57 protein-coding genes, 2 tRNA genes and 1 pseudogene (1 of these 60 cut by a window edge) are annotated in these 57,671 nt (G+C 52.8%); 22 read left to right on the forward strand and 38 right to left on the reverse strand.

Annotated elements, in window-relative coordinates; all coding sequences use genetic code 11:
* Both KO508_RS14985 and KO508_RS14990 read right to left on the reverse strand, forming a co-directional pair.
* A protein-coding gene (locus tag KO508_RS14985) for an AI-2E family transporter (RefSeq protein WP_216009109.1) crosses the window boundary here: on the reverse strand, positions 1-697 show its 5' portion. It extends 383 nt beyond the left edge of the window; the window shows 697 of its 1,080 coding nt (coding positions 1-697); its start codon is at positions 695-697; the stop codon falls past the left edge of the window.
* A 16-nt stretch (positions 698-713) separates the two neighbouring features.
* On the reverse strand, positions 714-941 hold the full coding sequence (locus tag KO508_RS14990; RefSeq protein WP_216009110.1) for a sulfurtransferase TusA family protein: 228 nt from the start codon (positions 939-941) through the stop codon (positions 714-716).
* A gap of 160 nt (positions 942-1,101) precedes the next feature.
* Here KO508_RS14990 and KO508_RS14995 point away from each other — a divergent pair, with 160 nt between their 5' ends.
* Positions 1,102-2,577, forward strand: coding sequence for a M48 family metalloprotease (locus tag KO508_RS14995; protein WP_216009111.1), 1,476 nt, complete (start codon positions 1,102-1,104; stop codon positions 2,575-2,577).
* Between the two features lie 2 nt (positions 2,578-2,579).
* On the opposite strand, the gene nadA is transcribed toward KO508_RS14995, so the two are convergent.
* From nadA to aspS, 14 genes are all read right to left on the reverse strand, one after another.
* Entirely contained in the window at positions 2,580-3,641 is a 1,062-nt protein-coding gene (gene nadA, locus KO508_RS15000) for a quinolinate synthase NadA (RefSeq protein ID WP_216009112.1), read from the reverse strand.
* Between the two features lie 247 nt (positions 3,642-3,888).
* Positions 3,889-3,964, reverse strand: a tRNA-Lys gene (locus KO508_RS15005).
* 73 nt (positions 3,965-4,037) lie between these two features.
* Positions 4,038-4,113: transfer RNA gene (locus tag KO508_RS15010), tRNA-Lys, on the reverse strand.
* Positions 4,114-4,204: 91 nt separating this feature from the next.
* Positions 4,205-4,969, reverse strand: a complete 765-nt coding sequence (gene ybgF, locus KO508_RS15015) for a tol-pal system protein YbgF (protein ID WP_216009113.1) — start codon at positions 4,967-4,969, stop codon at positions 4,205-4,207.
* Positions 4,970-4,996: 27 nt separating this feature from the next.
* Positions 4,997-5,566 carry a peptidoglycan-associated lipoprotein Pal gene (gene pal / locus KO508_RS15020; RefSeq protein WP_216009114.1) on the reverse strand — a complete coding sequence of 190 codons (570 nt, stop codon included), beginning with the start codon at positions 5,564-5,566 and terminating at the stop codon, positions 4,997-4,999.
* 68 nt (positions 5,567-5,634) lie between these two features.
* A complete protein-coding gene (tolB, locus tag KO508_RS15025; RefSeq protein WP_252738208.1) occupies positions 5,635-6,921 on the reverse strand; it encodes a Tol-Pal system beta propeller repeat protein TolB in 1,287 nt (428 codons plus the stop codon).
* A gap of 43 nt (positions 6,922-6,964) precedes the next feature.
* Positions 6,965-7,990 (reverse strand): cell envelope integrity protein TolA, encoded by a 1,026-nt coding sequence (gene tolA, locus KO508_RS15030; RefSeq protein WP_354668043.1) that lies wholly within the window; start codon positions 7,988-7,990, stop codon positions 6,965-6,967.
* Positions 7,991-8,012: 22 nt separating this feature from the next.
* Positions 8,013-8,459 (reverse strand): protein TolR, encoded by a 447-nt coding sequence (gene tolR / locus KO508_RS15035; protein ID WP_216009116.1) that lies wholly within the window; start codon positions 8,457-8,459, stop codon positions 8,013-8,015.
* A gap of 34 nt (positions 8,460-8,493) precedes the next feature.
* Positions 8,494-9,183 carry a protein TolQ gene (tolQ, locus tag KO508_RS15040; protein ID WP_200360961.1) on the reverse strand — a complete coding sequence of 230 codons (690 nt, stop codon included), beginning with the start codon at positions 9,181-9,183 and terminating at the stop codon, positions 8,494-8,496.
* A gap of 3 nt (positions 9,184-9,186) precedes the next feature.
* On the reverse strand, positions 9,187-9,660 hold the full coding sequence (gene ybgC, locus KO508_RS15045) for a tol-pal system-associated acyl-CoA thioesterase (protein ID WP_216009117.1): 474 nt from the start codon (positions 9,658-9,660) through the stop codon (positions 9,187-9,189).
* A complete protein-coding gene (gene ruvB / locus KO508_RS15050; protein WP_216009118.1) occupies positions 9,657-10,694 on the reverse strand; it encodes a Holliday junction branch migration DNA helicase RuvB in 1,038 nt (345 codons plus the stop codon). Before ruvB ends, ybgC begins: the two co-directional genes overlap by 4 nt.
* Positions 10,695-10,846: 152 nt before the next feature.
* A complete protein-coding gene (gene ruvA / locus KO508_RS15055; RefSeq protein WP_216009119.1) occupies positions 10,847-11,476 on the reverse strand; it encodes a Holliday junction branch migration protein RuvA in 630 nt (209 codons plus the stop codon).
* Between the two features lie 30 nt (positions 11,477-11,506).
* On the reverse strand, positions 11,507-12,034 hold the full coding sequence (ruvC, locus tag KO508_RS15060) for a crossover junction endodeoxyribonuclease RuvC (RefSeq protein ID WP_216009120.1): 528 nt from the start codon (positions 12,032-12,034) through the stop codon (positions 11,507-11,509).
* Between the two features lie 13 nt (positions 12,035-12,047).
* Positions 12,048-13,853, reverse strand: a complete 1,806-nt coding sequence (aspS, locus tag KO508_RS15065) for an aspartate--tRNA ligase (RefSeq protein WP_216009121.1) — start codon at positions 13,851-13,853, stop codon at positions 12,048-12,050.
* A 277-nt stretch (positions 13,854-14,130) separates the two neighbouring features.
* Here aspS and fabR point away from each other — a divergent pair, with 277 nt between their 5' ends.
* On the forward strand, positions 14,131-14,754 hold the full coding sequence (fabR, locus tag KO508_RS15070) for an HTH-type transcriptional repressor FabR (protein WP_216009122.1): 624 nt from the start codon (positions 14,131-14,133) through the stop codon (positions 14,752-14,754).
* 32 nt (positions 14,755-14,786) lie between these two features.
* Here the strand turns inward: fabR and KO508_RS15075 are convergent, their stop codons facing one another.
* From KO508_RS15075 to KO508_RS15100, 6 genes are all read right to left on the reverse strand, one after another.
* Positions 14,787-15,218 (reverse strand): HIT domain-containing protein, encoded by a 432-nt coding sequence (locus KO508_RS15075; RefSeq protein WP_216009123.1) that lies wholly within the window; start codon positions 15,216-15,218, stop codon positions 14,787-14,789.
* Positions 15,219-15,287: 69 nt separating this feature from the next.
* The gene (locus KO508_RS15080) at positions 15,288-16,628 is read right to left on the reverse strand and encodes a UDP-glucose dehydrogenase family protein (RefSeq protein ID WP_216009124.1); all 1,341 of its coding nucleotides are present in this window, start codon (positions 16,626-16,628) and stop codon (positions 15,288-15,290) included.
* A 37-nt stretch (positions 16,629-16,665) separates the two neighbouring features.
* The gene (gene galE / locus KO508_RS15085) at positions 16,666-17,661 is read right to left on the reverse strand and encodes a UDP-glucose 4-epimerase GalE (RefSeq protein WP_216009125.1); all 996 of its coding nucleotides are present in this window, start codon (positions 17,659-17,661) and stop codon (positions 16,666-16,668) included.
* Between the two features lie 6 nt (positions 17,662-17,667).
* Complete coding sequence (gene tadA, locus KO508_RS15090) at positions 17,668-18,171, reverse strand: tRNA adenosine(34) deaminase TadA (protein WP_216009126.1); 504 nt, start codon at positions 18,169-18,171, stop codon at positions 17,668-17,670.
* Between the two features lie 167 nt (positions 18,172-18,338).
* Positions 18,339-19,919, reverse strand: coding sequence for a phospholipase D family protein (locus KO508_RS15095; protein ID WP_252738155.1), 1,581 nt, complete (start codon positions 19,917-19,919; stop codon positions 18,339-18,341).
* 133 nt (positions 19,920-20,052) lie between these two features.
* The gene (locus KO508_RS15100; protein ID WP_216009127.1) at positions 20,053-20,958 is read right to left on the reverse strand and encodes a LysR family transcriptional regulator; all 906 of its coding nucleotides are present in this window, start codon (positions 20,956-20,958) and stop codon (positions 20,053-20,055) included.
* A gap of 222 nt (positions 20,959-21,180) precedes the next feature.
* On the opposite strand from KO508_RS15100, the gene ycaC reads away from it, so the two are divergent.
* Together ycaC and KO508_RS15110 are read left to right on the forward strand one after the other, a co-directional pair.
* Positions 21,181-21,807, forward strand: coding sequence for an isochorismate family cysteine hydrolase YcaC (gene ycaC / locus KO508_RS15105; protein WP_216009783.1), 627 nt, complete (start codon positions 21,181-21,183; stop codon positions 21,805-21,807).
* An 84-nt stretch (positions 21,808-21,891) separates the two neighbouring features.
* Positions 21,892-22,806 (forward strand): pirin family protein, encoded by a 915-nt coding sequence (locus KO508_RS15110; RefSeq protein WP_216009128.1) that lies wholly within the window; start codon positions 21,892-21,894, stop codon positions 22,804-22,806.
* A 92-nt stretch (positions 22,807-22,898) separates the two neighbouring features.
* On the opposite strand, the gene guaA is transcribed toward KO508_RS15110, so the two are convergent.
* The gene (gene guaA / locus KO508_RS15115; protein ID WP_216009129.1) at positions 22,899-24,476 is read right to left on the reverse strand and encodes a glutamine-hydrolyzing GMP synthase; all 1,578 of its coding nucleotides are present in this window, start codon (positions 24,474-24,476) and stop codon (positions 22,899-22,901) included.
* A gap of 61 nt (positions 24,477-24,537) precedes the next feature.
* Positions 24,538-26,001, reverse strand: a complete 1,464-nt coding sequence (gene guaB / locus KO508_RS15120) for an IMP dehydrogenase (RefSeq protein WP_216009130.1) — start codon at positions 25,999-26,001, stop codon at positions 24,538-24,540.
* A gap of 235 nt (positions 26,002-26,236) precedes the next feature.
* Between guaB and xseA the strand changes: the two genes are divergently transcribed.
* The 3 genes and pseudogenes from xseA (at position 26,237) to KO508_RS15135 (ending at position 29,992) form a co-directional block, all read left to right on the forward strand.
* A complete protein-coding gene (gene xseA, locus KO508_RS15125; protein WP_436836623.1) occupies positions 26,237-27,616 on the forward strand; it encodes an exodeoxyribonuclease VII large subunit in 1,380 nt (459 codons plus the stop codon).
* Positions 27,617-27,699: 83 nt separating this feature from the next.
* Positions 27,700-29,580, forward strand: a pseudogene (locus tag KO508_RS15130) (acetate--CoA ligase); the annotation flags it as partial.
* 202 nt (positions 29,581-29,782) lie between these two features.
* Complete coding sequence (locus tag KO508_RS15135) at positions 29,783-29,992, forward strand: cold-shock protein (protein WP_216009133.1); 210 nt, start codon at positions 29,783-29,785, stop codon at positions 29,990-29,992.
* Positions 29,993-30,072: 80 nt separating this feature from the next.
* Here KO508_RS15135 and leuA read toward each other — a convergent pair whose 3' ends face one another.
* On the reverse strand, positions 30,073-31,767 hold the full coding sequence (gene leuA, locus KO508_RS15140) for a 2-isopropylmalate synthase (RefSeq protein ID WP_216009134.1): 1,695 nt from the start codon (positions 31,765-31,767) through the stop codon (positions 30,073-30,075).
* Between the two features lie 146 nt (positions 31,768-31,913).
* Here leuA and KO508_RS15145 point away from each other — a divergent pair, with 146 nt between their 5' ends.
* Together KO508_RS15145 and KO508_RS15150 are read left to right on the forward strand one after the other, a co-directional pair.
* Positions 31,914-32,411: an Lrp/AsnC family transcriptional regulator gene (locus KO508_RS15145; protein ID WP_216009135.1), complete on the forward strand. Its 498-nt coding sequence runs from the start codon at positions 31,914-31,916 to the stop codon at positions 32,409-32,411.
* Between the two features lie 120 nt (positions 32,412-32,531).
* Complete coding sequence (locus tag KO508_RS15150) at positions 32,532-34,274, forward strand: proline--tRNA ligase (RefSeq protein WP_216009136.1); 1,743 nt, start codon at positions 32,532-32,534, stop codon at positions 34,272-34,274.
* A gap of 86 nt (positions 34,275-34,360) precedes the next feature.
* Here the strand turns inward: KO508_RS15150 and murB are convergent, their stop codons facing one another.
* The 9 genes from murB to KO508_RS15195 form a co-directional block, all read right to left on the reverse strand.
* Complete coding sequence (gene murB / locus KO508_RS15155) at positions 34,361-35,389, reverse strand: UDP-N-acetylmuramate dehydrogenase (protein WP_216009137.1); 1,029 nt, start codon at positions 35,387-35,389, stop codon at positions 34,361-34,363.
* Entirely contained in the window at positions 35,386-35,865 is a 480-nt protein-coding gene (locus tag KO508_RS15160) for a low molecular weight protein-tyrosine-phosphatase (RefSeq protein ID WP_216009138.1), read from the reverse strand. The genes murB and KO508_RS15160 overlap by 4 nt, the downstream gene beginning before the upstream one ends.
* The gene (gene kdsB / locus KO508_RS15165) at positions 35,862-36,677 is read right to left on the reverse strand and encodes a 3-deoxy-manno-octulosonate cytidylyltransferase (protein WP_216009139.1); all 816 of its coding nucleotides are present in this window, start codon (positions 36,675-36,677) and stop codon (positions 35,862-35,864) included. The genes KO508_RS15160 and kdsB overlap by 4 nt, the downstream gene beginning before the upstream one ends.
* Positions 36,678-36,704: 27 nt before the next feature.
* Positions 36,705-36,893 carry a Trm112 family protein gene (locus KO508_RS15170; protein WP_200361051.1) on the reverse strand — a complete coding sequence of 63 codons (189 nt, stop codon included), beginning with the start codon at positions 36,891-36,893 and terminating at the stop codon, positions 36,705-36,707.
* Positions 36,894-36,913: 20 nt separating this feature from the next.
* Positions 36,914-37,951, reverse strand: a complete 1,038-nt coding sequence (gene lpxK / locus KO508_RS15175) for a tetraacyldisaccharide 4'-kinase (RefSeq protein WP_216009140.1) — start codon at positions 37,949-37,951, stop codon at positions 36,914-36,916.
* Entirely contained in the window at positions 37,948-39,726 is a 1,779-nt protein-coding gene (gene msbA, locus KO508_RS15180) for a lipid A export permease/ATP-binding protein MsbA (RefSeq protein WP_216009141.1), read from the reverse strand. Before msbA ends, lpxK begins: the two co-directional genes overlap by 4 nt.
* Positions 39,723-40,148 (reverse strand): ExbD/TolR family protein, encoded by a 426-nt coding sequence (locus KO508_RS15185; RefSeq protein WP_216009142.1) that lies wholly within the window; start codon positions 40,146-40,148, stop codon positions 39,723-39,725. The genes msbA and KO508_RS15185 overlap by 4 nt, the downstream gene beginning before the upstream one ends.
* Positions 40,149-40,153: 5 nt before the next feature.
* Entirely contained in the window at positions 40,154-40,780 is a 627-nt protein-coding gene (locus KO508_RS15190) for a MotA/TolQ/ExbB proton channel family protein (RefSeq protein ID WP_216009143.1), read from the reverse strand.
* A 72-nt stretch (positions 40,781-40,852) separates the two neighbouring features.
* Positions 40,853-43,240 carry a DNA internalization-related competence protein ComEC/Rec2 gene (locus tag KO508_RS15195; protein WP_354668044.1) on the reverse strand — a complete coding sequence of 796 codons (2,388 nt, stop codon included), beginning with the start codon at positions 43,238-43,240 and terminating at the stop codon, positions 40,853-40,855.
* A 99-nt stretch (positions 43,241-43,339) separates the two neighbouring features.
* Between KO508_RS15195 and KO508_RS15200 the strand changes: the two genes are divergently transcribed.
* Positions 43,340-43,888: a DUF2062 domain-containing protein gene (locus KO508_RS15200; RefSeq protein WP_216009145.1), complete on the forward strand. Its 549-nt coding sequence runs from the start codon at positions 43,340-43,342 to the stop codon at positions 43,886-43,888.
* Here the strand turns inward: KO508_RS15200 and KO508_RS15205 are convergent.
* Positions 43,876-44,586, reverse strand: coding sequence for an ABC transporter ATP-binding protein (locus KO508_RS15205; protein ID WP_216009146.1), 711 nt, complete (start codon positions 44,584-44,586; stop codon positions 43,876-43,878). The two genes, KO508_RS15200 and KO508_RS15205, sit on opposite strands and share 13 nt — an antisense overlap.
* Entirely contained in the window at positions 44,579-45,820 is a 1,242-nt protein-coding gene (locus tag KO508_RS15210) for a lipoprotein-releasing ABC transporter permease subunit (RefSeq protein ID WP_216009147.1), read from the reverse strand. Before KO508_RS15210 ends, KO508_RS15205 begins: the two co-directional genes overlap by 8 nt.
* A 125-nt stretch (positions 45,821-45,945) precedes the next feature.
* On the opposite strand from KO508_RS15210, the gene KO508_RS15215 reads away from it, so the two are divergent.
* The 9 genes from KO508_RS15215 to infA all read left to right on the forward strand — a co-directional run bounded on the left by KO508_RS15215 (position 45,946) and on the right by infA (position 53,104).
* A complete protein-coding gene (locus tag KO508_RS15215; protein ID WP_216009148.1) occupies positions 45,946-46,533 on the forward strand; it encodes a PilZ domain-containing protein in 588 nt (195 codons plus the stop codon).
* Between the two features lie 104 nt (positions 46,534-46,637).
* Entirely contained in the window at positions 46,638-46,940 is a 303-nt protein-coding gene (locus tag KO508_RS15220; RefSeq protein ID WP_216009149.1) for a hypothetical protein, read from the forward strand.
* A 108-nt stretch (positions 46,941-47,048) separates the two neighbouring features.
* Positions 47,049-48,101 carry an agmatine deiminase family protein gene (locus KO508_RS15225; RefSeq protein ID WP_216009150.1) on the forward strand — a complete coding sequence of 351 codons (1,053 nt, stop codon included), beginning with the start codon at positions 47,049-47,051 and terminating at the stop codon, positions 48,099-48,101.
* Positions 48,098-49,033, forward strand: coding sequence for a carbon-nitrogen hydrolase (locus tag KO508_RS15230; RefSeq protein WP_216009151.1), 936 nt, complete (start codon positions 48,098-48,100; stop codon positions 49,031-49,033). Before KO508_RS15225 ends, KO508_RS15230 begins: the two co-directional genes overlap by 4 nt.
* A 7-nt stretch (positions 49,034-49,040) precedes the next feature.
* Entirely contained in the window at positions 49,041-49,952 is a 912-nt protein-coding gene (locus tag KO508_RS15235) for an AAA family ATPase (RefSeq protein ID WP_216009152.1), read from the forward strand.
* Between the two features lie 138 nt (positions 49,953-50,090).
* Positions 50,091-51,044 (forward strand): thioredoxin-disulfide reductase, encoded by a 954-nt coding sequence (gene trxB / locus KO508_RS15240; protein ID WP_216009153.1) that lies wholly within the window; start codon positions 50,091-50,093, stop codon positions 51,042-51,044.
* Positions 51,045-51,306: 262 nt separating this feature from the next.
* Positions 51,307-52,020 carry a leucyl/phenylalanyl-tRNA--protein transferase gene (aat, locus tag KO508_RS15245; protein WP_216009154.1) on the forward strand — a complete coding sequence of 238 codons (714 nt, stop codon included), beginning with the start codon at positions 51,307-51,309 and terminating at the stop codon, positions 52,018-52,020.
* Complete coding sequence (locus tag KO508_RS15250) at positions 52,021-52,734, forward strand: arginyltransferase (protein ID WP_216009155.1); 714 nt, start codon at positions 52,021-52,023, stop codon at positions 52,732-52,734.
* 151 nt (positions 52,735-52,885) lie between these two features.
* The gene (gene infA / locus KO508_RS15255) at positions 52,886-53,104 is read left to right on the forward strand and encodes a translation initiation factor IF-1 (protein WP_071263575.1); all 219 of its coding nucleotides are present in this window, start codon (positions 52,886-52,888) and stop codon (positions 53,102-53,104) included.
* 76 nt (positions 53,105-53,180) lie between these two features.
* Here the strand turns inward: infA and clpA are convergent, their stop codons facing one another.
* Together clpA and clpS are read right to left on the reverse strand one after the other, a co-directional pair.
* The gene (gene clpA / locus KO508_RS15260) at positions 53,181-55,451 is read right to left on the reverse strand and encodes an ATP-dependent Clp protease ATP-binding subunit ClpA (RefSeq protein ID WP_216009156.1); all 2,271 of its coding nucleotides are present in this window, start codon (positions 55,449-55,451) and stop codon (positions 53,181-53,183) included.
* A gap of 18 nt (positions 55,452-55,469) precedes the next feature.
* Positions 55,470-55,829 (reverse strand): ATP-dependent Clp protease adapter ClpS, encoded by a 360-nt coding sequence (gene clpS / locus KO508_RS15265; RefSeq protein WP_100639663.1) that lies wholly within the window; start codon positions 55,827-55,829, stop codon positions 55,470-55,472.
* 312 nt (positions 55,830-56,141) lie between these two features.
* Between clpS and KO508_RS15270 the strand changes: the two genes are divergently transcribed.
* The 3 genes from KO508_RS15270 (at position 56,142) to KO508_RS15280 (ending at position 57,667) form a co-directional block, all read left to right on the forward strand.
* Entirely contained in the window at positions 56,142-56,411 is a 270-nt protein-coding gene (locus tag KO508_RS15270; protein ID WP_216009157.1) for a cold shock domain-containing protein, read from the forward strand.
* 168 nt (positions 56,412-56,579) lie between these two features.
* Entirely contained in the window at positions 56,580-57,221 is a 642-nt protein-coding gene (locus tag KO508_RS15275; protein ID WP_216009158.1) for a pseudouridine synthase, read from the forward strand.
* Complete coding sequence (locus tag KO508_RS15280; protein WP_216009159.1) at positions 57,218-57,667, forward strand: NUDIX hydrolase; 450 nt, start codon at positions 57,218-57,220, stop codon at positions 57,665-57,667. The genes KO508_RS15275 and KO508_RS15280 overlap by 4 nt, the downstream gene beginning before the upstream one ends.
* Positions 57,668-57,671: the final 4 nt, after the last annotated feature.

Below are 57,671 nucleotides of genomic sequence, written 5' to 3' on the forward strand. Positions count from 1 at the left end.
GCTTGAACGCGACATAGGTGGCTCCGCCCACTATCAGGATTTCAACCGCCTTCCCGCGAACGTAGTTCGCGCATTGTAGATTCACCTCATGCCATATTTGCAGCATCATCGGTCGTTGGGGCGGCAATAATCTGGAAATAGCACCAAGCAGGACTTCACGATCTTTCAGGAAAAAGAACACGAGAATTGGCACCAGCACCATGTAGATAAGCAAAGCGACGAGGTCTGGAATGCTCGACAAAGAAAAAGACACGAGCCACTGAGTCATGTGCCCTACTTCTGTATTTACTTGCTGATAGAGGCCACGCACAGACTCAGCCGAGATAATATGAGGGTATTCTTCTGGCAGCAGTTCAAGATAAGACTGCAACTGACCAATAATTCGGGGTGCCTCGCCTGCAAGGGTGCTGACCTGAGTCCAGATAAGCGGCAGAAGAACGAAAATAAATCCCACCAGTACGCCGAGGAACACCAGAAACACACCGACTATAGCAATGCCCTCGGGAACACCAAGGGCGTTGAGGCGGGAAACCAATCCTTGCAGAATAAAGGCGACAATAAGCGACGCGATAGCGGGCGCTAACATGGCACCGAACCATATGATGAAAAAAGTGCCCGTCACCAGAATCAAGAAAAGGATGACGGCTTCTTCATCTGAAAAGTATTTGTGTGCAAGACCGCGTAAAATTCTGAACATCAAGGACTCCGGAGAATTAACCGCCGCACTCTATCACAAACCGAAAGTGGCCATCAGTTTCTGCGGAGTTCACCAAGCGGTGGCGGGACAACTCCAGAAATGCTGGGATATCGCGAGCGGAGCCCGCATCCGTGGCAATCACCTCAAGCTTTTCACCGGGTGACATGCTGTTGAGCTCCAGTTTGGTTTTCAGTAGAGGCATTGGGCAGCGAAGCCCAGATGCGTCCAATATTCGATCAGACATAAAGTAAGGTGCACCATCACACGACATTAAATTCGCAAGGCGGCATTATGCCCCCAGCAATACTGTATTGCATCACAATAACTATTAATGAGCAGTTCAGGACTTTTTCGCAACATTTTTTGTCACAGTAGCAGTTCGAATCAGGAGCTTAGCGCACTACATGAATTACGTTCTGACCAGATTTTGCTGTTACCGAACTCTCTCTCTAGCGTTCACTTTGGCTTTTTCGCTGACATTAAGCCCAGCGCCAAGAGCTCAAGACGCCAACCTGCCAAATATTGGAGGAACCGGAGGCGGACTTATTTCCGGGCAAAAGGAAAGTGACATTGGGCAGCAGGTTATGGTTTCGATTCGCCGGTCTGCACCGCGCATTACAGACCCACTGGTTTATGATTACCTCAGCGCCATTATTTACCGACTTGTGCCTTCCGCACCTCTGGAAAATCGCGACATAACCCTTACACTTATTGACAGCCCTACTCTCAACGCTTTTGCCGTACCGGGAGGGATTGTAGGCATCAATGGAGGGCTATTTCTGAATGCGGCCACGGAGCAGCAGTTTGCATCTGTACTTGCCCACGAACTCGCCCACCTCAGCCAGCGGCATTTTGCGCGCCGCCTAGAACAACAGGAAAACAGTGCACCTCTGACTCTTGCTGGAATGATTGCAGGCATTGTACTGTCTGCGGTAACCCAATCCGACATTGGCATTGCCGCCATTGCCGGCACTCAGGCGCTGGCGATACAAAATATGCTGGCCTACAGCCGCTCCCATGAGCAAGAAGCTGACCGTGTTGGATTGGACATTCTGGCTACCGCTGGCATGGATCCGCGCGGCATGCCCGAAATGTTCGAGATTATGATGCGCCAGAACCGGCTACAGGGAAACAACTTACCCGAGTACCTATCGACCCACCCACTGACCCAAAGCCGTGTAGCCGACACCCGCAACCGCGCAGAGCAGTACCCAGAGAAAACCATTCGGGACGGTCAGGAATACCACCTAATCCGAAGCCGGTTGCAAGTGCATTACGCAGCGTCACCAGAGATTGCAGTGGATATATTCGAAGGTTATTTGAACAAGCCCGACGCCCAAAGCAATGAAGCCATTCGTTACGGATTAGCCTTCGCCTATCTGAACAATAAGCAGCTCGAACAAGCGACCGACATTATCAGCGAGCTACTAGCAAGCAACCCCGGTCGAATTACTCTTCAGGTAACGTTGGCTGAGATAAGGATTCAGCAGAACAAGCTGGATGACGCACGCTCCATACTTAAAGACGCTTTAAGCAGAAACCCGGGCAACTACCCTATAACCTCAACCCTTGCTGACGTGGAAATCGCTGCGGGTAACGGCACTCAAGCAGCCGAATACCTCAACCAACTTACACGTAGAATGCCGCAGCAGGAATATCTATGGCTGCGACTGGCGGAAGCCGAAGGCATGGCTAGAAACATAGTGGGAGTTCATCGCGCTCGGGCAGAATACGACGCACTAATGGGGGATTTAGAATCCGCCCAGAGACAGCTCAGACAGGCTCAGGAGAAACTGCCCGCAGGGTCTGCCCAGCGACAGGTGGTAAGTGAGCGGCTGGGCGAAATCACCAGCCGCCTACAAGCGCACAGAAACAACTAAAATCAGGCGTTGCCTGCTGCTTTCAGGTTCACCCCTGCGGTAAAGTCCAACATACGCCGCAGAGGCCTGAGAGCAGCCTCACGGGTTTCGGGGTCCACAAACACTTCTTGATCCCCCTGCTCAATCACACGCAAAAGGTTTTCCAGACCGTTCATTGCCATCCATGGGCATTGCGCGCAGCTGCGGCACGTAGCGCCGTTACCGGCTGTTGGCGCCTCAATAAGCGTTTTATTGGGTGCCAGTTGCTGCATTTTGTAGAAGATGCCGTTATCCGTGGCGACAATGAACTCCTGATTCGGCAATGTCTGCACTGCGTGAATCAACTGGGAGGTAGAGCCGACAACATCGGCCAGTTCTACGACAGCATTGGGGGATTCAGGATGAACCAGAATGGCGGCATTTGGATACAGCGCTTTAAGATCTTCCAGACCACGATGCTTAAATTCTTCATGCACAATGCAAGAGCCATCCCATAGCAACATGTCGGCCCCAGTGGTTTTCTGCACGTAATGGCCAAGATGCTTATCTGGGGCCCACAGGATCTTCTGCCCTCGCGCGTCTAGATCTTCCACTATAGCTTCAGCGCAACTAGACGTTACGACCCAGTCCGCACGCGCTTTTACAGCGGCAGATGTGTTGGCATACACCACCACGGTTCGATCACTGTGTTCGTCGCAGAAGGCTTTAAACTCGTCTGCAGGGCAGCCCACATCCAAAGAGCAAGTTGCCTCCAGTGTTGGCATCAGAACGCGCTTTTCTGGGTTCAGAATCTTAGCGGTTTCACCCATGAACCTAACGCCAGCCACAACAACCGTTGAGGCGGGGTGTTGGTTCCCGAAGCGCGCCATTTCGAGCGAGTCTGCCACACAGCCACCGGTTTCTTCCGCAAGGCGCTGGATATCTGGATCTGTGTAGTAATGCGCCACAAGTACAGCGTCTTTTTCCTTGAGGACAGCCTTGATACGGCTTTCGAGCCGCGCCTTCTCGTCTGCACTGAGCGGCTTGGGCTCAGCTGCGTGAGCCAGGTGTTCCTGAACAAGAATTCGGTCTTCAGCTTTAGTCATGTACGGATACTCTCAATTTCTCTCAACTGCTAGCAATAACCAGCAATTACTAGGCACCAGTTACTGTCAGCCGATTACACTCTGTGTTCGAGTATATCATTTCAAACACCAATAGCGCTTTACGGACTATACCGAGACTCGGGGAGACTGTTTTATCTGGAGCAAAACCGCAAACCAAAAAAAAAGGACTGCATCTCTGCAGCCCCTTAAGCTTTAACTCTAATTACAGACCTTCAACAACTAATAATGGTGGGTCGTGATGGATTCGAACCATCGACCAATTGGTTAAAAGCCAACTGCTCTACCAACTGAGCTAACGACCCAAAAACTTGTGACCAGTGCCGGGACCCTGATCGATTCCGGAGCGGCTCAGCAACTGCCCCGAAATATCGAATATGGTGGGTCGTGATGGATTCGAACCATCGACCAATTGGTTAAAAGCCAACTGCTCTACCAACTGAGCTAACGACCCAAGCGAGGCGCATATAGTAATGATTTTTCTCTGACGATCAACCCTTTCACGCCATGTTTTTAATATTTTTACGAATCGCCGTGTTTCCGCCCTAATTAGTGTTCAAATATTTCCGGGCAAGTCCGGCTGCAGAACTTTCAGGGTAGTCACTCACAACCTGCTCCATTTGCCGGTGCGCTTCGGCTTTCTTATCAAGGCGATCAAGCGCGATGCCCAGCTTGTAACCAGCGTCTGGCGCTTTACGGTGGTCCCCGTAACGTGTTGCAACAATGGAGAAGGCTTGGCGCGCCTGCTCAAGTTGCGGCTTCACAAGATAAACCTCACCAAGCCAGTAGTAGGCGTTCACCGTCAGATCCCCTTCGGGATACTTATCTAAAAACTCGTAGATGCGGCTGATCGCTTCGTCGTAGTTCTTTTGGCTATGGATCAGGTCTTGAATAGCCTTGTATGCCTTACGCTCTTCGGCACTGGGCTGGCGATATTCACGGATTTCTGTTGCGCGCTTACCGGCGCCAGCATCTCCTGCTGTTGGCCCGGCAGCCGGTGGTTGCGCAGACACTTTCTCTGATAGATCGAGAATGCGCTGATCCAAGTCGATATAGCGATCCCGGCCCTGATCCTGCAACCGCTTGATTAGGTGCCTCTGCTCTTCCGACTCTCCCTGTAGTCTGCGGACCTCGCCCTGCAATTGCTGGATCATATAGAAGAGCTCAGACGTAGCCTGATTCGTGTTGGCCTTACGTTGGGCTTCTGAGGCATTGCTTTGGAAAGCGGGCGTAGATGATTGCGCCAGCGCAATTCCCGCCTGCCCGAGGGCAAGCGGAAACATCACTGCCGCCATGAGCTGTTTTCTCATGGGCTTAACCTGATGTTGTATGTGCGTTTACTCGAAAACGAGCTCCACACGGCGATTCTGTGCCCATGCACTCTCTGACGAGCCCATAACCGCCGGTTTCTCTTCACCATAGCTTACGGTTTCCATTTGGCCCCGTGAAGCACCATTCACAATCAGGAAGCGCTGAACCGCATTGGCACGGCGCTCGCCAAGTGCCAGGTTATACTCCTTGGAGCCACGTTCGTCACCGTGACCCTCAAGGCGCACTTTCTGACCCGGGTTGTTGGACAAATAACGGGCGTGGGCCATGAGCACGTCACGGGCTTCCGGTTTGATTTCGGACGTATCGAAATCAAAATAGAAAATCGTCACTTCGCGCAGGGCTTGCTGTTCGGTTTGCTTCTGGATTTCCATACGCTCTTCTTCGGTCATCGAGGACGAAGAAATACCATCCTGATCGCCACCGCCATACACGGTAGAACCACCATCTTGATCAATAGGCTCAACATCGGAGCCATAACCGCCATCTTCCATGTTCTCACCAGTTGTACTACAACCGGCAACCAGGCCTACCGAAAACAACAGTGCAATTACTTTTGCTGGAGCTGACAATTTCATATTTCATTCCTTTTCGTTGGTTGACGTAAATTCTTGCCGTTTCCGACAGGTGCTCTCACACCCGCCGGCTACCGAACAATTGGCCCCCAGGCCGGGTCACGGACGTCGCCTTCCGATGCAGGAAGACTATACGCCGCACCACCGTCTGCGGAGATAACAGTCAGTATGCTTTCACCGTTCTGTTTAGTAGCGTAAATCAACATGCGCCCGTTAGGCGACACACTCGGAGACTCATCGGATTCTGTGCGTGTGAGAACTGTTTCGTCACCGCTTTCGAGGTTTGTACGAGCAATAGTGAAGGCCCTATCGCGCTGATGAACGTAATACACATATTTCCCTGCGCTATCTGGGCGCGGACGAGCATTATAGCGGCTGCCAAAAGTTAAGCGCCGCGGCTCGGCGCCCGGTTTTTCCATGTAGTAAATCTGCGGCCCGCCTGAACGATCCGATGTAAAGAAGATCCCCGCGCCCGCACTGTCCCAAGCGGCCTCAGTATCTATCGCCCAGTGGTTCGTGAGCTTCGTAACCTTGCGGGATTGCAGGTTCATCTGATAAATCTCAGCATTACCATCTTTGGACAAAGTCATTAGTAGTGATTGCCCGTCGGCAGACCAGGTAGGTGCCGAGTTCAAACCGGGGAAATCCGCAACTTTCGTGCGCTCTCCCGAGCTAAGCTGGTGGACAAAAATAGCTGGCTTACCCGTTTCAAACGACACATAGGCCAGCTTTTTGCCATTCGGTGACCAAGCGGGAGACAAAATAGGCTCTTTGCTTTCCAAACGAATTCCCGCTCGCTTGCCGTCAATGTCGCTTACCTGCAACCGGTAGAGCGCTTTTCCATTTGCTCTCTGAAGCGTTACATAAGCCAATTTGGTAGAAAACGCTCCGGGAACGCCGGTAATCGCCTCATAGACCTTATCGCTTACATGATGCGCTAAAGAGCGAATATTAGATGCAGGCGCGGCAGCGGTTTCACCAAGAATGCGTTCTTCACGATTGACATCGAATAACTCATATCGAGCCTGCACCCTGTCGCCGTTACGGGTTAACTCGCCTACCAAAACATAACGCTGACCAAGCATGCGCCAGTCTCGGAAATACACATCAGAGCGCTTCGAGGGAAGGCTTAGCATTTTCTCGGGAGGCAAGGGGCGAAACTCGCCGCTCATTGCCAAATCCGCCTGCACAATGCTGCTCAGTTTGTCTCCAGCAGGCATGCTGCCGTTTTCTGCAAAAGGCACCACAGAAACCGGAATTGCGGAGTCCGCCCCTTCTGTAATACGAATCAGCAGTTCAGCCTGAGCGCTGGTAACCGCCGTAAACATGAAGGCGACCGCTGCAAGAGTAGCCTTCATTAGGCTGAACGAAATTATCTGCTTCATGGTGTCACCCGCATCCTTATCTCAACCTTCGAGGATTGAATTCAATCGTAAACTGGCGGAAATAGGTTTCAAATGTGTCCCGCTCAGAGGGTACCGGGTACCGGTTCAGCGATCTGACTGCACTCAGTGCCGAGTTATCGAACGCGGTATTTCCGCTACTGGCAACCAGTTTTACACTGGCCAGTTCGCCCGTTGGAAGCAAGGTAATCTGCAAGCGGGCTGTCATGTCTTCCGTCGCTGAAGAAGGTGGATACCAGGCTTGGCTAAGTCTCTCACGAATCAGCCCCTGATATTTCTGGCTCTCAGACAACATCTGGGATTCGCGGGCTTTTGCCGCTGCCGCTCGCTCTCTACGTTGCGCTTCATCCGCACGGGCTTTTCTAGCCTGCTCCGCCTGAGCTTCGAGCTGCTGCTCTTGAAGCCGACGCTCGGCTTCCTTACGGGCCCGTTCTTCCTGTTTCTTACGTTCAGTTTCTTCGCGCTTACGCTGCTCTTCCTGACGACGTTTTTCCTCCTCCGCCTTACGCTTGGCTTCTTGCTGGCGCTGCTTTTCAGCTTCCGCTTCTGCCTTGCGACGTTCACGCTCTCTTGCTTCCGCTTCTGCTTTCTGCCGTGCAGCCTCTTCTGCCTCACGCGCTTTTTTTTCTTTTAGCTCTTCCGCCTTGGCTTGTTCGCGCTTGCGCTCTTGCTCTTCAGCTTTACGCTTGGCTTCTTCGCGTTTTTTCTGCTCCTCCGCCTTCCGAGCCTTTTCTTCGTTCTGACGCTTTTGCGCTTCAGCCTGCTTCTGTTTTTCCAGCTCTTTGCGCTCTTGCTCTTGATCCGGCTGATCTACCGGATCAACAACCGGGCTCGGCTCCGGTTTTTGCTGGGTAATAAGGCGCGCAGAAATACTGCTGGGGGGCGGTTCGTGGACAGGAGACGACCACGACCAGCCCGCCAGAGCGACGCCCGCAATGAGCAGGTGCAAAGCCACAGAAATCGCGAAGGGCGATTTCCAGGGCGGCACTCCGGTGCTGGTATATTCCCGCTCCTGACCTGTCACAACAATTTTTCCTGCTCTGATATCACGTTTCGTCCGGGGCCGTATCGGTAATCAGGCCAATACTGGTTGCCCCTGCACCCTGAAGAGCCGCCATCAAACGAACCACAGTGCCGTAATCAACGTTCTCATCGCCACGCACCAAAATATCGCCGGATGATCTTTGGGACAGTATTTTTGCAACCTGAGCACGAACCTCAGCCAGAGGCATGGGGTCACTGCCTTTATCCCCAACTTCCACGTAATAGGCGCCGTTGGAGTCTACCGATACGACGATGGATTCCACATTTTTATCTGCCTGAATCGGGTCAGATGCTGTTTCAGGAAGGTCCACCTTCACGCCCTGAGTAAGCATAGGCGCGGTGACCATAAAAATAATCAGCAGTACCAGCATCACGTCGATATACGGAACAACGTTGATTTCCGACATCGGCTTCTTCCGATTTTCAGGCATCATCCCCATGCCTTTCATAGCGGCGTGCTCCGTTTGTTAACCATAAATACCATCAGGCTGCGCCCTTCTCGGCGCTATGAACACGACGATGCAAAATGCTGGAAAACTCCTCCGCGAAGGTTTCGTAATTTTTCAATAATGCATCTGACTTCGCTGAGAAGCGGTTGTAAGCGATAACAGCTGGAATCGCCGCAAACAAACCCATGGCTGTAGCAATCAGCGCTTCCGAGATGCCGGGAGCCACGGTTGCGAGTGTTGCCTGCTGAACCTGCGCCAAGCCGCGGAACGAGTTCATGATGCCCCAAACGGTTCCAAACAAACCGACATAAGGGCTGGTAGAGCCCACGGTTGCAAGAAAGGGCAAATGGGTTTCCAAGCGTTCCTGCTCACGGGAGAAAGCTACCCGCATGGCCCGCTGCGTGCCCTCCATGACTGCATCCGCATCACGGCTTTGCTGACGTAATCTGGAAAATTCTTTAAACCCGGCCCGGAACAAAGCTTCCATACCGGAGAAAGGCGTGGGCTCTGCGTTTACTTCGCGATAGAGCTGCCCCAAGTCCATGCCTGACCAAAAGCGCTCCTCAAACGCCAACTGGGCCTGACGGGCTTTGCGAAAAACCTGTAGGCGCTGAAAAATAAGCGCCCAGGACATCACCGATGCAGCGGCAAGTAACAACATGACCAGCTGAACCAACACACCGGCATTTGCAATCAGACTCCAGACTGACAGTTCCGAATCCACCACTTACTCCTGGGTTATTTCGTGTTTTGTTTGGTTATCTTTTTGAAGGTGCTGGCTATGCTGCGCCAGCAGGTCTCGCATGTTTTCAGGTAAACGTCTTGGCCGCCCGCTATCTAAGGCTATACAAGCAACTCTCACATTCGCTTCACACAGTGTTTTGCCATCTCTTGCCCGCACAACCTGCTGCCTAAAATCCATCCAAACGCGCCCGAAGGCCACAGGCTCTGCAGTAACGGTAATCTCATCATCCAGCACGGCGGGCACTGCATAGTGAACGGACAACCGCTGCACTACATAACTTATGTTTTCAGCCAGCCCAGCCCGAAGACCAACTCCGCAGCTTCGAACCCACTCGGTACGAGCACGCTCCATGAAATGCAGGTAACGCGCATGGTAAACAATGCCGCCAGCGTCTGTATCTTCAATATAAACGCGAATTGGCCATTCAAATTTTGCAGGAGCTTGGCTGTCACTCAAAGACCGCCTCCTTCAGCATTCGGGGCCTCCGAAGCCTTCGGTACAATTCCGAAGTGCTGGTAAGCATGTGATGTCACCATGCGACCGCGAGGCGTGCGCACCATAAAGCCCTGCTGAATCAAGAAAGGCTCAAGAACGTCTTCAATCGTTCCGCGCTCTTCACTGATCGCTGCTGCCAGGCTTTCGACACCCACGGGCCCGCCATCAAATTTTTCAATCATTGCAAGCAGCAAGCGCCGATCCATGTGATCAAAGCCCTGACTGTCCACCTTCAACATATTCAGAGCCTGATCAGCAATGGCAGCGTTAATGTGGCCATCGGCTCTCACTTCTGCGTAGTCTCTCACCCGCCGCAAAAGGCGATTGGCTATGCGGGGCGTCCCTCTTGAGCGGTGCGCTATTTCGTATGCACCTTCCTCATCTATATCAACACCTGACAACCGCGCGGAACGAACAATAATGTGAGTCAGATCCGCCGTATTGTAAAACTCTAGACGCTGGACTATGCCGAATCGATCCCTAAGCGGAGACGTAAGCAGACCAGCACGAGTGGTTGCGCCTACCAAGGTAAAGGGCGGCAAATCCAACTTGATCGAACGAGCCGCTGGCCCCTCGCCGATCATAATATCGAGTTGGTAGTCTTCCATTGCCGGATACAGTATTTCCTCCACTACAGCACTGAGACGATGAATCTCATCAATAAAGAGGACATCACCCTCTTCCAGGTTGGTGAGCATCGCCGCAAGATCACCGGCTTTTTCAAGCACTGGCCCAGACGTCGTCTTTATCGACACACCCATTTCGTTAGCAACAATATTGGCAAGCGTGGTTTTACCCAACCCCGGAGGCCCAAAAATCAGAACATGATCCAAGGCTTCCCGGCGACCACGAGCCGCGGAGATAAAAATATCCATCTGTTCCCGCACCGCGGGCTGCCCCACATACTCCGAAAGCAACGTTGGCCGGATAGCTCGATCCTGAACCTCTTCGTTGTCACCGGCCCGGGCTGAAATCAGTCGGTCGGATTCGATCATGTACTTATCCGTTTATAGGGAATCAATAGATTGCCACGTGAAGACTGAAGTTAGCCAATTGTACAAACAGCCCTCTGCGTGTCACGTTACGCTCTCTACAGGTTCGGCGCTATACAGACGACCGAGCAAGCTAAAAAGGCTAAGTCGCGTCATCACGCCGGGATCATGTTGCGCAAAGCCAAACGAATAAGCGCCTCGCTGGTCATTCCTTCTTCTGCCACCTTGCTAATTGCCCGGGCGGCCTCCTGAGGTTTATACCCAAGCGCTATAAGCGCTGCCTCTGCTTCATCGGCGGGGTTGTGAGCGGAAATAGAAAGCTGGGGAGATGCGGTGACACCACCGTCTATGCCTGCTGTGGCAGGTATAAACTGCCCCTCCAGGTGTTTAATTCGGTCTGTCATTTCTATCAACAAGCGCTCTGCAGTCTTCTTGCCAACACCGGGAAGTTTTATCAAAGATGCTATATCCCGCCCCTCCACACAACGAATGAACTGCTGCGCATCAAGACCGGACAGAATACCGGCAGCCATCTTGGGGCCAACACCATTAACCTTGATCAACAAACGAAACAGATCCCGATCAAGCCGAGATGCAAAGCCGAACAGGCTTTGTGCATCTTCACGAACCACGAAATGTGTATGAAGGGTAACCTCCTGATCGGGGTCCGGCAGGTGATAAAACGTAGTGAAAGGGATATCAACTTCGTAACTCAAGCCGCCGCATTCAACCAATGCCTGCCCCGGTGTTTTTTCAACCAGAATACCTCGGATACGACCTATCAAGGATTGCCTCCTGCCGCTCCGCAGAGCAGTTTATTGTTGTCGCACACGCCCACTTCGCGCCTTACCCGTGCTGCCGGCCACTCGAAGAATGCTCTGATTCATGTGTGCGTGGCACAACGCGATGGCCAAGGCATCGGCTGCGTCAGCCTGAGGTTTGCGAGAAAGTGACAGCAACACCTGAACCATGTGCTGTACCTGAGATTTGTCGGCACCACCTTTGCCCACCACGGCTTGCTTTACTTGCCGTGCAGAATATTCATGCACCGTAAGCCCGCTGGTTGCAGCGCCGACAATAGCAGCACCTCTAGCCTGTCCGAGCTTGAGCGCAGAGTCCGGATTACGCGCCATAAAAACCTGCTCAATAGCAAATTCCTGTGGTCGGTATTCGCCAATCAAGCTCACGAGGCTTTGGAAAATAATTTTCAGGCGCTCCGCCATGGGCTTTTCGCCCACGCGGATACAACCACTGTCGATATATTCTATGTGCCGGCCATCGACTCGGATAATACCGTATCCGGTTATCCTTGAGCCGGGGTCGACACCCAGAATAATCGCCACATTAATGCCCTAATTACTTCTCGTCAGCTTCGGAAGCCTGCTCACCCGCCGCTTTAGCCGGTTTTTTGCGCAGACGGATATTTAGCTCACGCAATTGCTTTTCGTCTACCTCACCCGGCGCCTGAGTCATCAAACAGGTTGCACTCTGGGTTTTCGGGAAGGCGATTACATCGCGAATCGAGCTTGAGCCTGTCATCAGCATAATCAGACGGTCAAGACCGAATGCCAAACCACCATGCGGCGGACACCCGTATTTGAGCGCATCAAGCAGGAACCCGAACTTAGCGCGGGACTCCTCTTCACTGATACCAAGAATGCGGAAGACTTCCTGCTGCATCTTGTCACTATGGATACGAATAGAACCACCACCCAGCTCGGTACCATTAAGAACCATATCATAGGCACGAGACAAAGCCGTTTCCGGGTTCGCCGCCAGCTCTTCAGGGCTACAACTAGGTGCGGTGAACGGGTGATGAATCGCGGTCAGGCCGCCATCCGGCAGAACTTCAAACATGGGGAAGTCGACTACCCACATCGGTGCCCATTCGCAGGTCAGCATCTTCAAGTCGTGGCCAACACGAATACGTAGTGCACCAAGAGCTTCGTTCACAACTGTGGTCTTATCGGCACCGAAGAAGACGATATCGCCGTCTTCAGCTCCGGTCCGCTCGATGACAGACATAGCAACTTCATCGCCGAGGAACTTAACGATGGGCGACTGCAAGCCTTCTACGCCTTTGGCAAGCTCATTCACCTTAATATAAGCGAGACCTTTGGCGCCGTAGATGCCGACAAATTTAGTGTACTCATCGATTTGCTTACGGCTCAGCTCGCCACCCTTGGGAACACGCAAAGCCGCCACTCGGCCTTTAGGATCATTCGCAGGCCCAGCAAACACCTTGAAATCAACGCCAGCAACCAAGTCACCCACATCTTGAAGCTCTAGCGGAATGCGCAAATCCGGCTTATCACTACCGAAACGATCCATAGCTTCTGCGTATGGCATGCGGGGGAAGGCCGGCAGTTCAACGTTCATGACATCTTTGAACAAGGCACGAATCATGCCTTCGTTCAGGTTCATGAGATCTTCTTCACTGATGAACGAAGCCTCAATATCTACCTGAGTAAATTCTGGCTGACGGTCTGCGCGCAAATCTTCATCGCGGAAGCACTTGGCAATCTGATAGTAGCGATCTACACCAGACACCATCAACATTTGCTTAAACAGCTGCGGCGATTGTGGAAGTGCAAAGAAAGCCCCTTCGTGGGTGCGGCTTGGCACCAGATAATCACGGGCACCTTCGGGTGTTGCACGGGTTAGGATCGGTGTTTCCACGTCCATGAAGCCGTTGCTGTCGAGGTAGTTACGGATGTAGCTGGTTACACGCGAACGGAACCGCAGGCGGTTGAGCATTTCCGGGCGGCGCAGGTCCACAAAGCGATAGCGCAGGCGTACGTCTTCGCCCACGTCGACATGTTCATCCAGAGGGAACGGGGGTGTTGCAGCAGCATTCAGAATTGTTACGTCTTTACCAAGAAGCTCAACCTGACCTGTGGACATGTTGCTGTTCTCGGTGCCAGCAGGCCGACGGCGAACCAGCCCGGTGACCTTCACCACAAACTCGCTACGCACTTTTTCTGCGAGGGCAAAGCTCTCCTCGGTGTCTGGGTCTACCACGACTTGCGCAATACCGTCGCGGTCGCGCAGGTCCAGAAAGATAACCCCACCATGGTCCCGGCGGCGGTGTACCCATCCGCAAAGTGTAACTTCCTGATCAATGTGAGATTCGTTGATCCCACCGCAATAATGACTGCGCATACCGGTTCCCGTAGTGTCTGGTGTCTGAGATTAGTGTTGATGTCTAGTAAAACTTGCAAGCAAGCGAGTGTGTGGCTAGCTATGTTCTTGCTTGCAAAATATGGCAGGACCATACTGTAAAAGCCGATTATTATAAACATAATGGCCACGAAAATCAGGCTTGTTTCCCACAAGACAAGAGTCACCCGCGAGGATCCCCCAGACAACCAATGGCGGGTTCCCTCATTGATAACAGACGGCTAGACTACGGCACTCAACTATTGCTGGAGCCCCAACCTTGTCAACCAGAGCCGAGCAGAAACTCCTTACCCGGCGATCCCTTATGGATGCGGCCCTCGCCCAACTGAGTCCAGACCGTGGATTCGGAAGCCTTAGCCTGCGTGAAGTGGCTCGGGAAGCTGGGATCGCACCGACGTCTTTCTATCGCCATTTTGCAGATCTTAATGAATTGGGCTTGGTGTTGGTAGATGAAGGCGGCGTGGCTTTGCGGCAACTTATGCGACAGGCGCGCAAGCGGATTGCTCGGGATGGCAGTGCTATATCGACCTCTGTAGAAACGTTTATGGAGTACCTTGGCAATAACGCCAACCTATTCCGATTAATGCTCCGGGAGCGCACTGGCGGGTCCAAGCCTTTTCGAACCGCAATCAAAGCGGAGATTGATCATTTCGTAACAGAGCTTGCCGACGACCTTCGACGTTTTGCAGACGAACAGCACAAACCTTTGGCGGATGCGCGGTTAGTTGCAGAAGCCATGGTTACACTGGTATTCAACCAAGGATCGGAAGCTCTGGATGCAACGCATAAAGAGCGGGAGGAACTAAAAATCAAATTGAAAACCGAGCTCCGAATGATTCTGATTGGCTCGCAAATGATGGCCAAGCATGCGTCAATTCGGTAATTGGCAATAATAAGCAAAGCAATTTAGGCGCCTTAAACAATGCAAAGCTGTGACAGAACAGGTGCCATTGCCTTTTTAAACTCCGCAAGTCGAGCCTCATTGTAGGGCATAGGCGGCTGCTTACCCCAAACCGGGGCTGGCCAAGCAGGATCACCCTCAAAGCGGACGATGTGGTGAACGTGCAACTGGGGAACCATGTTGCCAAGTGCCGCTACGTTCATCTTGTCGCCGCTAAAGACATCCATCATGCCACGACTGAGCGCAGAGGACTCATTCAGCAGAAGGCGCTGCTGCTCCGGGCTTAGATCGTAGATTTCACGCATGCCTGCAAGCGCAGGTACCAGCAACACCCAGGGCCATGTTTGATCGTTCATCAGCCGGATTTCGCACAAATTGCTCCGCCCAAGGCTGAGGGTATCTTTGGCCAGACGTTCATGAAGGCTGAAATTTTGATTCCGGGTCATTGTGGCACCTTTGCTCGACCGCACCAACGACTAAGCGCACCCACTATTGGGCGCGCTTAGTTTTCATCACTACGAATGAAATTGGTTACGACCGCGTCCAATAGCATAGTAAATCAAGCCGTGACGCTCTAGCATTTCGGGTTCATAAAGGTTTCTGCCGTCAAACACAGCTGGCTCGCGCAAAGCTGATGCAATAGCGCCAAAATCCGGTGAACGGAACTCTTTCCACTCAGTACAGATCGTCAGCACATCTGCACCACGAAGCGTCTGTTCCTTGGTGCCACAAAGCGTCAAGCCTTCGTGGTCGCCATAGATACGCTGGGTCTCTTCCATCGCCTCCGGATCAAACGCCTGAACGGTTGCGCCAGCCTTCCACAGTTCTTCCATCAAGGTTCTGGCGGATGCTTCACGCATGTCGTCGGTATTTGGCTTGAACGCCAAGCCCCAAATAGCCACCACCTTACCTTTCAGATCTCCACCAAAATAATGGCTTACCTTATCGAAAAGTACATGCTTTTGAGCGTAGTTGACGGCCTCTACAGCATTAAGCAAGCGGGCATCGTAGCCAACGTGTTTCGCCGTGCGGGCCAGAGCCTGCACATCTTTCGGGAAGCAAGATCCGCCGTAACCACAGCCGGGATAAATAAAGTGGTAGCCAATACGGGGGTCTGAGCCAATTCCTCGACGCACTGCTTCAATGTCCGCATCTAGGCGTTCGGCAAGATTGGCAATCTCATTCATGAAACTGATCTTGGTGGCCAGCATGGAGTTGGCTGCATATTTGGTCAATTCCGCAGAGCGGATATCCATGAAGATCATGCGATCGTGGTTTCGGTTAAACGGGTAATAAACCTCCCGAAGTACGTCCGCCGCTTTATCGCTATCCGTACCAATAATAATTCGATCCGGCTTCATGAAATCGTTGATCGCCGCGCCCTCTTTCAGGAACTCGGGGTTCGAGACCACATCAAATTCAAGCTCCACACCACGGCTATCCAGTTGCGCACGAACCGCCGCCTTTACCTTGTCTCCTGTGCCGACCGGTACCGTGGACTTGTCCACAATCACTTTGTAGTCATCCATGTACTGACCGATGGACTTGGCTACAGCGGTGACGTACTGCAAATCTGCCGATCCATCCTCATCGGGTGGTGTGCCCACCGCAATAAACTGAAGTGTGCCGTGCCGAACGGCTTCTTCTACATCAGTGGTAAACGCCAGACGGCCAGCTTCTACCGTGTGTTTTACAATATCCCCAAGGCCGGGCTCAAAGATGGGAATTTGCCCATTTTTCAATTTGTCGATCTTTGCCTGATCAACATCCATGCAAAGTACGTGATGCCCGACATCGGCCAGACAGGCCCCAGTAACAAGCCCGACATAACCGGTACCAAAAATCGTTATTTTCATCCGTTAAATCCCGACATTTTAATTTATGAACAAGTTATTACTGGCTAGCCGTAGCTTTCTTCTTCTGCCAGATCGCTTCCCAGGCCAACGCAGTGCTAACAATCGTTTCCAGATTGTCGTAGGCAGGCCGCCAGCCCAGAGTCTCTTTAATCAGTGCATTATCTGCCATCAATGCGGCAGGGTCACCCGCTCTGCGACCCGCTTCCACTACCGGGAATTCGACACCGGATTGCTCACGCACCACATCAATCACTTCCCGAACGGTGAACCCGCGGCCATAGCCGCAGTTCATGATCTTTGATTGGCCACCCCCCGCCATATAGTCCAGCGCCATAACGTGGGCGCTGGCGAGATCTTCCACATGAATGTAATCGCGTACGCAGGTGCCATCGCTGGTTTCATAATCCGTACCAAAGATACTCATACCATCCCGCTGTTCGGTCGCGCATTCGCAGGCCACTTTGATTAGATGAGTCGCTTCCGGCGTCGCCTGCCCGAGCAAACCATCCGGATTGGCTCCCGCCACATTAAAGTAACGCAGCACAACGTAATCAAGGTCGGATGCAGCTGCGTAGTCGGTTATCATCCGCTCGCTCATCATCTTCGATGCGCCGTAGGGATTGATTGGTGCAAGAGGGAGGTCTTCCGTGAGTACCGTCTGCTCTGGCATGCCATAAACCGCAGCTGTTGAAGAAAACACCATATAGGGTACTTTGTACTTATCGACAGCTTTGAGCAAATTGAGCGTATTGCGGGTATTATTACTGTAATATTTCAGTGGGTTGGCAACCGACTCCGGAACCACAATGTTGGCGGCAAAGTGCAAAACCGCTTCAAATTTGTGATTGGAGAAAACCTGATCAATCTCTGCTTCGTTGGCGAGATCGCCGACTACTAGTTCGCCAGCCGTTACAGCCCAGCGGTAGCCCGTGGAGAGGTTATCGAAAACAACAATGTCATGCCCTGCTTCGGCTAGCTGACGAACAACATGACTACCGATATATCCGGCGCCGCCGGTTACCAATACTTTCATGCAGAATTACTCCTTCCCTGAACTTTGTTTGCGCCTCTGCCGAATCTCGGCCCGTCGACGGCTAAAAAAGTTGCTGATAATCTGACTGCATTCGTATTGCAGAATGCCACCCACAACGTCTACTTGCCAGTTCAAATGAGGTTCGTCCAATGTGCGCCGCGCCGATTCCACCGCACCGGCCTTCGGTTCGCGCGCACCGTAAACAAGCCGGCTAATGCGACTGTGCACAATGGCACCCACACACATAGTGCAGGGCTCAAGAGTGACGTAAAGGGTTGCCCCTGTCAGCCTATAGTTGCCAACCCTCGCAGCAGCATCACGCAGTGCGCATATTTCTGCATGAGCAGTAGGGTCACAGCCTGAAATTGGCAGATTAAAGCCTGTGCCCAACTCCTTACCATCGCGGACAACTACTGCGCCGACAGGCACCTCGCCCAAGGAAGCACCCTGAGCTGCCAAGGTAAGAGCCCGAGCCATCCAGTAATCGTCGTCTTTGTGTAATTCAGGCATAACACGGCTCGGCGGAGAACTTGCGGTGCGAGTGACTTATTGAATGACCTATTAGGAAGGCTCCACAGGGCCAAGAAAATACCACTATTCACATTTATTACCAAGCAGTCTGCTGACAACAACGACAAGCCTAGAAACCATGCAGTCGCACGGAAACTAAATCGACGCTACAGATACTTCTCCATCGGCAACAAGCTAAATAAGCCGGATTTAAAGCGCCGCCAGAACCCTGTGGCCGGTTCGTGGGTCCAAAACTGTTCCTCTCCGGCCGACCAGAACAGCTGCCCACCTGCTTCCCGTGTCACCCTCCAGCTGTTTTCAGGCGTCATCGCAGCTTCGATATCCTGCGCAAGCCGCTCTGCCAGTTGGGCACTATGTATCACCAACACGGTTTCAGAGTTTAGGTAGATCGAACGAAGATTGATGTTGAACGAGCCGATGTACAAAGCTCTGCGATCGAATACCGCAGATTTAGAGTGTAAACCCACCGAACCGCTACGGCAGAAGTCTGGCATGGCAATCCAATTCAAGCAGGCTTCCGCGTCGGGCCGCAGCTCATACAGCTCCAGTCCGTTTGCGAGCATTGCGCCGCGCCGACGTGCGTAGCCAGCGTGATTGGTGGTGAGATCATTGGAGGCCAACGAATTGGTCAGGGCCGAGACACGAACGCCTCGCGCCCTAACCTGCCTCAATATCTCAAGCTGGTCGTCGCCGAGAATGAGATACGCGGATTCCACTAAAATGTCCTTGTCTGCCTCCTCAACAAGTTGGTACAAAGCCTGAGCACTGCGCTGGGGGCTATCCGTAATGTCTTGGCCATATACCGCTGGGGAATCAAACACCAACTCCCCTTCAGCCCAGACAAGTGCAGGCAAGATTCGCGATATATACTCAAGCGCTGACCTAGAATCTTGTGGAGGCACCCGGGTAAGCCCAGCGCCATCGGAGGCGGCTGCACGGATCTGCTCTAACTCTGTGCTCAGCCCCAACTCTTGCGCAGCGTCAGGCTCCAACTGACTCATTGGATAGCTAGACTTGCTGTTCCAAAAAGCATCAAAATTGGCAGAAAGGTCAGCCACAATTGGACCGGCAATTAGCACATCGCGGTCGCGAAAGTTAACTTGCGGATGTAGATCAAAGTATTCATCCCCGATATTGCGGCCACCCATTATGCCTAGCGCACCGTCGACCACGAAGGTTTTGTTATGCATGCGCTGATTGAGACGCTGAAAGTCCGAGATGAAATTCAGCCACTTACCGATGCCCGAGCGGATCGCGAAGGGGTTGTAAATGGAAAGTTCAATATTGGGGTGCTGATCCAAGGCGGCAAGCAAGGTATCGCGCCCGTTTAGATTTACGTCATCCAATAACAACCGCACCCGCACACCACGGTCGGCGGCCACTAGCAGACGTCGCGCCAAATAGGTCCCCGACACATCGCTGTTCCAGATGTAGTATTGAGCGTCAATACTATGTTCTGCAGCCTCGATCAGCGCAGCACGCTGAAGAAAGGCATCTCGACCGGCATCCTGAATATAAAACCCGGAGTGCTCTAGTTGATTCGGCAGATGAAGCTGAACCTGACGACCCAAACGCGTTTCATCAGGACGATCAAACGCGTTTGACAGCGACGGTGCATTACGAGGGGGCAGCTGGGCGCAACCCTGAATAGACAAGATGATCAACAGAATATATGTACTTCTGGCTCGGAGTGCGTGCCTTGAAACTGTCGCTATTTTGTCAGGCAATGGCTTTATCCCAATCTATCTATGTGCCTGTTTTTGCGAGATTAGATTTACTCTCACTCGAAAAGAAAAATAAACACTTTAAATCAACACCTTATAGAAAACCATAAAAACACCCTACCAAAAACCTGCCACCCTACTCTTCATCAAAGCTAGCGTAGCGATCAGCCAGAAAATCAATCAATGCTCTGACTGAAGGTAATAGGCCTCGACGGGAGGGGAATACCACATGGATAATTTCTTTTGGAGCAGTCCAGCTTTCAAGAAGCTTAATTAAGCTACCATCTTTGAGCTGTTGCGTAACCATCAATGTCGGCAATTGAACAACCCCCACTCCGGCTAGTGCTGCATTGCGCAACGCAACCATATCAGTGGTCACAAAGCGTGGCTTAAAAGGCACCTCAAAGAGTTTATCGTTAGGCGCGTACCAGCTCCAGACGAAATGATGCTGAGGTTGCCCTAGCCCCAAAGACGGCCAATTACATAGGTCAGTCAGTTGGTTTGGCAACGCATAACGGCTTACCAGAGCCGGGCTGGCAACCAGACTCAGACTACGCTCAGATAACACCCGCATAACGAGCTCACTGTCTTCAATTGGGGGCGGCCGTACTCTAATAGCCACGTCCACACCTTCGGATATCAGATCCACACGACGATTAGACGCCTCAAGCTGAATATTTACTTGTGGGTACTCCGTCATAAACTCCGCCAGCATACAGCCAATGTGAGCGTGCAGCAGTGCAATGGGACAGGTCAGGCGAATAATGCCTCTGGGTTCCGATTTTAACGAGTCAATGGCCTCCTGAGCGGACTCCGCCTCCACCAACATCGCCTTACAGTGTTGAAAGTAGGTTTGCCCCACCTCGGTCAGGTGAAAGCTGCGGGTAGATCGGTATATCAACTTTATATCCAGCCGTTGTTCCAGCGCCGCAATCCTGCGACTGAGCTTGGACTTGGGAATACACAGAGCTCGACTGGCCGGAGCAAAGCCGCCGTATTCCACCGCCTTCACAAAATAATAGAGATCATTGAGATCCTGCATTCGTATCGTTCCACCAGTGCGACAGTGAGATGCATTTTAGCAGTCTACAAAATCACTGTACCAACTATATGATCATAACAAGCAAATCTCAGGAGATTACCAAAGCCAAGATTCCCGCAGTGCCATTGAACAACAACGCGGGCAGTTCGATCGCCTGTGAAAACCAGAGCCGGCATACGGCTCCTCATCGAAACGACTAACGACTATTTCCCGGAGGAAATGATGAGCTTTAAATACAATCGACTCGACAAAGATAACGCTGCAGTACTATTGGTCGACCATCAGGCTGGCTTGCTCTCTCTGGTGCGCGACATCGAACCAGACAAGTTCAAAAATAATGTACTGGCACTGGCTGACTTGGCCAAGTACTTCAGTTTACCGACCATTTTAACCACCAGCTTTGAAACTGGCCCTAATGGACCTTTGGTTCCTGAGCTAAAAGAAATTTTCCCTGACGCACCTTATATCGCCCGTCCGGGCCAGATTAATGCCTGGGATAATGAGGAGTTTGTATCGGCGGTTAGGGCTACGGGTAAAAAACAGCTGATTGTGGCCGGCGTTGTAACGGAAGTATGTGTGTCCTTCCCTGTGCTGTCTGCGCTAGAAGAAGGTTACGAAGTTTTTGTGATTACCGATGCCTCGGGGACCTTTAACCCCATGACCCGTGACGCAGCGTGGGATCGCATGTCACAAGCCGGGGCTCAACTGATGACTTGGTTTGGCACAGCCTGTGAGCTGCATCGTGACTGGCGAAACGATATAGAAGGGTTAGGAGCACTGTTCTCCAACCACATCCCCGACTATCGCAACCTGATTACCAGCTACACCGCATTAACCAGCGAAGACTGAGTTTTCGTGTAAAACTAAAGGGAGCCGAGCTCCCTTTTTTCATAGGTTTTCATAGGTTTTCATAGGTTTTCATAGGAGCTGATTATGAGTAATCTCGCCTCTGAACTGATTCAGGATTGCAGCGTTATCAGTGGCTGCAGCGCGTTAAAGTTGGTACTCAAACCCAAGGATAAAGATCTGGGTGGCTTTCGTGTGCGCCGTACCCTGCCCACCAAGGAGTGTCGCAGCGTAGGACCCTGGGTATTTTTCGATCATATGGGCCCGGCTCACTTCGAAAAAGATCAGGGGATCGACGTTCGACCTCACCCACATATTGGCCTTGCAACGGTCACTTACCTGTTTGAAGGTGAAATGCTGCATCGGGATTCTCTCGGCACTAAAGCGCGGGTATTGCCCGGTGACATAAATTTGATGGTGGCTGGTCGTGGCATTGTGCACTCTGAACGCCAGCGTGAAGAGATTAAAGCGGGCCCCCAGAATATTCACGGCTTGCAATTATGGCTTGCACTACCCACTGATCTGGAGCAAACCGAACCCGGCTTTTTCCATTATGACAAGACTGAAATTCCCGAGGTGGAACCAAACGGTGTACCAGTAAGAGTCATGATGGGCTGCGCTTATGGCGTCACCTCGCCGGTAAAAACTCTATATGAAACCCTGTACATAGAGGCGCGCCTGAAAGCCGGACAAACGCTCGTATTGCCCGAAGCGGAGGAAAAGGCCCTGTATATTGTCAAAGGAGCACTGGCCTTGCGTGAGACCAAGTTGGACGAACACAGCATGGCAATCTTTGGCGATGAATCCGGCATCACTGTAACTGCGCAGCGCGATACCGTACTGGCGGTGGTCGGTGGTGCGCCAGTGGGAAAACGCTACATGGAATGGAATTTTATCGCCAGCGACAAGTCGCTGATTGAACAAGCGAAAGCTGACTGGAAAGCGGGCCGCTTTGCCAAAGTTCCCGGGGACGAACAGGCGTTTATTCCTCTTCCGGAATAGCAAGAAATGCGACACCCGTTGCTCTGGCAAAGGCCAGAGCAACGGGTTTGCTTCCGATACAAACCGTCAGCCGGAATGTCGTGCCTTACAAATCATTCCCACTCAATCGTAGCAGGCGGCTTGGAGGAGACATCATAGGTAACCCGTGATACACCGCTGATTTCATTGATGATGCGATTGGATACGGTTTCCAGCAAGTCGTACGGTAGGTGCGCCCAGCGTGCTGTCATGAAATCTACGGTTTCAACGGCACGCAATGCGATTACCCATTCATAGCGACGCGCATCTCCCACAACACCCACAGACTTCACCGGCAGAAATACAGCAAAGGCCTGACTGGTTTTGTGGTAGAAGTCAGCGCGGTGTAGCTCTTCCAAGAAGATAGCATCGGCACGACGTAGTATGTCGGCGTACTCTTTTTTGACCTCTCCCAAAATGCGGACACCCAAGCCCGGCCCGGGGAACGGGTGGCGGTAGACCATGTCGTAAGGCAGGCCCAACTCCAAACCAATGCGGCGAACTTCATCTTTAAACAGTTCACGCAGTGGCTCTACCAGCTTCAGCTTCATGGTTTCCGGCAAACCACCCACGTTGTGATGGGATTTAATCACATGCGATTTACCGGTTTTAGAAGCTGCGGACTCGATCACGTCAGGGTAGATGGTGCCCTGGGCTAGCCAGTTCACATCTTTAATGCGCGTGGCTTCTTCATCGAATACGTCAATAAAGGTGTTACCAATTACCTTGCGCTTCTGCTCTGGATCGCTTACGCCCTTGAGGTTGGTAAGGAAACGCTCTTCAGCGTCAGCACGGATCACTTTCACGCCCATGCTGCTACCGAACATATCCATCACCTGGTCGCCTTCGTTCAGACGTAGCAAGCCGTTATCAACAAACACACACGTAAGCTGATCACCAATGGCCTTGTGCAGAAGCGCGGCCGTGACCGACGAATCCACACCACCCGACAAACCAAGCAGAACCTTATCGGAACCCACCTGATCACGAATTTTTTCCACGGCGTCGTCAACAATCTTAGCGGGAGTCCATAACGCTTCGCAGCCGCAGATGGACATTACGAAGTGCTCAAGAATCCGTTTGCCTTGCAGAGTGTGTGTCACTTCCGGATGGAACTGCAGACCATAAAGATTGCGCGACAAATCTTGCATCGCTGCGATAGGCGCGCTCTCGGTAGAAGCCAGCAGCTCAAAACCCTCGGGCATGGCCACAACCTTGTCACCGTGGCTCATCCAAACATCGAGTAGGGATTCGCCAGTCGCCGTCAGGTGATCGGTAATGTCTTGCAAAAGCAGGCCTTTGGCACGCACTTTGACCTGAGCGTATCCAAACTCGCGTTTCTCGGAACTGGCAACTCGGCCGCCCAGTTGTTCGGCCATGGTTTGCATGCCGTAACAGATACCCAAAATTGGAATACCGCGCTCAAACAGTCCTTCCGGCGCTCGCGGGCAATCCAGCTCTGTAACCGACTCAGGGCCACCGGCCAGTAGGATGCCTTTGGGGTTGAAATCTTTCAGCTCTTGATCGGTGATATCAAACGCGCGGACTTCGCAGTAAACGCCTATTTCGCGCACACGGCGCGCAATTAGCTGAGTGTACTGAGAACCAAAATCCAGAATCAGGATACGGTGGTCATGAATATTGTGGGCCATAGAATCCTCGAAAAAATAAACTGTGCGGCTCTGGTATAAGCCGCACTCAGGCTGTCTGTTCTCAGCTAACGCGGTAGTTCGGCGCTTCTTTTGTGATGGTTACATCATGCACATGGCTTTCACGCATGCCAGCACCGGTAATACGCACAAACTGAGGTTTGGTGCGCATTTCAGGCATGTTCGCGCTTCCGGTATAGCCCATGGATGCACGCAGGCCACCAATCAACTGGTGGATGATGTTGCGCATCGGGCCTTTGCAGGCAACGCGACCCTCAATGCCTTCCGGAACCAGCTTTTCAATGCCTTTACTTGCGTCTTGGAAGTAGCGGTCGCTTGAACCCTGCCCCATGGCACCGAGTGAACCCATACCACGATAGGCTTTATAGCTGCGGCCCTGATACAACTCGATCTCGCCGGGCGCTTCGTCTGTCCCCGCCAGCAAACTGCCGATCATAACGCAGTGGGCGCCGGCAACAATGGCTTTGGAAATGTCGCCGGAGAAACGAACACCGCCGTCGGCAATTAATGGTACGTCGGTATCTTTTAACGCTTCCGCTACGCTGGATACTGCAGAAATCTGTGGTACACCCACGCCAGCAACAATGCGGGTGGTGCAGATAGAACCAGGGCCTATGCCAACCTTTACAGCGTCTACCCCCGCATCAGCAAGAGCTCTAGCGGCTTCGCCGGTAGCAATATTGCCACCAATCACCTGAAGGTCTGGGTAGTGCTTTTTGATCCAGCGCACACGCTCAATTACACCGCGTGAATGACCGTGGGCCGTATCCACCACAATCACATCCACACCGGCATCCGCTAAGGCAATAATACGCGCTTCGGTGTCGCCACCGGTACCAACTGCCGCACCTACTCTTAAGCGGCCCTGACTGTCTTTGCACGCCAACGGGTAGTCTTTCGACTTTTGAATGTCTTTAGCAGTAATCAGGCCACGCAACTGGAAGTCAGCGTTTACCACCAGAACTTTTTCTATGCGATGGCGATGCAGTAGTTCTTTCACCTCATCCAAGCTTGCACCTTCTTGAACGGTTACCAGCTTGTCCTTCGGTGTCATAATCTGGTGCACCGGCGTATCCATGCTGCTTTCAAACCGGATGTCACGGCCTGTCACTATGCCAACCAGCTCGGTTCCATCAACCACTGGCAAGCCGGAAATGTTGTTGGCCATGGTGATTTCCACCAGCTCGCGCACGGTGTTTTTCGGGCTGACGGTAATCGGATCTTTCACCACGCCACTTTCAAACTTCTTCACCTTGCGAACTTCAGCAGCCTGCTGTTCCGGATTCATGTTTTTGTGCATGATACCAATGCCGCCTTCCTGAGCCATGGCAATCGCCAGCTCTGCATCGGTTACTGTGTCCATAGCAGCAGAGACAAGTGGTATATTCAGCGTAATCGTCCGGGTCAGCTTGGTGCGCAGATCCACTTGGTGTGGCAAAACCTCGGAATAACCGGGCACTAACAGAACATCATCAAATGTGAGAGCTTCTTCGGCAATTCGCAGCATTGGGATCGGCCTTTTGAACGTGCTAAATTTGAACCTTTCGAACGGTACTTTTCGACCTAAAGGTGCAGGAAGAAAAGGCTACCGCCGCAAAGTAAAATGCGTAATCGGCCTATTATAAAGAGGTGTCGCAAGTCAGTAAACTGCACAGTTACCTATCATTTACCGCATGCATTTGAAATTCCAGCAATTTACACTCATATTTTTCGGCTATTGCGTATAAGCCGGCTAGGAGATTTTGGTGAATAACCTATTTCAGGATGCCCGGCCCAGAGCGTTGTCCGTCAGCGAACTGAACCATCAGGCCAGGCATCTGCTGGAATCCAGCTTCATGCAAGTGTGGGTTGAGGGTGAATTATCAGGTTTTTCCCGGCCCTCGTCCGGGCATTGGTACTTTTCCTTGAAGGACCAAAAGTGTCAGGTTCGCTGTGCCATGTTCCGAGGCCAGAACCAACGTATTCGCCCACTACCCAAGGAGGGGGATCAGGTTCGCATTCGAGGCAAGGTGACTCTTTACGAAAATCGTGGCGACTTTCAGATTATTGTCGAACACATGGAACCGGCGGGCCTCGGCGCTTTACAGCAAGCCTTCGAGGAATTAAAGCGCAAACTGCAAGCAGAGGGTTTGTTCGAGGCGGGCCGTAAAAAGCCGATTCCCTCAATGCCCACACACATTGGTGTTATCACCTCCCCCACCGGCGCAGCCATTCATGACATCCTCACGGTTTTGGAACGGCGCTGCCCCGCCATACCGATCACACTTTACCCCACAACGGTTCAGGGCAAACCGGCTACGGCGGAAATAGTATGCGCTATCGAGGCGGCGCAGGCCCATGGCTTGGCTGACGTGCTAATTGTCGGTCGCGGTGGCGGCTCTCTGGAAGACCTCTGGTGCTTTAACGAGGAAGCCGTAGCAAGGGCCATTGGAGCCTGCACCATCCCCACGGTTAGTGCCGTCGGACACGAGACTGACGTTACCATTGCCGACTTTGTGGCAGATCTTCGGGCACCCACACCCTCTGCAGCGGCAGAAAAGGTGTCGCCGGATCAAAACGAGATGCTAAGGCAGGTGAATGATCGCGACCACCGCTTGGCCAACTCCGCCAGAAGAGTGCTTCAACGCCTGAACACAAAACTCGAGCATCTCCGTGCGCGCTTGCGCGATCCGAGACGAGAGTTGCTGGACAAGGCCCAGCGACTTGACGAATTGGAGGTCCGGCTGGGCAAAGCCATTGCTCAAAGCTTGGATCGCTCGCAGGTACGCAGCGCCCATCTGGCGCAACGGCTTGCCATGCAGTCTCCCGGAACACAGCTCACAAACAGCCGAGAAGTACTTGATCGATCTGCTCTTCAACTGGAGAAAGCAATACAACAGGCTCTAGCGAGGTTTAATGACAAGCTGGGCCATACAGCCAGCACCCTTAACCTTGTGAGCCCTCTGGCCACACTGGGGCGCGGGTACGCTATTGTTCGCGACCAACGAAACAATATCGTCCGCAATGCAACTGATGTAACTACCGGCGACCAGATTTCCGCACACTTGGCAAACGGCAGCCTTACAGCCGAAATAAAATCCGTTAATCCGAACAGCACTTGGCCCAAAAACCCCACTGACTAATCCTATGGTCTACTGGTTCACTGCCTCAAAGCGCCTAAAGTTGAAGTATCTGATAACAAAATAACAGCAGGCATTACGAGGCAGATTGTATGGACTACAACTCAGAGTTCCGGAAATCCATAGACAAACCGGAAGAGTTTTGGCGTGAAAAGGCGGGCAGCATTGACTGGATCCAGCCGCCCGAGGCCATCTGGCAAGCCACCGATAACGGCCACGGCAAGTGGTTCCCTGACGCAACACTCAATACGTCTGATGTAGCTCTGGATGCCAACGTAAGAGCAGGCCGGGGTGACCAGAAAGCCCTCATATACGATTCACCGGTTACAGGCACCAAGTGCAGCTATACCTATACGGAGCTAACCAACGAAGTCGCACGCTTTGCTGGGGCCTTGAAAGCACGAGGGATCAATAAGGGCGATGTCGTTATCATCTATATGCCCATGATTCCTGAAGCGGCTATTGCAATGCTTGGCTGCGCCCGCATTGGAGCGGTTCATTCGGTTGTCTTCGGTGGTTTTGCAGCTCACGAGCTCGCAGTACGTATCGACGACGCGCAACCCAAAGCCGTGATTACCGCATCCTGCGGGATAGAAGTAGCGAAGGTTATCGAATACAAGCCTCTAGTAGACAAAGCCATTGAGCAAGCCTCTCACAAACCTGATTTTTGTGTGGTCTACCAGCGGCCGCAAGTAAAAGCCCTAATGCAGGATGGCCGCGACTACGACTGGAGCGACCTAATGGCCAACGCAGAGCTAGCCGATCCGGTTCCCGTGAAAGCCACCGATCCGCTTTACGTGCTGTATACCTCTGGTACCACGGGCAAGCCCAAAGGCGTGGTTAGAGACAATGGCGGCCATGCGGTCGCACTTAAGTACAGTATGAAGCTGGTTTATGACGCCAACCCGGGTGACGTATTCTGGGCTGCCTCCGATGTAGGCTGGGTAGTTGGGCACAGCTATATTGTATACGCTCCCCTATTTGCTGGTTGCACAACAGTCCTTTACGAAGGGAAGCCAGTGAGAACGCCAGATGCCGGCGCTTTCTGGCGAGTGGTTCAGGAACACGGTGTAAATCTGCTGTTTACCGCGCCTACAGCATTCCGCGCAGTGCGCAAGGAAGACCCTGAGGCTGATCACCTTTCACGCTACGACATTAATTCCCTGAGGCAGATATTCCTTGCGGGCGAGCGTTTGGACCCACCAACGTATGAATGGCTCAAAGAACACACGCAACTCCCCATTCTGGATCATTGGTGGCAAACCGAAACTGGCTGGGCTATCTGCTGTAACCCTGTTGGGATTGAGACGATGGCCACCAAACCTGGCTCAGCCACTGTGCCATCGCCCGGCTATAACGTGCAGGTTGTCGACCCCCGTGGCAGCCAAGTGCCTGCCGGAGAGCAGGGCCAGATTGCGGTCAAACTGCCACTCCCTCCGGGATGCCTAGTAACCGTATGGGGAGACGACCAGAGATTTCAGGACAGCTACCTTAATCCTATACCGGGCTTCTACAGCTCAGGCGACGGTGGCTTTATTGATGACGACGGTTATGTCTTTGTTATGGGACGCACGGATGACGTGATCAACGTTGCCGGCCACCGCCTTTCTACTGGCGAGATGGAAGAGGTGGTTGCCTCTCACCCGGCCATTGCTGAGTGCTGTGTTGTTGGTGCCCACGACGATATGAAAGGCCAAGTTCCACTCGGCCTCGTGCTTATTAAAGATGGCGCTACCATTGATCACGACGAGCTAGAGGAAGAGCTGGTTGAGATGGTGCGGGACAAAATTGGTGCCATTGCTTGCTTCCGCAGAGCCTTAGTAGTGGAACGTCTACCCAAGACACGCTCAGGAAAAATACTACGACGAGTAATACGGCAGATCGCCGACGGCGAAGAATATGCCGTTCCAAGTACTATTGACGACCCTGCAATTCTTGAAGAGATCAGCGAGCAGTTTCGGCACTGAGGAAGGCTGAACCGACGAGCAAACACCCACTCCGCATGGCCGAGTGGGTGCTTTTTATCAAAATAAATATAACCGACTGTTTTAAAAGGACTTAAAAGCACCGCAAAACGTTGACGACCTCCAAAGTCGGTCTATACTAAAATTGCTGTGGAAAATCTACAGTGCCCCGTGAGGGCAAATCTCAGAAATACAGGAAAGTTCAATGTCTGATTTAAAAACAGGTAGCGTTAAGTGGTTTAACGAAGCCAAAGGGTTTGGTTTCATTGCTCAGGAAGGCGGCAGTGATGTCTTCGTCCACTACAGCGCTATTACTTCAAGCGGCTTCCGCACACTGACCGAGGGTCAGCAGGTGCAGTTCACAGTAACACAAGGCCCTAAAGGCCCACAGGCGGAAAACGTAACCCCTGTCTGAGGTTATTTGTTCGCCCTCTGCCCCTCACGGGCACGAGAGAAGCAACAAGCCAGCTTCAACGCTGGCTTGTTGCTTTCTATTCAGGCACTTATTGCACTTTCCTTATCACTAGTCTTTGCTTCAGCACCACCAACCGCTTGCGCAACCGCTGAAAACAGCGCCTGTAACGTTGCGGACGTTGTATCTTCAGCCAGTGCCGCCGCACTGCAGTGTTTACCCCCAGCAGTCAGGCGTATACAAGCAAGCGCGTTGGCACGGGTGCCTTCGCCCAATGCGAACTCATCGTAAGCTTCTACTGCAATTTTAAGCCCGAAGCGTTGTTCCAACGCTGCAGATACCGCCTCAACCGCTCCAAGGCCTCGCCCCTCAAGGCGCGCTGGCTCGGATTCGCTACCAAAGGTTACATCAGCATGCACGCCCTGCTCACCTCTATGCAGGTCATAGCCCCGCAACGCCCAATTATCGTGAACCTTTAGGTAGCGCTGTTCAAACAGGTTGTGAATGGCCATGGAATCAATTTCGCCGCCATTGGTTTCTGCAGCACCCTGAACGACCTTACTGAACTCGATCTGCAGCCAACGCGGCAGACTAATGTTGTAGTCCCGCTCAAGAACATACGCTACGCCGCCCTTACCCGACTGGCTGTTGATACGAACAACCTCTTCGTATCGGCGCCCCAAATCAAACGGATCGATTGGCAGGTAGGCGACATTCCAAACATCCCCCTCTTTCCTGAGGGCAAGGCACTTGCGTATCGCATCTTGGTGGCTGCCGGAGAATGCGGTGAACACCAGCTCGCCAGCGTAAGGATGGCGCGGATGAGTAGAAATTTCTGTACAGGCTTCAACCACCTCCGTGATCTCCGCCATGCCTGACAAATCCAACGTCGGATCAATACCCTGCGAGTAAAGGTTCATGGCCATGGTTACCAAATCCATATTGCCCGTGCGCTCGCCATTACCCATCAAAGTACCTTCCACACGATCTGCCCCCGCCATGACCGCTAATTCTGCAGCGGCCACACCACATCCCCGATCGTTGTGGGTGTGAACGCTAATGCTGATGTGCTCGCGGTGGCGAATGTTGTCGCACACCCATTCAATTTGGTCTGCGAATACGTTTGGTGTAGACATCTCTACAGTGGCAGGCAAATTAATGATCATCGGCTGACCTTGATCCGGGCGCCACACCTCGGACACCGCATCAATAACATCAACCGCAAAATCCAATTCGGTGCCCGTGAAGCTTTCGGGGGAATACTGGAACGTCCACTCCGTTGCCGGGTTCTGGGCTGCCAGATCTTTCACCACTTGCGCGCCTTTAACGGCAATATCTCGAATACCCGCACGATCCAGACCGAACACCTGCTCCCGCTGTACGGTTGAAGTAGAGTTGTACACGTGCACAATGGCCCGCTTCGCGCCTTTAAGGGCTTCGTAGGTACGCTCAATCAACTCAGGGCGAGCCTGAGTGAGCACTTGGATTTTCACATCATCCGGAATACGGTTTTCTTCAATCAGCTTGCGGCAAAAATCAAAATCGGGCTGGCTCGCGGCCGGAAAGCCAATTTCGATTTCTTTAAACCCAAGCTTTACCAACAGATCAAACATGCGCTGTTTCTGAGCGACATTCATAGGCTTTACGAGAGCCTGATTGCCATCGCGAAGATCCACCGCGCACCAAGTAGGTGCCTTTTCGATAACCTTGTCGGGCCAACGACGATCCGTTTTAGCGATCGGCCGGAAGGCAACGTATTTGCGATGATCAAAAGCCATGTTTGTCGTGCTCCATCGTAATTTTAGGATTTCTAACAAGAGTAAACAGTTTAACGCTTCCTAAGCGATAGGTGATTGCGAAATAACACCTTAAAGCGTAATTTATTAGTTGAATATGTCCCCATAAATATATTTCTGGCAATTTTATGCTTCAAAAAAATGAAATCCTCGTACAAATAGACAGAATCGACCGTCGCATTCTGGCCCAAATACAAAAAGACGCCTCCCTAACCAACCAACAGCTCGCAGAAAAAGTGGGGTTGTCCCCCTCCCCCTGCTTGAGACGGGTTCGTGCGCTTGAAGATGCGGGAATTCTTGTACGTACTGTCACCGTGCTTAATCATAAAAAGCTCGGCCTTTCGCTTACGGTTATCATTCTAATCGGGATGGATAGGCATACCCCCGAACGCTTTGCTGCGTTTGAAGAACAGGTAAGCGAATATCCGGAGATTCTGGAATGCTATTTGGTGACCGGCCATGATGCGGATTACATGCTGAAGGTAGTGGTGCCGGATATGGACCACTACCATCACTTTCTACTCAATCGCATTACCCGAATTCAGGGGGTTAGCGGGGTTCACTCAAGCTTTGTTCTCAAGCGCGTTATCGATAGCACGGCCCTACCTTTGGGGTATTTATCTTGATGCTGCGACTACTTGGCGGATAACAGCGTTCACTATCTGTACCTTGTGCGACATGCTCCGTACAATAAACGCCACTTTACGAAATACCCCTCTTCGAAACATCACTGAACGGAAACCACAATGCGAGCAAGCCGTTATCTGATTGCAACCCAGAAAGAGACGCCTTCTGACGCGGAGATCATCAGCCACCAGTTGATGCTGCGTGCAGGCATGATCCGAAAACTGGCAGCAGGCCTTTACACTTGGCTTCCCATGGGCCTTAGAACCCTGCGCAAGGTTGAGCGGATTGTTCGTGAAGAAATGGACAAAAGCGGCGCTCAGGAAGTTCTCATGCCTGCAGTTCAGCCTGCGGAGCTGTGGCAGGAGTCCGGTCGTTGGGAGCAATACGGCGGCGAACTGTTACGAATGAACGACCGTCACGGCCGTGATTTTTGCTTTGGCCCTACTCACGAAGAAGTCATTACCGATCTTATCCGTAATGAGCTGAACAGCTACAAGGAGTTGCCAGCTAACTTCTACCAAATCCAAACCAAATTCCGCGATGAGCGCCGCCCCCGTTTTGGGGTGATGCGTGCCCGGGAATTCATCATGAAAGATGCTTACTCCTTCCATGTGAATGCCGAATCGCTGGATGAAACCTATCAGATTATGCATCGCACTTACTGTGCCATCTTTGACCGTCTAGGGCTCGACTACCGCCCGGTACAGGCCGATTCAGGTGCCATAGGTGGCAGCGCATCCCACGAATTCCACGTACTCGCATCCTCCGGCGAAGACGACATTGTATTCAGCACGCAAAGCGATTACGCCGCCAATATTGAAAAAGCCGAGGCCGTTGCTCCAAGTGGCGAACGCGCCCTACCGACTGAAGAGCTGAAAGAAATTGCAACGCCGGATCAACGCACGATTGAAGCAATCTCCCAGTTCCTGAATATTGACGCCATCCGCACGGTTAAAACACTGCTGGTTAAGGCAGAAGCGAAAGAAGAAGAGGATACGAGCAATGCCGGTCTAGTCGCTTTGATCTTGCGCGGTGACCACTCTCTAAACGAAATTAAAGCGGAAAATCTGGAAGGCGTGGCAGATCCCCTGACCATGGCGACCGATGAAGAAATCGAAGCCGCCGTCGGTTGCAAAGCCGGTTCCATTGGCCCGGTGAACCTGAACGTGCCGGTTATCGTAGATCGCAGCGCAGCCCAGCTTGCTGATTTTGTCTGCGGAGCTAACAAAGAAGGCTATCACCTAACCGGAGTGAACTGGGAGCGGGATCTGCCTCTTGGGCGCGTTGAAGATATTCGTAATGTAGTTGAGGGTGACCCCAGCCCGGATGGTAAGGGAACACTGGAGATACGCAGGGGCATTGAAGTTGGCCATATCTTCAAGCTGGGCAATAAATACAGCACCGCCATGAATGCCACCGTACTTGATGAGAACGGTAAAACCGTAATCATGGACATGGGCTGTTACGGAATTGGCGTTTCCCGCATCGTTGCAGCCTCGATTGAGCAGAACCACGATGACAAAGGCATAATTTGGCCGGACGCCATCGCCCCCTTCCAAGTGGCTATAGTTACGCTGAACGCCCACAAAACGCCCGTAGTGGCTGAAGCCGGTGAGAAGCTCTATGAGCAGTTAAAGCAAGCTGGCTATGATGTACTGCTGGACGACCGTAAAGAGCGTCCCGGTGTAAAGTTTGCCGATATGGAACTGATCGGAATCCCCCACCGCTTTGTTATTTCGGATCGCGGGCTTGCTGCTGGCACTCTAGAATACAAGGGGCGCAGGGACGAAGATAAGCAAGACATTGCCATTGAGGAAGCCCTGCCGTTTCTAATCAACGCATCGCCTCGCAAAGGCTTGTAAAAAAGCGCCCTTAGAAGACTCGGATTCAAGGCCTGCAGCAAGGCCTTGAATCGCCGGGTTGGTTCTCGAAACCATATTGGCGGCATTTAGCCCCCTACAACACCCGGCTCCATTTCCAAAGTAACACCGAAACGTTCCTGTACCGACTTGCGGATTTCCGCCGCAAGTTCTAACACATCACGTCCTGTTCCACCTGAGTGGTTAATCAGCACAAGAGCCTGACGGTTGTGAACACCTACCCGGGCATTTCGGTACCCTTTCCAACCACTCTGGTCAATCAACCAAGCGGCGGCCAGTTTTACTGTGTTGCTCTGAGGGTAGCCAACAACGTTCGGGTACCTCGCCTGAAGCTCGTTAAATTGTTCGACGGGTACAACCGGGTTTTTGAAAAAACTGCCAACGTTGGGAATCATTTCTGGGTCTGGTAACTTCCGCCTGCGAACCGCCATCACAGCCTCCGCCACCGTCAGAGAATCTAAGTCTTGAGCGGTTGCATCACCCAGATAGTCTTCAAGATCCTTGTAGCCAAGCTGTAAGGGCTTTGTACGTGACAGCCTTAGACGAATTTCAGTGATGATGTAGCGGCCGGGTGAGCGCTTAAACAGGCTGTCTCGGTAGGCAAAACCACACTCTGAGTTATCAAGGCACACCAGCCGATTGGAGTCGCGATCCAAGGCTGTAACAGAAAGCAGGGTATCGCAAAGCTCAACGCCGTAAGCGCCTATATTTTGAACCGGTGCCGCACCTGCTGTACCAGGTATAAGTGCAAGGTTTTCAATACCCCGGTACCCCGCCCCAGCGGCATAGAGCACGGCATCGTGCCAGTTTTCACCGGCACCTAAAACCAGTGTGGCACCTGTGTCGTCAACCTGCTCCCAATAACGCGCTGCGATTTGCATTCGAATCACAAGGCCGTGAAAGTCGCCTGCAAAAACCAGATTGCTGCCACTACCAAGCACCAGCGTTTTTTGCCCTTTTTCCTGCGCCCATGCCAGCGCAAGGCGTAGCTCATTTAGGCTAGCAACATCCATGTAGAATTTTGCCATTGCGGACACGCAAAGAGTATTAAGCTTTTTAAGCTGAACATTCTCTTGAGGTTCCGCCTGCTGGCTCACGCCATACCCTCCTGAATTTTCCTAAGCAGGCCAACGCTGGCGTCTTCAATCAGATCGAGCACATGCTCGAAACCATCTTCACCACCGTAATAGGGGTCGGGAACTTCTGCGAGCTCAGTGCTGCCGTATTCAAGAAAAAGCGTGGGCCTAGTGCCACCATTTTGGTGCCATATATCTTTTACGTCGGCAAGATTCTGTCGATCCATAACCACCACGTAATCAAAGGTATCCAGATCTTTCTCGGTAAACTGCCTCGCCTTTAGCGTGCTTAAATCGACGTCGCGCTTGCCGGCAGCCTCAACTGACCGGGAATCCGGCCCCTTTCCTATGTGCCAGTTACTGGTTCCACAGGAATCAATGTGTATTTGGTCCTGCAACCCAGCCTGCTCCACCAGCTTGCGAAAAACACCTTCTGCGGTTGGTGAACGACAGATGTTGCCAAGACACACAAAAAGCACACTGGCGCGTTTACTCATACCCGATTTACTCCCCTTTCATTGTATTTGGCCATCCATCCTCTAACCCGCTGCAAGTCCGCTTCGGTATCAACCCCAGCCGGAGGCGTTCCGGAGGCGACCTCAACGTGAATTCGTGCGCCGTTATACAGCGCCCGCAACTGCTCCAACGACTCCGCCAGCTCTGTAGGTGCCGGGGGCCAGCTGACAAATCGACTGAGTACGCTGGCACGATATCCATAGATGCCGATGTGGCGAAAATATCCGGTGCCATCTCGCAATGCCGCACTGGCATTCGGTGCCGAAAGGTTGTCTTTACCGATGCTGTTCCAGTAATCGCGAGCCCAAGGTATGGGCGCACGGCTAAAATAATGTGCCATGCCCTGTGAGTCGAAAACGACCTTTACCACGTTGGGATTAAAGATCTGTTCCATATCGTGGAGGCGCTCGCAAAGCGTTGAAATCGCTGCATCGGGATAGCGTTCGAGGTTGTCAGCTACCTGATCTATCAGCTCGGGCGGAATCAGCGGTTCATCCCCCTGCACATTCACCACGCGGTGATCGGCATCAAGCCCCAACTTACGTACAACTTCTTCAAGGCGGTCCGTCCCACTCACATGATTGGGCGATGTCATGACCACTTCGGCACCAAAGGCCCCACAGGCATCGTGAATACGAGAGTCATCGGTGGCAACAACAACACGACTGGCTTGGCTTTCAGAGGCGCGCTCGCAAACGTGCTGAATCATCGGCTTGCCACAGATATCCAGCAATGGCTTTCCGGGCAAGCGGGTGGACGCATAACGGGCCGGTATCACAACCGTAAAAGACATTGGGCTTCGATCCTGCAGAGAGCTTGCTCAGTTTTTGTGAAGACGTTCGTCGGTGGAGAGTGTACGAGCTTCGGTCGCGAGCATAACCGGAATACCTTCACGAATGGGAAAGGCCATGGCGTCCTGATAGCAAGTCAGTTCCGTTTTCGCCTCATTCAATTTCAACTCACCCTTGCAAACAGGGCAAGCAAGCAATGCCACGAGTTTTTTGTCCATATATGCGATCTCATTAACGGTTAAGAAGCAGGCTCTTCGAAGCTAGCCCGCAGTTTTTCAAGAACAGCTTCTGAAAATGCCTCTGGCAAGGACGCTTCTACATAGAGCACCCAGGCATTATCCGGTGCAAAACTGCTGCATTTAACGCCGTCTTTGGCGGTCATAACGAGTATGTGACCGGACTCGGAACCGAGATCTTCAGGGCGAAACCGGTGATGATCTGGAAAAGGCACAGCAATTAATTTCGCGCCCAGCTCTTTGAGTGTATCGAAAAAGCGTGTCGGATTACCTATACCGGCTATCGCGCGAACTTTCTGACCTTGGAGGCTCTCGGGAGCTCGAACCTCACCGGTTTTGAGGTTGACCAAGCGCGTTGGCTTGAGGCTCATGGCGTACATTTGCCGGTGCTGGATGCCCGATAGGGCTTCCGGTGACACCCTGCCATCATCATCCGTTGCCGAGGCGCCGTTAACAATTACGAAATCGACGGAATCCAGCCTGCTGACCGGCTCTCGCAGAGGCCCCACTGGAAGTAAGGCACCATTGCCGATGCCGCGACTGCCATCAAATACAGAAAGCTCGATATCCCGGGGCAATCTGTAGTGCTGAAGTCCATCGTCGCAGACTAATACATCCCCTAACGCATTATCGAGCGCAAATGCGGCTGCCCTGCGCCTATCCGGGTCAACAATCACGGGTACGCGCGTTGCCTGTGCCAACATAACCGGCTCATCACCGGCATGGGACGGCAATGTGTCTTCGGTCACCAACAGGGGGTAATCAGACGCCTTGCCACCATAGCCGCGACTCAATATCACAGGGCGCCAGCCTTCAGCCTTCATGGCGCTCACAAGCCAAGCGGTTAGCGGGGATTTTCCGGTACCTCCTGCGGTAATGTTGCCCACAACCACGACCGGAACACCCAGTTTATTGATTTTGGCTTCTAGGGCGTTGCGTCGTCGCATTTCAGCGATCGTGCGGTACAGCCATGAAAGCGGCGTCAACAACAGCAAGGGCCGGCCCTTGCCATACCAGAGGCGATCCACCAAAGAGCTCATGAGTGCTCGCTGAACTGCATTTGATGTAGCTGGGCATATGCGCCATTGCTAGCAAGCAACTCGTTATGTGCGCCGGACTCCACGATGCGACCGTTGTCCATAACCAAAATCCTGTCGGCATTTTCAATAGTCGAAAGCCTGTGGGCAATAACCAAGGTAGTCCGGCCTTGAATAACGGTTTCCAGAGCTTGTTGAATGTGCCGCTCAGATTCGGTATCCAAAGCGGAGGTGGCCTCATCCAAAATCAGAATGGGGGCATCTTTCAACAGCGCTCTGGCAATGGCCAGTCTTTGCCTCTGACCGCCTGAGAGCATAACGCCGTTGTCACCGATCATGGTGTCCAGTCCCTCCGGCATACGGTCGATAAACTCCAGTGCATGGGCTTTCGCCGCCGCCTCTCGTATTTCTTCCCGGCTGCAATCTCTCAGTGCGCCGTAAGCAATGTTGGCTGCTATCGAGTCGTTAAACAGCACAACGTTCTGGGTAACCAGAGCAATTTGGGCTCTCAGTGCTTTCAGGGAAAAGTCTTTAAGGGAGTGTCCGTCAATACGAATATCGCCACCTGTGTATTCGTAGAATCTGGGCAGCAAGCTCACCATGGTTGATTTCCCGCTTCCCGAACGCCCTACCAATGCAACGCTCTGACCTGCTGGAATATCAACGGATATGCCCTCCAACACATTGTCGAGCTGGTCGCGGTAACGAAACGACACTTCATCAAATTCGATATTGCCTTCAACACGCTCGGGCTCAAAGGTGCCGAGATCTTGTTCCGGGGCTTCATCGATGGTTTCGAACACATCGTATGCCGCAGCCACACCCTTCTGGATTTGCGCATGAACCGAGGTGACCTGACGAATGGGCTTGGCCATGGTGGTAGCGGCGGTAATAAATGCAACCAATTGGCCGGTTGTCATTTCACCCCGTATTTCCGGGGCTAACATGGTCCAGACCAAGGCCGCGATAGCAACGGCGACCAGCGTCTGAATCACCGGTACGCTGATCGCTTGGGTAGAAGCCATTTTAAGGCTTTGCTTCAGGTTTCTGTCGTTAACTTGTTGGAAACGCTCTTTTTCATACCCTTCACCGCCAAACGTTCGCACCACCCGATAGCCGGTAATAGACTCGGAAGCCACGTGGGTTATATCACCCATAGAGCCCTGAATACGCTGGCTGATCTTGCGAAACCGCTTGCTGGCGTATCCAACAACGGCTCCAATCAAAGGCCCGACAGCGAGAAAAATCAGGGTCAGTTTCCAGTTGGTGTACAACATAAAACTGAGCAGACCAACGATTGTGAGGCCTTCCCTAAGCGTTATGGTTACGGCATTTGTGGTGGCTTCAGCGACCTGCTCTACGTTGAAGGTAAGCTTGGAAACTAACCTTCCCGCGGCGTTGTCGTCAAAGTAACGGGACGGGAGCGTCATCAGCCGGTTGAATACATCGGTACGAAGCGCATTAATGACTTGTCGACCGACATAGCTGATGAAGTACTGACTTAGAAATGTTCCGACCCCACGAAACATGAACATACCGACAATTAGCGCAGTCAGCAGAATCCGATTTTGGTCGGTGGGGTTCTCAATGGCTGCTATAACGTATTCCATAGCGGCCGCCATGCCCGTGGAAGCGGCCGCGTAAATAATATTACCGACAACCGCAAGCGAAAAGGCCAACCAAAAAGGCTTAACATACGCCAACAAGCGTTTGTACGTTTCCCAACTTTCGCCTGGCTGGACCTTTTTGGGGCCTGTTGGCGGAACTGGCTGGTTCACTGGTCTTCGGTCTCACGTTCGGTAGTAATACTCAGCCGGGCAAAGCCCAAACGACCTGCAACATCCATGGCTCTCACCACGTACTCGTGAGGCGTACGTGCATCCGCGGTAATAACGAATGGTAGGCTGTTATCACCTTCGGCCAACTCGCCTACACCCCGCTCGAGGGTTTCACGACGGTTATTAACCAGAGCCTTATCGTTCAGGATGTACTGGCCCTCAGCGTTAATGACAACATCTATCTGTTTAACTTCGGAAGGCGCGGACGGTTCACCGCTGGCCTCTGGAAGCTCCACCTGCAAGTGGCTTTCCCGCGTAAAGGTCGTCGAGACCATAAAGAAAATCAGCAGCAAAAACACCACATCAATCAGCGGCGTCAGGTCTACTCCGACCTCCTGGCTTCTCTGGCGTGTGAACTTCACGGCGCTCAAGCCTCTTCCACGTCGATTTCACGGTCACCGTGTACCACTTCAACCAGCTTGATGGCTTCCTGTTCCATGCTAACCACCAGCTCGTCTACTCGCCGGATGAAATAGCGGTGACATATCAGAGCAGGAATCGCGATGCTCAAACCGGCTGCTGTGGTAATCAGTGCTTCGGAGATGCCACCGGCTAGATTGCCTGCATTGCCAACGCCCGCTAGCTGAATCTCGGCAAACACTTTAATCATGCCAATAACCGTGCCCAGAAGGCCCAATAGCGGCGTTATTGTTGCTACGGTACCCAAGGGGTTCAGGAAGCGCTCCAGTTCATGAATGACCTGACTGGCCTCGTGTTCAATACTTTCCTTCATGATCTCACGGCCGTGCTTGGCATTCATAAGACCACCCGCGAGAATACGCCCCATGGGCGAAGAGCTTTGCAGCGCTTTGAGCTTGCGGCTATTTAGCTCTTTTTTCTTGATCCAGCGCCAAAGCTCATTAATCGTCTGAGGCGGTGCAACACGCGACGCCCGAAGAGTCCAGAAACGTTCCAGAATAATCGCAAGCGCCAGAATGGAACAGGCAATAATTGGCACCATCAAAATGCCACCAGCTTTCAACAGCTCAAACACGCTTGATCTCCCTGATTGTTAACAAGCCGCGCTACTTTAGCATAGCTGCAGGTCGAGGCCACACCCGCAATGTCACGGTATTTTACACGCATCCCTTGCCAGACCGGGACCGCTAATCCAGAAGGGCGCTTTGTGGCGGGCTTCGGTTGTTCTCAACACCCCATCCACCACCCTCATAACCAAACTGCCCGAGCAAGCCGTGTTAAGCGCCCGGGCACCAGCGCTGCGATAACGGGCCGTTACGTCTCCATGAGGGTGCCCGTACCTATGCCGGTACCCAGCGGTATAAACCACTAAACTCGGGTTAAGCTCGTTAACCCAAACTTCGGAAGATGAGGTTTTACTGCCATGGTGGGGCGCGAGAACAACTCGCTCACGAGGCGTAATATTCGGAGCTTCAGCCTCCGCGGCTTCCAAATACAGCGGCTCGACACGGGAGCTAATATCACCTGGAAACAGCCACTCCACGGCCTGACCCTGCCGGACAGAAAGAACGCAGGATGCGTCGTTGCCTTTGACATCTCCGATCGCCTGCCAGTAGAAAAGCGAAAGCTCGTTACCCACAATGGATCTGCCCGTGCACCCGTAGATGCTTACCGCTTCATCCTGCTCCAGCTTTTCCCGAACAGCCACGGGCTCACCTGTCACAATACGACCAACCTCAAACTCCTCCAGAATCCGGTTAACTCCACCAGAATGATCACTATCGGCATGGCTTATAACCAAGGTATCGATACGCTTAACACCCAAAGCCTTGAGGTTCGGTATGAGCACAGATTCTGCTGCAGAAAAGACGCCTTGCACTTCCGGCCCCGTGTCGTAGAGAAGAACTTCATCGCCCGCCCTGAGCAGGGCAGAGAGGCCTTGCCCCACATCCCAAACCCTCACTTCGGGCTCTGAAACGCGCGGATTTTCGGCATTGGTGGGCAGCCCCGCAGTTGCAGCCCAACTCAGCGCAACGATAACCCCCACCGCCTGAAACGTTCGAATAGGTACTGTTGCAACCAACAGCACCAAGACTGCAAAGCCGCCAATTTCAAGCATACTTCCGTTCAGGTCAGGCCATTTCATAGGAGCAACCCAGCCAAGAAAGTGCCACATTACGCCGAGCACTGCGTCCATCAAGGCAATAACCAAATCCAACACCGGTGGAAGCAAGGCAACCATAATCCCGCCAGCAATAAGCACTGGCATAACCACCAACGAGACCCAAGGAATAGCGAAAATATTTGCAAGCAAGCCTGCTACCGGCTGCCCCTGCCCGACTAGTTCAAGCAGCGGCCAGAGCCCGGCAAATACTGCCCCTTGAGCCAACAGCAAGCCCGCGAGCCAACCGGTACCGCCCAAACGGCCCGCAAACACACAGAGGAGAACAGAGACAGCCCCGAACGACAGCCAAAACCCCTGATCCAGTGGTGCAAATGGATCCAGTAAGAGCACAAGCCCCAGCGCAATCACTAGAGAATGCCAAGCAGGTTCATGCCGGGCTTTGAGCAGGACCCAGCTGCCAACCGCAACCATAATCAAAGCCCTGCGGGTCGGTACTGTGAAACCTGCTGCCAGTGCGTAGAGCAGGCAGCAAAAAAGCACAACACCAAATGCGGTTAAACGAACGAAGCGCTCACTAAGCCGATAGGACGATATGGCCAATAGAAATCGACGAGCAATTAGCCCGGCACCTAATGCCACCAAGCCTAAATGAAGGCCGGAGATAGCAACCAAATGGATTGTGCCCGTCGCCTTTAAAACACCCCAGTGCTCCGCAGACAAATGACCCCGGTTCCCTATAAGCAGCGAGGCAACAAGAGGATGGTAGCTGGCTTTAACAAACTGCTCATCCACCCAGACTGCAAGTCGAATGTGAAGACGATGATACTGGCATTCAAATGCACAGCTAACAGACGGGTCCGAAGCGGCACTTCGGACACTACCGGTAGCGCGGTAGCCTTTGCGAAACAACCAATCTTCGTAGCGAAAGCCTTCGGGGTTTAATGCGCCATGAGGCTTTTTAAGCACCACCTCAAGACGCAACCGGTGATCTGGAAGCCGTCCTTCGGGTTGGCCATACCAAGCCAAACGCAGTGTTTTGGGTAGAAAACTGTTAGCCTGCTGAGTCAGGGAAACCCCGTACCAACGTGTTACGCAAAAGCTGAACCGGATGCTATTGAAACTACCAGCTGCTGGAAGGTCACAGACGTAACCGGACACATTGACCCTTTCACCCTCAAGCTCATCAGGAAGCCGCTGATCAAGGCGTTCGTGAGCCCAAAAGGCGGCCCAAAAGGCACCCAATGTGAAACCAATAATAAGCGGCCAACATGCCGTGGGAAGCATTCGCCGCACCGGTAAAAGTAGGAATATAACCGCCAATGTGGCCAGATACAGCCACACTTGAGCTGGCAACACCGCCAATCTATAAAGTAAGATGACGCCGCAGGAAAAAGCGAAAACGCTCAGCACTGTAGATCTTCCGGACAATCCATGTCCTCCCGATGAGTTTATCCGTCGGCGACATCCTTGACGCCGGAGTTTCATTCTACTCGAAGGTAGACTTTCTTAATGCCGAAGAAGTTCATGAAACGCTATCTGCCATCACCTGAAAGGGTACAAGCGATGCAATCGCTTGGATTCCTTGGCGATATCCTGAATGAACCCAATCTATGGCACATAAACCGTCACAGTGTTTCCAGAGCGTTTCTAATTGGCGTGTTTTTCTGTTTTATCCCCATGCCGTTCCAGATGCTTGCCGCAGGTTTTTTTGCCATCTGGTTTAACGCCAATCTGCCCCTCTCTGCAGTACTGGTGTGGATCAGCAACCCGATTACAATGCCGCCTATTTTCTATTTCAATTACAAGGTTGGCGCATGGGCACTTAATCGGCCGGTACTGAACTTCGACTTGCAACTCTCGTGGCCATGGCTTAGCGAGCGCCTTTTGGACATCGGCATACCGTTGTATTTGGGTTCACTAATGGTCGCCACAGTTTCCGCATGCATCGCGTATTTGGGAATACAGTTTATCTGGCGCCGAAAAATCCGAACAGACTGGCAACTACGGCGCAAAGCTCGCCTGGAACTCCAGCGAGCCAGCGGCGATCACAACTCCTGAACCAGCCGCCCCTGCTCCAGCCTCAGCACTCGCCCCAAGCTTCTAGCCATATTCATGTCGTGGGTTACCATGACAAACGCAATCCCTAGCTGGTCCCGCAAAGACTCGATAAGTGCCCGGACACCCTCACCTGTGTGTTCATCAAGATTACCGGTGGGCTCGTCCATCAACACGCAATCCGGCTCGTTCACCAACGCTCGGGCGATAGCCACACGCTGGCGCTCGCCACCGGACAACTCTCCGGGCTTATGCTCCAAGCGCTCGGCAAGCCCGACTCTTTGCAAAATTGACTGCGCACGGGAACGTGAATCGCTCACCGGCATGCCACCAAGGGCACAGGGCATCATGACATTCTCGAGTGCAGTGAATTCGGGCAGCAAATGATGGAACTGGTAAACAAAACCCAGATGCCGGTTTCGAAAGCGCGCGCGCCCCGCCTCAGACAATCGGTGAATATCCTTGCCACAGATAGAAATCTGCCCCGTTGAAGGTTTGTCTAGCCCACCAAGGAGGTTTAGCAGTGTTGTTTTACCCGCGCCGCTGCTGCCCACAATCGCTACTGTTTCACCCGCCGTCACTTCCAACGAGATATCAGAGAAAATGGTCAGTTTTTCAGGCCCCTGAGTGTAGGTTCGGGTCACTTTCCGACAGTCGATCACCAGAGGTACGTCCTTCATGGCACCGCTTTCCTTATTCATAACGAAGAGCCTCCGCAGGATCAACTCGTGACGCTCTCCACGCCGGGTAAATGGTTGCTAACAAACTCATGGTAAGCCCGGCGCCACTGATAATGGCTACGTCTTGCCATTGCAACTGGGAGGGTAGGTAACTGATAAAATATACATCCGCACTCAGGAACTGCTGCCCTATCGCACCCTCAAGCCAGGCAATAAATGCACTGATGTTAAGCGCACCCAAAACGCCTAGAGTAGTGCCAATCAAAATACCAAAAACCCCAATAACCGCACCTTGCACAATGAAAATCCGCATAATTCGCCCGGGGGTTGCCCCCATGGTTCGCAGAATAGCGATATCCGCTGTTTTGTCGGTGACCACCATTACCAATGTGGACACAATATTGAACGCTGCCACCGCCACAATGAACATCAGCAACAGGCCGATCATGGTTTTCTCCATGCGAATAGCCTGGAATAGATTGCCGTGAGTGCGAGTCCAGTCTGAAATGTAGTAGCGGCCGGACAAGCCGTTCGCCGCCTCTTCAGCAACCTTGGGGGCTGCAAAAAGATCATCAACCAACAGCCTTACGCCCTGGGCTTTGCCTCCGGTGCGCATAAGTTTTGCCGCATCGTCCATGTGGATGAGTGTGTAATTACCATCCAGTTCTGCGCCAACGCTGAAAACACCCTTTACAGTGAAACGCTTGAGACGCGGCAACACACCTGCGGGCGTTACAGACGCTTCGGGGAGCACCACGGTTACTTTATCCCCCAACTGTAACCGCAAACTGGACGCCATAGTGCGCCCTACAATGATGCCGAACTCTCCGGAAACCAGATCATCAAGCCTGCCTTCAATCATGTGGTTTTCGATGATGGAAACCGAGCGCTCCTCCTCTGGCAATATGCCATTTAGCATAACGCCCCGCACATCACCGCCACCGGTAACCATGCCCTGCCCTTGAATAAACGGCGCAGCTGCTAGCACTCGTGGATGTTGTTGCACTTGAGCATCTACCGATTCCCAGTCATCCAACGGCCCACTGCCTTGGATGATGGCATGGGGAACCATGCCCAAAATTCGCTGCTTGAGCTCACGATCAAAACCATTCATGACGGAGAGCACAATTATGAGCACCGCAACGCCAAGCATAAGCCCGATCATGGATGTGAGAGATATAAAAGATATAAAGTGGTTGCGCCTTTTGGCTGCGGTATAACGCAAGCCGATATACAACGATAAGGGTCTGAACATGGAGGGTTGCCTGTCGCTACCTTCAGGTCGATCGTGGTCTGGAATTCCCCCTCGCAGCCTTTCAGCACGGAGGGAAACTGCTAAACTCTAACTACTTGCTATATTTCTCATACGCGGAGCCCCGAATGCACACCCGAGACGCACCTTCCGAACCGGCAGACAATCTGCCTGAGCGCCGGGAATTTTTCCGCATCGAAGACCGCATTGGTCTGGAAGTTCGTAAGCTCTCGTCCCCTGAAGAGTTCGATGACAACCTCTTTGGTGACGACCACCTCGAGAACCTGAAAGCTGATTTCAGACGGCTGGACCAGGACATCAAATCCCAGCTTGCTAGCCTTTCAGATCAGGACCGCCTACTTACGGGACTGGTTAAGTCCCTCAACGGCAAGCTGGACACGCTAGCGCGCATTATGGCCTTTCAGCAAAATCCCTTGCAACCGGATGAATGGCAACACGTCACTCTGAGCGAAGGCGGTCTGGCCTTTTCCGGGCGTAGGCACGCATGGCACACTGGCGATCAGCTTGCGGTTCGCATGACCCTGCCACCAGAACTGTTCCAACCCCGCGCCATTGCAGAGGTGTTGGATGTACAGGCCAGCGAAACAGGCAGAGCAAGGGTTCATACCCGTTTCATTAAGATACAAGATAGCGACCGCCAGCAAATTGCCCGTCATGTGATGCGTTGGCAGATACGGCAGCGACAAAAAGAGTAGACTGGCGAAAACATGTGACTTTTGCCCATAATTCTCGGATATTACGTTTTATCCATGTCCCCGGAGCGCTTACCGGAGACCCGCGCATTAATGGAGAAGCTTCAATGACAATAAAGCGAGTGGTAACTGGAACCTTCGCAGCCGCCATGATGTTCACTCTGGCCCCAGTGTCTGGCGCCTTAGCTGAAGACCTGCGCATGCCGGTGGGCAATCAGGCAGACAGAAGTCAGCAGAGCATGCCTAGCACAGGCATGACACAAGCCTCGGTACGCGCCTCTTGGGGCCAACCGGAATCTGTGGAAGGTCCTGTCGGCCAACCCCCTATCAGCCAGTGGCACTACGGTAAATTTGTGGTTTATTTCGAAAGCGACAAGGTCATCCATTCGGTGCTGAAACCCCAGCGCTGAGACCTCTGAAGCGAACGTTTTTCGCCCGGTACGGCCGGACATGCATCCTGACGATACGCCGCCCTTTGTTTAGAATGGCGGCTTTTGCAATTTTAAGGTGACTATAACGTGACATCTCGACGCGTGTTGCCCGCTGAGTGGGCACCCCAAAGCGCCGTTGTGCTTACTTGGCCTCACCCAGGTACCGACTGGGCAGGGATTATGGATGAGGTAGAACCGGTATTTCTTGAAATCGCTCGGTCGGTTCTTCGGTTCCAACATCTGGTTATCAGCTGTGAACACGTGGTTCGATTGCAAGAGCTGGAACGCGAACTCAACAACTGGGCCAGCGAACTAAGCCTGCCGGGGCGTGTCAGTGCTGTGCCAGCCCCGGCAAACGACACCTGGACGCGCGATCACGGCCCCATTACCGTACTGATAGACGGTAAGCCCACCCTGCTGGATTTTCGCTTCAACGCATGGGGCGGCAAGTTCCCCTGGGAAAAAGACGACGCCCTCAACCGGCACCTTGCCAATTTCGGCGTATTCGGAGCCACCCCCATGCAGGCGGTCGACTTTGTGCTTGAGGGAGGCTCCATCGAGTCTGATGGCGAGGGTACGTTATTAGCCACCAGCGAATGCCTTTTAACCCCTTCTCGCAATGCCTCCATGGACCGGAGGGGCATCGAACACACACTGTCTGAAATGCTGGGTGCCAACCGAATCCTTTGGCTCAACCATGGCTATCTGGCGGGTGATGATACCGACAGCCACATAGATACACTGGCCCGCTTTTGCGCTCCAGACCATATTTGCTACATTGCCTGCCCCGATGTCGCAGATGAACATTACAGCGCCTTGGCAGCCATGGAAGAAGACCTTCAAGAGTTTCGCCAGCGGGACGGCTCTCCCTACAAACTGACCGCGCTACCCTGGCCAGAGCCCGTATTCGATGACGAAGGCGAACGCCTCCCGGCTACCTACGCCAACTTCCTAGTCATTAATAGCGCAGTGCTGTTCCCGATATACGACGTTGCGCAGGATGAAGAAGCCATTCGCATTATGGGCGGCATTTTCCCTGACCGGGAAATTATTCCTATCAACTGCCGCCCGCTTGTAAAGCAGCATGGCAGCCTGCACTGCGTCACCATGCAAATCCCCGAAGGAGTCGTCACGCTATGAGCGATCATTCCGGCAAAACTCAGGTGACTGACCAACTAGCAGTTGCCGCTATTCAACAGGCATGCAGTCAAGACAAGTCAGCCAGTTTGGCAACAACAGAAATGCTGGTTCGTGAGGCTGCCGCTGGCGGGGCTCAGCTGATCGTGTTGCAAGAACTGCACGCTACCCAATATTTTTGCCAGACTGAAGACACCAGCATATTCGACCTTGCCGAACCCATCCCCGGCCCAACAAGCGAACGGCTATCAGACCTTGCCCGGGAGCTTAACGTGGTGATCGTCGGCTCTGTGTTTGAGCGCCGCATGAACGGCGTGTATCACAATACCGCCGTCGTCATCGAAACTGACGGTTCCATTGCCGGCCTGTATCGAAAAATGCATATCCCCGACGACCCCGGGTTCTATGAGAAATTCTACTTCACACCAGGCGATGCTCAGTTCAACGACGGTCGCAACGGGTTTTCTCCCATCGAAACCTCTGTAGGAAAGCTCGGCGTTCTCGTTTGCTGGGATCAATGGTACCCGGAAGCTGCCCGATTGATGGCTCTGGCTGGCGCTGAAATACTCATTTATCCCACCGCGATCGGTTGGGACAGCACCGACGACCCAGATGAGCAAGCGCGGCAACTAGAGGCATGGGTCACGGTTCAGCGGGGCCACGCAGTAGCAAACAACCTGCCGGTAATTGCACCCAACCGAGTAGGCGCTGAACCCGACCCTACCGGACATTCCGACGGCATTCGATTTTGGGGTAACAGCTTTATATGCGGCCCTCAGGGCGAGTTTTTGGAACGCGCCGACGACAGCACTGAGTGCATACTAAGTGTCACCCTTGATCGCCATCGCAGCGAATCTATTCGGCGCATATGGCCGTACTTCAGAGACCGGCGCATCGACGCGTACGGCGACATTCTCAAAAGAGTGAGGGACTGAGCTCGGCATGAAAAATCTGATGGACACCGTTGTTACCGAATTGAATCAAATCCTGCTTGGCAAAGAGCGTCAGGTTCGCTTGGCTCTCTGCGGCCTGCTTGCCAGCGGCCACCTATTGATTGAAGACATTCCCGGCATGGGCAAAACCACACTGTCCCACGCCTTGGCGAAAGTGATGGGCTTGAGCTACCAACGCATTCAATTTACAAACGACCTATTGCCTGCCGACGTTCTGGGCTACTCCATGTATGACAAGCAAGCCGGTAGTTTGGTGTTCCATCCGGGGCCTATTTTTGCTCAAGTTGTACTGGCGGATGAAATTAACCGTGCATCTCCGCGAACACAGAGCGCCTTGCTTGAAGCTATGGAAGAACGTCAAGTCTCCATCGAAGGCGAGACCCGGCCACTACCCCAACCTTTCTTCGTGATTGCCACACAAAACCCCACGGAGCAAGGCGGCACCTACCCACTGCCAGAGTCACAGCTTGATCGCTTTTTGATGCGCATAAGACTTGGCTACCCTGACCCCAGAGCTGAGCGAGAACTACTGGAAGGAGAAGATCGGCGGGTAATGACAGACCGACTTGGCACCCTGCTTTCAAAAACTGACTTGGCGAAGCTCCAGCAAGAAGTCACCCGCGTCACCGCAAGCCCAGCGTTGCTGGATTACATCCAACGCTTGCTAGAACAAAGCCGCCGCATGCCCGGACTGCTTTACGGCTTATCACCTAGAGCAGGGCTCGGTCTGGTCAGAGCCACCAAAGCTTGGGCTCTAATGGAGGGGCGGCATCACGCCTTGCCCGACGACATTCAAGCAGTGTTTCCAGCCGTAGCCGAACACCGACTTGAACAAGGTGAGTCCGGAAAGAGCGTCGAGCGGGTGCGCCAACTGCTCGCCAGCGTATCCGTACTCGGATAACGGATAGATAGCATTGCTTTATCAGGGGAATTGACCAAAACAAATGGCAGCCGTCCACTTTCATGGTAGCCTTTTGATCTTCCTCGCAATACGAGCTCTTAAAGAGCCCGACACGCACCGAATTAACGAGAGACACCCATGAGCGAAACCAAACACTCCCGGCTGATCATCCTCGGCTCCGGTCCCGCCGGATACACCGCCGCCGTCTACGCAGCCAGAGCCAACCTAAACCCGACCCTGATCACCGGCATCGAAGTCGGCGGCCAACTCACCACCACTACAGACGTAGACAACTGGCCTGGCGACAACGACGGCGTACAAGGCCCGGAACTCATGCAGCGCATGCTCAAACACGCCGAGCGATTTGAAACCAACATCGTGTACGACACCATTAACGAAGCCGATCTAAAAAACCGTCCCTTCCGCCTCAAAGGTGACGGCGGCGAATACACATGTGACGCTCTCATTATCGCCACCGGCGCATCTGCCATGTATCTGGGCTTGGAATCTGAAGAAAAATTCAAAGGCCAAGGCGTATCTGCCTGCGCCACCTGCGATGGATTCTTCTATAAAAAGCAAAAAGTCGCCGTCATCGGCGGCGGCAACACCGCCGTTGAAGAAGCCCTGTACCTCTCCAACATCGCCGCAGAAGTCACTCTGGTACACCGCCGTGACAGCCTGCGAGCAGAGAAAATCCTTCAGGACAAACTCTTCGAAAAAGCCGAAAACGGCAACGTTAAAATTGTATGGGACCACACCTTAGACGAAGTCCTAGGCGACGGTACCGGCGTAACCGGCATGCGCATAAAAAGCATGAAAGACGGAAGCACTCAAGACTTTGACCTGTCTGGCGTCTTCATCGCCATCGGCCACAAGCCCAACACTGGTTTGTTCGAAGGCCAGCTGAACATGGAAAACGGCTACATAAAAATCCAGTCCGGCCTCGAAGGCATGGCCACACAAGCCAGCATCCCCGGCGTATTCGCTGCCGGCGACGTAGCTGACCATGTATACCGCCAAGCGGTGACCTCTGCCGGTTTTGGTTGCATGGCGGCGCTGGACGCTGAGAAGTTTTTGGATCAACAGAATTAAAACAGGCTACTCGAACGTTTGACGAAGCCGGAGGGCGGGTGGTTCTGAAACTGTGCGAAGCCATGGGTGAAGAGCGAAAGCTCTTCACGGGCTGGCCAAGGACGGCCAGCTCAGGACTTTCACTGCGACGCAGGAGCATTAAGCAGTGAAAGGCGTAGCCAAGCGTACAGGGAAGTATCCACAGCGTGTTTCAGAACCACCCGTCCTCCGGCTGACACCCCAAGCCCAAGGCCAGCCGAATCCAACTCCAAAGTTAAAGCAGATGACCTCACTACCCTGGCTAGACCCTGACCACCTGTGGTTCCCCCCAGCCGAAGAAGCCCTCGACGACCCCGATGGCCTACTCGCCGTTGGAGGTGACCTTTCAACAGAGCGTCTAATCCTCGCCTACCGTAGCGGTATCTTCCCCTGGTACAGCGACGACCAACCCATACTCTGGTGGTCCCCAGACCCCCGCTGCGTGCTCTTCCCCGAAAACATACACATATCACGAAGCCTGCGTCGAACACTCAACAAACGCCGCTTCCAAGTAACCACAGACCAAGCCTTCGGCCGCATCATCCGCCTATGCGCCTCCACCCGGAGCGAAGGCACCTGGATCACTGACGACATGATCGCCAGCTACTCCGCACTGCACCGCCAAGGCGTCGCCCACTCCATAGAAGTGTGGAACCAAAATGGCGAACTGGCAGGTGGCATGTATGGGCTCGCGATCGGGCAATGCTTCTTCGGCGAATCCATGTTCTCCCTTGAAACCAATGCCTCCAAAGTCCTCATGGTCCATCTGGCTCACCAGCTTCAGGAATGGGGCTATCGCATCATGGACTGCCAAGTGGAAAGCGATCACCTTCTTACCATGGGCGCCCACACCCTACCCAGAAGCGAATTTTTATCTATAATCACTCAATACGCAGATCGAAAACCGGATCAGCCCGACTGGACATTCCACTGGCAATGGCCCGGGCCGGAGGCCTGAATGAGTAGTCTCAAAACTCTGGTATTCTTTGCAACACCAGCCCACGACTGCAGCTATCTGCCCGATCGCGAAGCTACAACCATGTTCGTGGATCCGCGTGCCCACATCGACAAAAAGCTCTACAGCCAACTTACCGCGCTAGGATTTCGGCGTAGCGGGTCGCATTACTACCGGCCACACTGTGAAACGTGCAACGCCTGCATTCCTGTACGACTGAATGTAAACAACTTTCACCCGGATCGCAGCCAACGCCGGGTCATGAAAAAAAACAACGACCTTAAATGCACTTTAGTGCCCGCAGAATTCAACGAGAGTTATTATCAGCTATACGCCAACTACGTCGAACTTAGACACAAAGATGGCGATATGTACCCTCCGTCCCGGGAGCAGTTCATTTCATTTTTGGTCGAAGGTGCCACAGACTCTTGGTTTTTGGAGATGCGCAAAGATGGAGAACTCCTCGCTCTGGCGGCGATAGACATGCTGGATGACGGGCTCTCCGCCATATACACCGTGTTCAATCCGGCCCATGAGAGCCGCAGCCTGGGCACCTTTGCGGTGCTCTGGCAAATTGAAGAAACCAAAAAGCGTGAACAGCCTCACCTCTACCTTGGCTACTGGATAAAGCAGTGTCAGAAAATGAATTACAAAACCCGCTTCAAGCCCATGGAAGCCTTCCATGATGGTCAATGGCGTGAAATCAACGCCGAATAAGGTAGTTTGGCGTTATAAATAGCAGTATAAGGAACCAGTAAGCTTCTTTTTTGCAGTCGTTAGCGAACTCACTTTGCCAAACGCTCATAAATCAGGCAGAATTGCGCACTTTAAAATTACAGTTAGTATTCCCAATAGAGGTTTTTACTGAATGGCGAAGACAGATGCTATTGAAATGGAAGGCGTTATTCTTGACACCCTTCCAAACACTATGTTTCGGGTTGAGTTAAGCAATGGACACGTTGTTACCGCCCACATTTCCGGCAAGATGCGCAAAAACTATATCCGCATCCTGACCGGCGACAAGGTCAAGGTTGAATTAACGCCTTACGACCTGAGCAAAGGCCGGATTGTGTACCGCGCCCGTTAAAACGACGGCGATATCGAATAATAAAAAAACCGCTACATAACTGCAGCGGTTTTTTTGTTAGCACCTTCTTTGCAGCTTAAACGGCTTCTGCAGGCTCATCTTCATAGTCAAATACCAGATCATCATCTTTAAGGTGGATAAACACATCCCCACCCTTCTCAGACAAACGACCAAACAGAATCTGCTCAGCTAGAGGACGCTTAATCTTGTCCTGAATCAGACGCGACATCGGGCGGGCGCCCATCGTCACATCGTATCCCTTGTCTGCGAGCCAAGACTTAACCTCATCATCCACATGCAGAACTACATGCTTCTCGTCTAGCTGCGCTTGTAGCTCTGTGAGGAACTTGTCCACTACATGGGTGATGGTTACCTTCTGCAAGTCACCAAACTGGATAATACTATCCAGACGGTTACGGAACTCCGGTGTGAAGGTTTTGCTGATAATCTCCATACCATCACTGCTATGATCCTGCTCGCTAAAGCCCATCGAACGGCGAGCCATGCTTTCAGCTCCAGCGTTGGTGGTCATCACGAGAATCACGTGTCTGAAGTCGGCCTTGCGTCCGTTGTTGTCAGTCAAAGTGCCGTGGTCCATAACCTGCAACAACAAGTTGAAGACTTCCGGATGCGCTTTCTCGATTTCATCCAGCAAAAGCACGCAGTGTGGATGCTTGTTAACGGCTTCTGTTAACAGGCCACCCTGATCGTAGCCCACGTAACCCGGGGGCGCGCCAATGAGGCGGGAGACCGTATGGCGCTCCATATATTCGGACATGTCGAATCGAACCAACTCGACCCCGAGCGCCTTGGAAAGCTGCTTGGTCACCTCTGTTTTACCAACACCCGTAGGCCCGGCAAACAGGAAGGAACCATCCGGCTTTTCTGGTGACTTCAAACCCGCGCGCGCCAGCTTGATTGCCATTGTGAGGGATTCAATGGCCGGGTCTTGCCCGAATACCACCATCTTAAGATCCCGTTCCAAATTCCGTAGCAAATCTTTATCGCTGCTGGATACGTTTTTAGGCGGAATACGGGCAATTTTAGCGACTACTTCCTCGATTTCCGAGACATCAACCGTTTTCAGACGCTTGTCCTCAGACATCAGCCGCTGCCTTGCGCCCGCCTCATCAATCACATCAATGGCTTTATCCGGGAGATGGCGGTCTGTAATGTAACGGTCTGCCAATTCCGCGGCCACTCGTAAAGCCTGATCCGTGTATTTCAGATCGTGGTGCTTTTCAAAGTTCGGCTTCAGACCTTTGAGAATCTGGTAGGTATCCTCAACACTAGGCTCATTTACATCAATCTTTTGGAAGCGTCGGGCCAGCGCACTGTCCTTCTCGAAGATGCCTCGGAATTCCTGATAGGTGGTGGAACCGATGCAACGAATCTCACCGGAACCCAGCATTGGCTTGAGCAGGTTCGAAGCGTCCATCACACCACCAGACGCGGACCCTGCACCAATGATGGTGTGAATCTCATCGATAAACAGAATCGCGTGCTTCTGTTTCTTCAACTCCGCCAGCAAGGCCTTCAAGCGCTTCTCGAAGTCTCCACGGTATTTTGTTCCTGCCAGCAGAGCGCCGAGATCCAGTGAATACACTACGCCATCGGCGATAATTTCTGGCACTTGGCCATCAACAATGCGTTTGGCAAGCCCTTCCGCAATGGCGGTTTTGCCTACACCGGCTTCGCCCACAAGCAACGGGTTGTTCTTGCGGCGGCGCACAAGAATCTGCACCACTCGTTCTACCTCGTGCTCACGCCCAATTAAAGGATCAATGCGCCCTTGGCGGGCCTGTTCGTTTAGATTGGTTGCGTAGGCTTCCAGCGGCTTGGACTGCCCTCCTTCATCGCCCGCTTCCTCATGTGAGGCTTGCTCACTGCTATCCGGGTCTTCAGCGCCTTGAACACGGGAGATCCCATGAGACACAAAATTGACGACATCAATGCGCGCGACACTCTGCTTTTTGAGCACATACACGGCCTGACTTTCCTGTTCGCTGAAAATGGCAACCAGAACGTTAGCGCCAGTTACCTCTTTCTTACCGGAGGATTGCACATGGAACACAGCGCGCTGTAGCACTCTCTGAAACCCAAGAGTGGGCTGAGTCTCGCGCTCATCATCGCTACCCGGAATCAACGGTGTTGTGGAATCCACAAATTCGACCAGCTCATCATGGAGCTGCTTGAGGTCTGCACCGCAGGCTTTGAGAACACCCACAGCAGACTCATTCTCCAGCAGAGCCAACAATAAATGCTCTACGGTCATGAACTCATGGCGCTTATCGCGGGCACTTTTAAAGGCCGTATTCAGCGTAATTTCAAGATCTTTGCTCAGCATGGGCCACCCCAACGTCTATCAGTCTGCACATTCAATCTCGCAAAGGAGCGGATGTTCGCATTCCGAGGAATACTGGTTCACCTGTGCCGCCTTTGTTTCCGCGATGTCCCGGGTATACACCCCGCATACTGCTTTTCCCTGCGTATGGACGAGCAGCATCACCTGCGTCGCCTTTTCTTCATTCATACCGAAGAAGGTCATTAGCACATCCACAACAAAGTCCATGGGTGTGTAGTCGTCGTTAAGAAGCATCACCTTATATTGGGCCGGACGCTTCAGTGCAGGCTTTTCGGGAGCAACGCTGAGCTCATCGTGACGCCCTGGCAGTTCTTCCTCCCCCTGATTTAATACTAGTAGAGAATTTTCGATAGTCCGCATCATTCTTTACCGGTTATCGGTGCCTTTAATCAATGTGGTTGTCTGGACCCGGGTTTTCAAGTCAGATTCAAGCCCGAGCGTGAGGTATTTATCAATACGAACATAATACCGCTTCCGGACTGCGTTCAACCACACATTACCGTAATAGAAGCTATTGACTCGACCTCGGGTTTGGTCGACAGTTACCTAAGAGTGTTAAATAATGTAAATCCACGTACAACTTGTGTAACAAAACCGGTGAAGTGCAGACTTTATTTGCCGGTTTTGGGGCCTACAACAACAAGTGACAGTGAAAGAACAGGGGAGTTCATCATGCCAAGAGGCAAAGTAAAGTGGTTCAACAATGCCAAAGGGTACGGCTTCATTATTGAAGATGGCTGCAGTGACGACCTGTTTGCCCATTTTTCATCCGTCCAGATAGACGGATATAAAACACTAAAGGCAGGTCAAACAGTCAGTTTTGACAAAAAGCCAAGCGACAAGGGTGTGCACGCCGTCAACATCGTACCGGATGAGCAAGCAGCCACCTCTAACGAGGCGTCGGATCATGCGGAATACTCACCCCGCGCAGCGAACGGCTAACCAACCGACTCGACTATGTCGATGTATAGGAGCCCTCTTGCTGAACTAAAGCTGGAGGGCCGTCTATTTCCGAGCGCTGAGCACGGGACCTAACCCGAGCTTTTCAAACCCGTCCTTTCTACGTAATCTTCCCCCTGCTTTCAATTTCTTCGCCCTGGAACTGCCTCGATGGCCGATCTCATTCTGTTCAACAAGCCCTTTCAGGTACTCTGCCAATTTACGGATGAACCCGCTAAACACGGGCAAAAACGGCGCGCTACTCTAGCCGACTGGATTCGCATCCCGAACATCTACCCTGCCGGGCGGCTCGATTACGATTCCGAAGGTTTACTGCTATTGACCAGCGACGGGGCCCTACAACACCGAATCGCATCCCCCGAACAAAAGATGCCTAAAACTTACTGGGTTCAGGTAGAAGGCGAGATTTCTGCAAGCGCAATAGACCAACTCGCCGCAGGCGTTACACTTAAAGACGGGCGAACGCGGGCCGCTAAAGCCCGCAAAATGGGTGAGCCAGAGGTTTGGCCCAGAGTGCCGCCCGTACGCCAACGCAATACAATACCCACCAGTTGGCTGGAGTTAACCATTACCGAAGGTCGCAACCGGCAGGTACGACGGATGACCGCTGCGGTAGGGTTTCCAACGTTGCGACTGATCCGCTATCGTATTGGCGACTGGTCGCTGGATGGGCTTGAGCCGGGCAAATACCACAAAATACCCGTTAACCTGCCTACAACAAGACCAAAATCCGCGAAGCGCCCGATACCGACTAAATCAGGCAAAACGCCAAGGAGACGACGAAGCTCATGACCTGGACGCCACACGCCACGGTAGCCGTGGTTGTAGAAGATTCCGACGGCCGCTTCCTGATGGTGGAAGAACACAGCAGCGGAAAGGTTGTATTCAATCAACCCGCCGGTCACGTTGAAGAAGACGAGGCGATTCTCGATGCCGTCCGCCGGGAAGCGTTGGAGGAAACCGGCTGGGACGTCGAACCCAAGCACTTTCTTGGACTATACACCTACAAAGCTCCTGCAAACGGGGTAACCTACTATCGGTTCTGCTTTATCGGCAAGGCACGACAACAGGTCACAGAAGAGCTCGATACAGGGATCATCGCAGCTCACTGGCTGCCACTAGAAGACATTCGGCAGCTTGGCGACAAGCTACGCAGCCCTCTGGTTATCAAGTGCATAGAAGATTACCGAGATGGCCGTTGTTATCCACTGGATGTGATCGCAGACTCGCAGACGTAACCGG

This window comes from Marinobacter salexigens, from assembly GCF_018860765.1.
Taxonomy (GTDB): Bacteria; Pseudomonadota; Gammaproteobacteria; order Pseudomonadales; family Oleiphilaceae; genus Marinobacter; species Marinobacter salexigens_A.

Bases quoted from the DNA above. Each gene is read 5' to 3' on its own strand.
- KO508_RS14990 (WP_216009110.1), bottom strand. From the start codon at position 941: ATGTCTGATCGAATATTGGACGCATCTGGGCTTCGCTGCCCAATGCCT.
- KO508_RS14995 (WP_216009111.1), top strand. From the start codon at position 1,102: ATGAATTACGTTCTGACCAGATTTTGCTGTTACCGAACTCTCTCTCTA.
- nadA (WP_216009112.1), bottom strand. From the start codon at position 3,641: ATGACTAAAGCTGAAGACCGAATTCTTGTTCAGGAACACCTGGCTCAC.
- ybgF (WP_216009113.1), bottom strand. From the start codon at position 4,969: ATGAGAAAACAGCTCATGGCGGCAGTGATGTTTCCGCTTGCCCTCGGG.
- pal (WP_216009114.1), bottom strand. From the start codon at position 5,566: ATGAAATTGTCAGCTCCAGCAAAAGTAATTGCACTGTTGTTTTCGGTA.
- tolB (WP_252738208.1), bottom strand. From the start codon at position 6,921: ATGAAGGCTACTCTTGCAGCGGTCGCCTTCATGTTTACGGCGGTTACC.
- tolR (WP_216009116.1), bottom strand. From the start codon at position 8,459: ATGAAAGGCATGGGGATGATGCCTGAAAATCGGAAGAAGCCGATGTCG.
- ruvB (WP_216009118.1), bottom strand. From the start codon at position 10,694: ATGATCGAATCCGACCGACTGATTTCAGCCCGGGCCGGTGACAACGAA.
- aspS (WP_216009121.1), bottom strand. From the start codon at position 13,853: ATGCGCAGTCATTATTGCGGTGGGATCAACGAATCTCACATTGATCAG.
- KO508_RS15075 (WP_216009123.1), bottom strand. From the start codon at position 15,218: ATGACCCGGAATCAAAATTTCAGCCTTCATGAACGTCTGGCCAAAGAT.
- KO508_RS15080 (WP_216009124.1), bottom strand. From the start codon at position 16,628: ATGAAAATAACGATTTTTGGTACCGGTTATGTCGGGCTTGTTACTGGG.
- galE (WP_216009125.1), bottom strand. From the start codon at position 17,661: ATGAAAGTATTGGTAACCGGCGGCGCCGGATATATCGGTAGTCATGTT.
- tadA (WP_216009126.1), bottom strand. From the start codon at position 18,171: ATGCCTGAATTACACAAAGACGACGATTACTGGATGGCTCGGGCTCTT.
- KO508_RS15100 (WP_216009127.1), bottom strand. From the start codon at position 20,958: ATGCAGGATCTCAATGATCTCTATTATTTTGTGAAGGCGGTGGAATAC.
- ycaC (WP_216009783.1), top strand. From the start codon at position 21,181: ATGAGCTTTAAATACAATCGACTCGACAAAGATAACGCTGCAGTACTA.
- KO508_RS15110 (WP_216009128.1), top strand. From the start codon at position 21,892: ATGAGTAATCTCGCCTCTGAACTGATTCAGGATTGCAGCGTTATCAGT.
- guaA (WP_216009129.1), bottom strand. From the start codon at position 24,476: ATGGCCCACAATATTCATGACCACCGTATCCTGATTCTGGATTTTGGT.
- guaB (WP_216009130.1), bottom strand. From the start codon at position 26,001: ATGCTGCGAATTGCCGAAGAAGCTCTCACATTTGATGATGTTCTGTTA.
- KO508_RS15135 (WP_216009133.1), top strand. From the start codon at position 29,783: ATGTCTGATTTAAAAACAGGTAGCGTTAAGTGGTTTAACGAAGCCAAA.
- leuA (WP_216009134.1), bottom strand. From the start codon at position 31,767: ATGGCTTTTGATCATCGCAAATACGTTGCCTTCCGGCCGATCGCTAAA.
- KO508_RS15145 (WP_216009135.1), top strand. From the start codon at position 31,914: ATGCTTCAAAAAAATGAAATCCTCGTACAAATAGACAGAATCGACCGT.
- KO508_RS15150 (WP_216009136.1), top strand. From the start codon at position 32,532: ATGCGAGCAAGCCGTTATCTGATTGCAACCCAGAAAGAGACGCCTTCT.
- KO508_RS15160 (WP_216009138.1), bottom strand. From the start codon at position 35,865: ATGAGTAAACGCGCCAGTGTGCTTTTTGTGTGTCTTGGCAACATCTGT.
- kdsB (WP_216009139.1), bottom strand. From the start codon at position 36,677: ATGTCTTTTACGGTTGTGATACCGGCCCGTTATGCGTCCACCCGCTTG.
- KO508_RS15170 (WP_200361051.1), bottom strand. From the start codon at position 36,893: ATGGACAAAAAACTCGTGGCATTGCTTGCTTGCCCTGTTTGCAAGGGT.
- lpxK (WP_216009140.1), bottom strand. From the start codon at position 37,951: ATGAGCTCTTTGGTGGATCGCCTCTGGTATGGCAAGGGCCGGCCCTTG.
- KO508_RS15200 (WP_216009145.1), top strand. From the start codon at position 43,340: ATGCCGAAGAAGTTCATGAAACGCTATCTGCCATCACCTGAAAGGGTA.
- KO508_RS15205 (WP_216009146.1), bottom strand. From the start codon at position 44,586: ATGAATAAGGAAAGCGGTGCCATGAAGGACGTACCTCTGGTGATCGAC.
- KO508_RS15210 (WP_216009147.1), bottom strand. From the start codon at position 45,820: ATGTTCAGACCCTTATCGTTGTATATCGGCTTGCGTTATACCGCAGCC.
- KO508_RS15215 (WP_216009148.1), top strand. From the start codon at position 45,946: ATGCACACCCGAGACGCACCTTCCGAACCGGCAGACAATCTGCCTGAG.
- KO508_RS15220 (WP_216009149.1), top strand. From the start codon at position 46,638: ATGACAATAAAGCGAGTGGTAACTGGAACCTTCGCAGCCGCCATGATG.
- KO508_RS15230 (WP_216009151.1), top strand. From the start codon at position 48,098: ATGAGCGATCATTCCGGCAAAACTCAGGTGACTGACCAACTAGCAGTT.
- KO508_RS15235 (WP_216009152.1), top strand. From the start codon at position 49,041: ATGAAAAATCTGATGGACACCGTTGTTACCGAATTGAATCAAATCCTG.
- trxB (WP_216009153.1), top strand. From the start codon at position 50,091: ATGAGCGAAACCAAACACTCCCGGCTGATCATCCTCGGCTCCGGTCCC.
- aat (WP_216009154.1), top strand. From the start codon at position 51,307: ATGACCTCACTACCCTGGCTAGACCCTGACCACCTGTGGTTCCCCCCA.
- KO508_RS15250 (WP_216009155.1), top strand. From the start codon at position 52,021: ATGAGTAGTCTCAAAACTCTGGTATTCTTTGCAACACCAGCCCACGAC.
- infA (WP_071263575.1), top strand. From the start codon at position 52,886: ATGGCGAAGACAGATGCTATTGAAATGGAAGGCGTTATTCTTGACACC.
- clpA (WP_216009156.1), bottom strand. From the start codon at position 55,451: ATGCTGAGCAAAGATCTTGAAATTACGCTGAATACGGCCTTTAAAAGT.
- clpS (WP_100639663.1), bottom strand. From the start codon at position 55,829: ATGCGGACTATCGAAAATTCTCTACTAGTATTAAATCAGGGGGAGGAA.
- KO508_RS15270 (WP_216009157.1), top strand. From the start codon at position 56,142: ATGCCAAGAGGCAAAGTAAAGTGGTTCAACAATGCCAAAGGGTACGGC.
- KO508_RS15275 (WP_216009158.1), top strand. From the start codon at position 56,580: ATGGCCGATCTCATTCTGTTCAACAAGCCCTTTCAGGTACTCTGCCAA.
- KO508_RS15280 (WP_216009159.1), top strand. From the start codon at position 57,218: ATGACCTGGACGCCACACGCCACGGTAGCCGTGGTTGTAGAAGATTCC.